A 56,596-nucleotide genomic window follows, 5' to 3' on the forward strand; every position below is an offset into this window, starting at 1 on the left:
AATCAGGCCCAGTCGGAAGCGACGGCCGCGGACGTGGCCAAGCGCCTTGACCTGATCGCCGAAGAAACCGAGCGCGGCTGGGTTGTGGCGGTTGCCGGCGACGGCGGCCTCAAGTTCGAACGGATGGTACGCGGCGTCAAGGAAGTCGCCTCGCTCGACATGGCGCTGATCGGCTCGCAGGATGCCCGGCATATCGACCAGATGACCCCGCGCCTCAAGGAAATATATGGCATCCCACCGGTTCTGCGGCGCAAGGACGGCGCGATCGAAATCAGCGGTCCGCGCGCTCTTCTCGACGCCATCTTCGCCAGCGGCCGCAAGGGCCTGACGATGCAGCGTTACAAGGGGCTGGGTGAAATGAATGCCGAGCAGCTTTGGGAAACGACGCTCGATCCGAACGTCCGCTCGCTGTTGCAGGTAAGGGTACCCGATGCCACGGACGCGGACGGGCTGTTCTCGCGCCTGATGGGCGACGAAGTCGAGCCGCGGCGTGATTTCATCCAGGAAAACGCGCTGAGCGTCGCCAATCTCGACGTCTAGACAAGGCGGCACCGTTCAGGTGCCTGGCTTACGTGTTGAAAACCACGCCTCCCGTCCGGAAGGCGTGGTTTTCATTTTTCGGCTCAATCGGCGATGAATGTGCCGTTGAAGGCGATTTCTGAAAGCGGGCGGCGCGGGCTCGGCGTTTCGCGGGCCTGCAGATAGTCAGGCAGCTGCGCCTTGTCGCCCAGGCGGCCGATGGCGGCCGCGGCTTCCACACGGTAGCCATCCGGAATGCCGAGGATTTCGGTGGCCTTGTCGAAATGAATTCCGGTCATGCCATGCGCCTGGAAACCAAGCAGATGGGCTTGATGGGCGATCGCGCCCCAGGCCGCACCGGTGTCGAAGCTGTGGCTATAGGACAGCTTTTCCTCGGTCGTTCCCGGTGCCGCGAAATGGGTCTTCGAAATGAAAACAACGAGCGCGGAAGCGGTTTTGGCCCAGCCCTGGTTGAATTCATTGAGGATAGGGAAGATTTTGTCCCACTGCTCGGTGCCGCGCAGGGCATAGGCGAAGCGCCACGGCTGCGAATTGTAGGCCGAAGGTGCCCAGCGGCCGGCTTCAAGGATTGTCAGGAGCTCGGTTTCGGAGATGATCTCGCCGGTGAAGGCGCGCGGGGACCAACGATTGAGAAAGCTCGGCTCGATCGGATAGTCGGCCTGGCGGTAGTTGCTGGAGGTTGTCATGGTACATTCCTGTCTTGGGAGGTCGGAATCTCGATAAAACGGACGTAGTCCGTATATAGAGATCAGGCACGCTCCCGATAGACGCTGGTTTGGAGATGGACCGTTTCCAATATGACGACAAAGGCCCAAGCCGGCTCCGGGAAGGACCCGATTCAACGTGACGGAAGGCGACGCAAAAACGGCGCTCGGGGTCATTGTCGAACGGCTTAAAAAAGTTGTATAAGTTCTGTAGATTTTTTCCGAAGCAAAGGATTGCTGCTGATGACCGTGACCTTGAAAGACCCTTCGCTCTTCCGTCAGGCCGCCCTTGTCGGCGGCAACTGGGTCGATGCCGACCCGAAGAATGCGATCGAGGTGAACAATCCGGCCACCGGCGAGATCATCGGCCTGGTGCCGAAGCTGGGCGCTGCGGAAACGAGATCGGCGATCGAGGCGGCACGGATTGCCCAGAAGGGCTGGGCCGCCCGCACCGCCAAGGAACGCTGCGTTATCCTGCGCAAGTGGTACGACCTGATGATCGAGAACAAGGACGATCTCGGCCGTATCCTGACACTGGAACAGGGCAAGCCATTGGCCGAAGCCACCGGCGAAATCGTCTATGGCGCCAGCTTCATCGAATGGTTTGCCGAGGAAGGCCGCCGCATCTATGGCGACATGATCCCCGGTCACCAGCCCGACAAGCGCATCATGGTGATGAAGCAGCCGATCGGCGTCGTCGCCGCGATCACGCCGTGGAATTTCCCGAATGCGATGATCACCCGCAAGGCCGGCCCGGCCTTTGCCGCCGGCTGCGCGATGGTGCTCAAACCCGCGTCGCAGACCCCGTTCTCGGCCATCGCGATTGCGGTCCTGGCCGAGCGCGCCGGCCTGCCGAAGGGCCTGTTCAGCGTCATCACCGGCTCGGCCGTGGCGATCGGCGGCGAAATGACGTCCAATCCGACAGTGCGCAAGCTCACGTTCACCGGCTCGACGGAAATCGGTATGGAGCTTTACAAGCAGAGCGCCCCGACCATCAAGAAACTCGGTCTCGAACTGGGCGGCAACGCGCCGTTCATCGTTTTCGACGACGCCGATCTCGACGCGGCCGTCGAAGGCGCCCTGATCGCCAAGTACCGCAACAACGGCCAGACCTGCGTCTGCGCCAACCGCATCTATGTGCAGGACGGCGTCTATGATGCTTTCGCGCAAAAGCTGGCAACCGCCGTCGGCAGGCTGAAGACCGGCAACGGTTTCGATGAAGGTGTGATCCTCGGCCCGTTGATCGACAAGGCGGCACTTGCCAAGGTCGAGGAGCATATCGCCGATGCCGTCGGCAAGGGCGCACGCATCCTGCAAGGCGGCAAGAAACATGCGCTGGGCGGCACCTTCTTCGAGGCGACGATCCTCGCCGACGTCACCAAGGACATGGCCGTCGCACGGGAAGAGACCTTCGGACCCCTGGCGCCGCTGTTCCGCTTCACCAATGAGGCGGATGTCGTCGAGCAGGCAAACGACACCGAATTTGGCCTTGCCTCGTATTTCTACGCCAAGGATCTCTCCCGCGTCTTCCGGGTCGCCGAAGCGCTGGAATACGGCATGGTCGGCGTCAATACCGGCCTGATCTCGACGGCGGAAGCACCGTTCGGCGGTGTCAAGCTGTCGGGTCTTGGCCGCGAGGGATCGAAATACGGCATCGAGGAATTCACCGAAATCAAATATGTCTGCCTCGGCGGCATTGCCTGATTTGCAAATCGGGGCCTGATCTGCCAGTCAGGTTTTGAAGGAAACCGGCCGGATTCGCTCTGGCCGGTTTTTTTGTTTGCCGCTACAAATCGGCGATCTGTCAGGAGTGAATTCCATGCCCGCCCCAAAAAACACGTTCAAGGCCGCGATCCGCGAGGACCAATTCCAACTCGGGCTTTGGGTTGCGCTCGCAAGTCCTTATGCGGCCGAGATCGTTTCGGGCAGCGGTTACGACTGGCTGCTGATCGACGGCGAGCATGGTCCGAACGATATTCCGCTCCTGTCGGCGCAGATACAGGCGGTGGCCCGCTCGGGCAGCCATCCGATGGTTCGCTTGCCGGTCGGCGAGACCTGGATGATCAAGCAGATTCTCGACACCGGCGCCCAGACGCTGCTGATCCCCATGGTCGAAAGCGTTGAGCAGGCGCAGGCGCTGGTGCGCGCCGTCCGCTATCCGCCGCATGGCGTGCGTGGGGTCGGCGCAGCCCTTGGCCGGGCATCGCAATTCAGCCGCATCGGCGATTACCTCGAAACGGCCAATGACGAGATCTGCCTCATCGTCCAGATCGAAAGCCGTGCGGGACTGGCGGCACTTGATGATATCGCAGCGCTCGAAGGCATTGACGGACTTTTCATCGGACCGTCCGATCTTGCGGCCGACATGGGCTATCTCGGCCAACCCGGTCATCCGGAGGTTACGGCGGCCATCGCCGACGCCTTTGCGCGCATCAAAAAGGCCGGCAGGGCGCGCGGCATCATGACCCTTAATCTCGATCAGGCGGGCATCTATCGTGATATGGGCGCGACATTCATGGCGATCGGCACGGATGTGACACTGCTTGTCGGCGCCAGCACGAAATTGCGCGAGGACTTCCTGACCGGCGGAAAGAGTGAAGCCAAGCCGGTTGCCGGCTACTGATCAGCGGCTTTCGGTGATCGCAGCCAGCTTCGGCATGGGAACATCAGGGCTCCACGCCCGGAAATCGGCGATGCGCCGGACGATCTTTTCAGCGTGATGGTTGGCGATGTCACGAATCCGATGTTCCAGAAACGGATTGCGGAATCGATCCATTGTCAGCGCGACGTAGTCCGTTGCTTGCCTGCCAAGATTTCTGGCAGCAAAGCCGGGGATCACTTCAGTTTGATAGATGTCCATCAGTCCGGTGTGAATTTGGGTGTCGCGCAGGATTTCCTTGACGGTTTCGTCCTGCGGCCGGCCGGTCTTCAGCCAGATATCAGAGAGCACGGTATGTCCGAGATTGAGGATATGCAGTTTCAGTTTCTCGTAAGGTGTAAGGTCGTCGACCAGCAGAATGGACGGGTGGCTGCAAGGGGTTTTCAATCCCGGCTGGTTCTCGATTGCCCAGAGCGCATAGGGCTCGGCGACCGCGCCGGCTGGCTCCAGCGGTTCGGAAACGATGCGATCGACCAGCGTGTTGCCCCAGATGACCTGGTTTGAAAGCCATTCTGCGAAGCCCGCGTCGGCAATGCGCCCGGATTGAAGACCGAGCATTACCTTCTTCAGCGTGTCGCCGTTGCGGGCCGTCAGTTCGCAGGGGAGAATCGTCAACGGTTTGCCGCCGGCAAGAAAGCGTGCGTGCAGCAGGATCAGCAGCTTTCCGGGAAATGATGCCGGAACGTCCGTCTGGAGATCGTCGTCGCCGATGGCATAACCGGTATCGCCGGTATTGGAGATTAGCACCTCCGCTTCCTCGGCGACGATCCGTTTCACCGCGTCCCAGCCGTCCACGGTCGACAGGGCGCGCGCAACGCTGGTCACCCTGTCGGTGCGTTCGATCTCGACGCCGTCGATAAGCCCGCGAACGATCACCGGAAAACCTTCAGGCGCTGCCAGCGCTTTCAGGCGCCCGGACCGTTCCGCCGAGCCGGTGGTCTGGACGACCGTGATCCTGCCTATGGCGTCTCCCTTCTTCAGCGCTTCGCTGATGAAAAGGTCTGCATGGGCCTGCAGGAAGCGGCTGGTTCCAAATTGAACGATCGGTGTGGTCATGGTTTTTCGAATCCGGCTATTGAATGGATTGCAGCAGCGTTTCGCGCGCCGACTTGAGGTGCCGCCGGCAGGCGGCCTCGACCAGTACCGGATCACGGGAGCGAAGGGCGGCGATATAGTCGAGATGTTCTTCCAGCGCCCGCGCATTGCGCTCGCGCGCATTCGTCTTGTTCCATTGATAGTGATAATGGAAGACGATGGTGATGATGTCGTAGAAGTCGACAATGAACCGATTGCTGGACGAGGTATGCACCAACAGGTGGAAGCGCTCGTCGAGTTCGGAGAATTCCTTGTAGCGATTGTCGATATCGGCCAGAATCTCGTGATGCATCGCCTCGATCCGGTCGAGATCAGTCCAGGCTGTGTGGTCGGGCGCAAGTGCCGCAAAGCTTGCAGCTGAGCGCAACTCGAACATTTCACGCACCTCCGTCAGCTCCAGTGCGAATTCGCGGGTAAAGCCTTTCAGGACCCAGTGGCTGTTGGGCCGCTTCTCGATCAGGCCGAAGCGGCTGAAACGGATCAGGAATTCGCGCACGCTGGTCGTGCCGGTGCCGATATCGCGGGCGAGCTCCAGCTCGTTGATCTGCATGCCGGGCTCGGCGCCGCCCGCCAGAATCCGGCGCATGAAACTGCGCTCGATGATATCAGACAAAGAGTCCGTTTCTTCTGCCGGGTAATAGTCCTCAGCCTTCGGCTGCCGCAGAACTACCTTTGCCCGCTTGTCCCAGGCAATCAGCTGCAGCTCTTCCATCCGTGTCAGGATGGCGCGGATGGTGGTGCGGCTGACGCCGAGCGTCGTTCCAAGCTCCGGCTCCGAGGGCAAGGCGGACGTTTCCGCCAGCAGCTTGAGGCAGCGGTTGAAGGCGTCCTTGAAGACGGTGTTCTGTTTCGCCATGATTTTGCCGACCGGAGGATTAGGGTTTCTCTGGGCCCGATGAATGGGCGCGATTTCAGCATTTGCCTCTATCCGGTCTGCGCGATCCTGTCTTTACCTGTGATCTCAAGTGTCATGGTTGTTTCGTCCCTGATTTTCTTTTGATGCCACCGTTGCCATTTTCAGCGCTGACTGCCGGTGCATAATACCCATTGACGGCAAACTGTCTATTGTGGATAAAAGACAAAATTGAACGAGTGCGCTCGTTCAGAGAAAATCGTCAAGGGAGATACCAAGGGTGACCGCACCTTCCTTCATCGTTCTGTCGCCGGAAGACAACGTGGCCGTCGCGTCGCTCGCCATCGAGCCGGGCGGGGAATTGCCGGGCGGCGTGCGCGCAGCAGCCAAGATCGATCCGGGCCACAAGGTGGCCATTCATCCTATCCATATCGGTGAGCCGGTCGTCAAATACGGCCAGGCGATTGGTCGCGCAACGGTCGAGATTGCTCCCGGCGACCACGTTCATTCGCATAATCTTGCCTTCGATCAGGATCGGCTCTCGATCGGCGCGCCGGTGCCGCCGGAAGCAGCGAGCGCTGCCGACAAGGCGCGCACCTTCATGGGCTATCGCCGCGCCGACGGCCGCGCCGCGACCCGCAATTTCATCGGCATCATCGCCAGCGTCAACTGTTCCACCACGGTCTGTCGCGCCATTGCCGAGGAAGCCAACAAGACCATCCTGCCGCGCTACGACGGCATCGACGGTTTTGTGCCGATCGTCCACGATCAGGGCTGCGGCATGAGTTCGACCGGCGACGGCATGAAGAACCTGCATCGTACCCTTGCCGGCTATACTCGCCACGTCAACTTCGGCGGCGTGCTGATGGTCGGCCTCGGCTGCGAGGTCAATCAGTTGACGCTCTATGGGCAGGCGGGTGCCGGAGCCGGAAAACGCCATTTCAACATCCAGGATGCTGGCGGCTCGCGCCGCGCCGTTGCCCGGGCCTTGGGTGTTCTCGAGGAGATCGCCGCGGAAATCGGCACGGCAAAGCGTGTCCCGATCCCGGTCGGCGAAATCATCGTCGGTCTGCAATGCGGCGGCTCGGACGGGCTCTCGGGCATCACAGCCAATCCGGCGCTGGGTGCCGCGGTCGACATTCTGGCCGGCGCCGGCGGCACGGCCATCCTGTCGGAAACCTCGGAAATCTACGGCGCCGAGCATCTGCTGCGCAGCCGCGCGGTGAACGATGGCGTGGCGCAGAAGCTCGACGGGCTGATTTCCTGGTGGGAAAACTATGTCGCCATGCATGGCGCGTCGCTCGACAACAATCCTTCGCCGGGCAACAAGCGCGGCGGCCTGACCACGATTCTCGAGAAATCGCTTGGTGCCGTCGCCAAGGGCGGCCGTTCGCCGCTGACGGCGGTCTATCATTATGCCGAACGAGTGACGGAACACGGGCTCGTTTTCATGGACACGCCCGGCTACGATCCGGTGTCGGCGACGGGACAGGTGGCCGGTGGCGCCAATGTGATTACGTTCACAACGGGCCGCGGCAGCTGCTTCGGATCGCGTCCGTGCCCGTCGATCAAGCTCACGAGCAACACGGCGCTTTACCGGGCGATGGAAGAAGACATGGATATCGACTGCGGCACGATTGCCAGCGGCGAAGCGACGATCGCCGGCATGGGCCGCGAGATCTTCGACCTGATCATCGACACGGCATCCGGCAAGAAAACCAAGAGCGAACTGTTCGGCTACGGCGACAATGAATTCGTTCCGTGGCACCTCGGCGCGACACTCTGACGGGCGATCGTTGGAGCGGAGGAGATATGTAATGCAGACGAGAAAAATCGGCACGACGGATCTGTCTGTCACCGAATATAGTTTCGGCACCGCGCCGCTGGGCGGGATGTATCGCGCCTGCCCGCGCGAGACGGCGATGGAAACGCTGGATGCCGCATGGGATGCTGGCTTGCGGTTCATCGATACGGCGCCGTGGTATGGCTTCGGTTTGGCGGAGAGGCGTGTCGGGGATTTTCTGCGGGACAAGCCCCAGGGCAGCTGGGTGCTGTCGACCAAGGTCGGCCGGCTGCAGCGGCCGGTGGCCGACGACAAGGTTCCGAGCTACGGCTTCGTCGATCCGCTGCCGTTCGATACGGATTACGACTATTCCTATGACGGCATCATGCGGTCGGTCGATTTCAGCTATGCCCGCCTTGGCCTCAATCGTATCGACATCCTCTTCGTTCATGACATCGGCGTCTACACGCACGGCGCCGAGCGCAACGCTGTCTATCTTCGCCAGCTTTTCGACGGTGGCCTGAAGGCGTTGGAAGAGTTGAAATCGAGCGGCACCATTTCCGCCTACGGTCTCGGCGTCAACGAAGTGCCTGTCTGTCTGGATGTGATGAGGGAGGCGGATATCGACTGCATCCTCTTGGCTGGGCGTTATACGCTGCTTGATCGCACGGCCACCGCCGAATTGCTGCCGCTCTGCGAAAAAAAGAAGACCTCGCTGGTGGTTGGCGGCGTTTTCAATTCGGGTATTCTGGCGACAGGTCCGGTGGAGGGCGCGCATTTTGATTATATGCCGGCAGATCGGGATGTTCTTGGCAAGGTAAGGGCGATGGAGACCATCGCCCTGGCGAATGGGCTGCCGCTGGCGGCACCGGCGATCCAGTTTCCGTTGCAGAGCCCGGCGGTCGCGTCGGTTCTTCTCGGAACGGCCAAGGCGTCGAGCCTGACGCGGAATATGGAATTGACGGAACGACGTTTGCTGCCGGATGATTTTACTGCCTACGAAGCGCATACGCTGGTGGCACCGGAACTGGGACTGGAAGCTGTCCGCGTTTAGCCGACTTTCAACAGACAAAGGAAAACGGAATGCTGAAGGGAATACATCCATTGCTCGGTCCGGAATTGCTGCATGCGATCCGCACGATGGGCCATGGAGACGAGATCGTCATCGCCGATGCCAATTTTCCGGCCAGCACCATGGGGCCTAAGGTCGTGCGCGCCGATGGTGTCGACGCATTGAGCATTACCGAGGCGATCCTCGCGCATATGCCGCTTGATACGTTTGTCGATGAATCCGCCTGGCGGATGGAGGTGGTTGGCGACCCGACGGCGGTGCCGGACGTCTGCGTCAAGTTCCAGAGCCTCGTCAAAAAGCTGGCCGGTGATTTCAAGGTCGTGCCGATCGAGCGCTTTACCTTCTATGAACGCTCACGCAAGGCCGCCTATATCGTCGCGACGACGGAATTCCGGCTCTATGGAAATATCATCCTGAAGAAGGGAGTCGTGCATCCGCAGGAACTGTTCACGATTGGCAGCGTGACGAAAAATCACGCAAAATAGACTGAACGTTCCATAATGATTAAATACGGAACAGAAATATCATTTTTCTGTTGCGTTTGAAATATCTCTGAACTAGCATCTCAGGATGGAGGGTGCTTTCATATGCTGCCAGCTGGTCAAGCCTATGGAGGAGGCAGGAAGCTCAATTATTTCCGAGGCTTGGCAATAGATGGCGTTTATCGAAAAGTCATTTTTGTGCCGCTTGCAATTTCGAAACTGCTGAGATAGCTTGCCAAGGCAAAATGTTTTTTATGGATAAAAGATCGAGCTGTTTGCGTCTTGCAGTCCGGTCCGAGGAGCACTCAACAAGACGTTGTTGGAGGAGAACAACACCATGACCCTTATGAAGAATATCCTGTCGCGCCGCGCGTTCACCAGCCTCGCTGGTGCGGCCGTTTTTGCGACCATGATGCCGATGACATCCTTTGCCGCCGACGTCACAATTCCGATCATTGTCAAGGACACGACCTCGTTCTACTGGCAGATCGTTCTGGCCGGTGCCCGTGCCGCAGGCAAGGATCTCGGCGTCAACGTGCCGGAACTCGGCGCCCAGTCGGAATCCGATATCAACGGCCAGATTACCATTCTGGAAAATGCCGTCGCCGGCGCACCGGCAGCCGTCGTCATTTCGCCGACGGAATTCAAGGCGCTCGGCAAGCCGATCGATGAAGCTGCCAAGGCCGTGCCGATCATCGGCATCGACTCAGGCGCCGACTCGAAGGCCTTCACCTCCTTCCTGACCACGGACAACGTCCAGGGCGGCCGTATCGCCGCTGACGGTCTTGCTGCGGCCATCAAGGAAGCAACCGGCAAGGAAGAAGGCGAAATCGCCATCATCACCAGCCTGCCGGGCGTCGGCTCGCTCGATCAGCGCCATGAAGGCTTCGTCGAGGTCATTGCCGCGAAATATCCGGGCCTCAAGGTCGTGGCCGACAAATATGCCGACGGCCAGGCAACCACCGGCCTCAACATGATGACCGACCTGATCACCGCCAATCCGAACCTCGTTGGCGTGTTCGCGTCCAACCTGATCATGGCGCAGGGCGTTGGCCAGGCGATCGCCGAAAACAAGCTCGGCGACAAGATCAAGGTCATCGGCTTCGACAGCGATGAAAAGACGGTCGGCTTCCTCAAGGAAGGCGTTCTTGCCGGCCTCGTCGTGCAGGATCCTTATCGCATGGGCTATGACGGCATCAAAACCGCTCTTGCCGCATCCAAGAAGGAAAAGGTCGAGGCCAATGTCGACACCGGCGCCAACCTGGTGACCAAGGCCAACATGGCCGACCCGAAGATCGACGCCCTTCTGAACCCGAAGGTCAATTGATCCAGACAAGGCGGCAGGGCAACCCTTTTCGGGGGCAAGGTTCTGCCGCCTGCTTGCATAATGCGATCCCAGCCCGTTTCAGACCGGCAACACCGGTTTGAAATGGGTTCCAGGGCCCGGGAGGAAAGCCGCCATGACAGGACTGCACGACGTCAGCCACCGGCACGAGGTGGGTGCGGCGACGATTGCCAAACATCCCGTTCCGAAGGGCCAGCCGATCCTGGAATTGCGCGGCCTGCAGAAAAAATACGGTGCTGTCGAGGCTTTGAAGCCGGCGAACATCACCTTTCTTTCCGGTGAGATCCACGCGATTGTCGGCGAAAACGGCGCCGGCAAATCGACGCTGATCAAGCTTCTGACCGGCGTCATCCGGCGAACCTCCGGCGAGGTCTTCTGGTGCGGCGATGCCGTGCAGCTTGCCACTCCGAACGAGGCGATTTCGCGCGGCATCAATGCTGTGCACCAGGAAGTCGTGCTCTGCCGGCACTTGAGCGTCGCGGCCAACATGTTCCTCGGCGACGAGATGAACAAGAACGGCCTGATGCGCAAGCGCGCCATGACCGATGCGGCGCAGGCCGTCCTCAACGATCTCGGCTTCAATCTGCCGGCTGCCGCCCTTCTCAGCGACCTGACGATCGGCCAGCAGCAGTTGGTGGCGACGGCGCGCGCGGCGATGCGCGGCACCCAGTTCCTGATTTTCGACGAGCCGACCGCCTATCTAACGCGCCAGGAATCGGCGCAGCTGTTCCGGCTCATTCGCCGGCTACAGGGCGAAGGCGTGACGATCGTCTATATCAGCCACCGCATGGAAGAGGTTTTCGAGCTTGCCGACCGTGTGTCTGTCCTGCGCGACGGCACCCATGTCGGAACGCGCAATATCGGCGAGACCAACGATGCCGAGCTGATCTCGATGATGATCAACCGGACGATCGAGCAAATCTACCACAAGGAAACGCTGCCGATCGGCGCCACGATCGTCGAGACGCGCGGTCTTTCCGGACCGGGTTTCGAAAATGTGTCCTTGTCCGTACGGGCTGGCGAAATTGTCGGGCTCTATGGATTGATCGGTGCGGGACGCAGTGAATTTGCACTGGGGCTCTATGGTCGCCAGCCGGTTTCGTCCGGCGAAATATTCTGGCAGGGCAACAAGGTCCAGATCCGCAACGAGCGGGTGGCGATGGACCTCGGTATTGCGCTGGCCCCGGAAAGCCGCCGCGATCAGGGCCTCTGCCTCAATCTGCCGATCGGCATGAATATCAACCTGCCGGTGTTCGACCGGCTGTCGAATGGCTTGACGATCAATCGCCGTCGCGAGATCGACAATGCGGACCGGCAGATCAGCGACCTGAAGATCAAGACGCCGACGCGGCGCGTGCTGGCGTCCGCCATGTCCGGCGGCAACCAGCAGAAGATCGTCATCGGCAAGTGGCTGAGCCACGGCGCCAAGCTGTTCATCTTCGACGAGCCGACGGTCGGTGTCGATGTCGGCACCAAGGCGGAAATCTACCGGCTGTTTGCCCGGCTACTGGAGCAGGGAGCGGGCATCATCCTGATCTCGTCCTATCTGCCGGAGGTCTATGAGCTTTCCGACCGGCTGCATGTCTTCCGCCAGGGCAAGCTCGTCGCCAGCCATACCTATCGCAGCGCCTCGCACGAGGAAGTCCTGACCCAGGCCATTGGCGTATGAACATCGTGAAAAGACCGGATAAGAAAATGCGTGGAGGAAAGTCATGAGCGTTGAGACCACAACGGAAGCCGCACCGGTACCGAAGAAGGGCATGAATATCCTGTTCGGCCTGACCCTGCTCGGGCTGCTGCTGTTCCTCTGGCTGCTTCTCGGGGTTTCGACCACCAGCTTCTGGACCTCCAACAATATCAGCAACCTGCTGCGTCAGGGCGCGATGACGGCGATCCTCGCGGTGGGGCAGACCTTCGTCATCATCACGGCCGGTATCGATCTTTCGGTTGGCGCCGTGGTCGGTTTCTCCAGCGTCACGGTCGCCTGGCTGCTACAGCACGGCGTACCGCTGTGGCCAGCCATGGGCATCACGCTTCTGGTTGGCGTGCTGATCGGCGCCTTTCATGCCTTCGGCATCGTGCGCATGGGGCTTCCTGCCTTCATCATCACACTGGCGACGCTGACCTCGCTGCGCGGCATCGGCCTGTTGGTCACCAATGGTTCGACGATCTCGATCAGCGACGAGTCTTTCACCAACTTCTCGCGCGCCGATTTCCTCGGCATTCCCAGCCTGTTCTGGATGGTTATCGTCGTGGCGATACCGGCTTATATCTTCCTGCATCTGAGCCGCTGGGGTCGCTACCTCTTTGCCGTCGGCTCCAACAGCGAAGCGGCGCGTCTGTCCGGCGTCAATGTCAACCGCACGATCTACCTCGCCTATATTCTGTCCTCCACATGCGCCGCTTTCGTCGGACTGCTGCTCGCCTCGCGCATCGGCATCGGCAACGCAACCCAGGCAGAAGGATGGGAGCTGCAGGCGATCGCCTCCTCCGTCATCGGCGGCACCAGTCTGTTCGGCGCGGTGGGGTCGGTCCACGGACCGCTGCTCGGCGCTTTCATTCTGGCGACCATCAACAACGGCGCCAATCTGCTCAACGTCAACGCCTTCGTGCAGCGGATCATCACCGGCGTGCTGATCATCGTCATCGTCTATTTCGACCAGCTGCGCCGCCGCGGTTCGCGCTGATCGTTCCGGCATCCGGCGGGTTTGATCCCAGCCGGATGCCGCCAGAACCGTGAACGACAAAATTTTGCGGACGAGATTGCAAGGAGCTGCCTGCCATGAAAGCGGCGATCTGCCCGGAGCCTGGGCGCCTGGACATCATCGACAGACCTGCGCCTGGCGCGCCGCCGAAGGGCTGGGCGCGGCTGGCCGTCAGTCATGTCGGCATCTGCGGCACCGATTATCATATTTTCGAAGGCAAGCACCCCTATCTCGAATATCCCCGCATCATGGGACACGAGATTTCGGCAACCGTGATCGAATCCGGCGAAGGGGTTTCGCTGGCGCGGGGGACACCCGTCATCGTCAATCCCTATCTTTCCTGTGGAATCTGCATCGCCTGCCGGAAGGGCAAGCCCAACTGCTGCACGGCGATCAGGGTGCTGGGCGTGCATACCGACGGTGCCTTCTGCGAGGAAATCCTGGTGCCGGGGGAAAACCTCTACCCGGCGGGTGATCTTTCGCTGGAAGCGGCGGCGACCGTCGAATTCCTGGCTATCGGCGCACATGCGGTGCGCCGTTCTCTCGCTCCGGCGGGATCAAGGGCACTGGTCATCGGTGCTGGCCCGATCGGTCTTGGAACAGCGCTTTTCTCCCGCATCGCCGGCCATCAGGTCACGCTTCTCGATGCCAGCGCCGAGCGGTTGGATATGGCCGCCGATCGACTTGGATTTGCCGAAGGCATATTGGCCGGGGATGGTGCTTTAGAAGCGGTTCAGTCGGCGACGGATGGCGATGGTTTCGACGTCGTCTTCGATGCCACCGGCTATGGCGGCTCGATGGAGAAATCCTTCGCCTTCGTCGCGCATGGCGGTTGCCTCGTCTTCGTCAGCGTCGTCAAGGACGATATCCGCTTCTCCGATCCGGAATTCCACAAACGCGAAATGATGCTGGTCGGTAGCCGCAATGCGACGCGGCAGGATTTCGAGCACGTGGCCGCATCCATCCGGGCGGGTCAGGTGCCGGTGGAATCGCTGATCACCCACCGCACCACGCTGGATGATGTGGTGAACGACCTGCCGCGCTGGGCGCATGAAAAGGCAGGGCTGATCAAGGCGGTGGTCAAGATATCGCCATGATGCGGATCGACGCCCATCAGCACTATTGGAGCCTCGGGCTCGGCCATAACGACTGGCCGCCACCGGACCTCGCGCCGATCTATCGGGATTTTACACCGGATGACCTGAAGCCGCATCTTGTCGCGGCCGGCGTTGCCAAAACCGTCCTTGTTCAGGCTGCGCCAAACCTGGCGGAAACGGAATTCCTGCTGGCTTTGGCCGCGCGCGAGGAGACTGTCGCCGCCGTTGTTGGCTGGGTAGACGTCTGGTCGCCGACGGCGCGTGCCGACCTCGAACGCTTCAAGCGACATTCGAAATTCAGGGGCATCCGTCCGATGCTCCAAGGCATTGACGATACGTTTTGCATCCTTCAACGCGAAGCAATTCGCACGCTCGAAATGCTGCCGGGTCTTGGCCTGCGTTTGGATGTCCTCATTCAGCCGCGCCATGTGCCGGTGATAGCAGCACTCGCCGATCGGCTGCCGGAGTTACACATCGTCATCGATCATGGGGCAAAACCTCTCATTGCCAAGGGTATCCTTGAGCCCTGGCGCTCCGATATGGCAGCCCTTGCCCGCCGGCGGAATGTCTGCGTCAAGCTCTCGGGCCTGGTGACTGAGGCAGGAGCAGGCTGGTCGGTGGATGAGCTGAAGCCCTATGCGCAGCACTTGCTGGACGTTTTCGGCCCGCAACGTGTGATGTTTGGCAGCGATTGGCCGGTGGTCAATCTCGATGCCAGCTATGGCGACTGGTGGATGGCCGCAAACGCCCTGCTTGCCGGTTTCGATGAAACCGACCGTAATGCTGTGCTTTGCGCGACGGCTGCCGGCTTCTACGGGATCGAGATTTGAAGGCAGTTTCGCGCAAGCACCTTTACCTAGTATCAAATCCCTCCGTGGCAGGGTGTTGATCAGCACTTGTCGTGCCGGCAACGCGGCATATTTATTGCGTCGCACAAGAAAAGTGCTAGTGTCGGCCTCACTTGCGGACACGAAGAACAAGAATGCAAGGTTGCGTCCGGTTGGGAGCGGCGTTGTCGTTTACGGTAACAAGGAGAACGCTTCCGATGTTTTACCAGTTGTATGAACTGAACCACGCGATGATGGCACCCTGGCGCGCTGCGGCCGATGCCATGCGGCTGGCCTACGCCAATCCGTTGAACCCGATTTCCCATACCTATATGGGCCGAGCGGCCGCCGCCGGTCTTGAAGTGTTCGAACGCACGACGCGCCGATACGGAAAACCGGAATTCGGCCTGCCCGAGACGCTGATCGACGATAGTCCGGTCGCGGTACAGGAGCGGATCGTCTGGCGCGAGCCCTTCTGCAATCTCATCCATTTCGAGCGTGCGCTGCCGAAGAACCGGTCTGCCGATCCAAAGGTGCTGATCGTTGCGCCGATGTCGGGGCATTATGCAACGCTGCTGCGCGGCACGGTCGAGGCGCTACTGCCGCAATCGGATGTCTACATCACCGACTGGATTGACGCCCGCACGGTGCCGCTGACGGAAGGCACCTTCGACCTCGACGATTATATCGACTACGTCATCAACATGTTGCATTTCCTCGGCCCGGATACGCATGTCGTCGCCGTCTGTCAGCCTGCCGTTCCGGTGCTGGCCGCCGTTGCCCTCATGGAATCCAACGACGATCCGCTATCGCCGTCTTCGATGACGCTGATGGGTGGCCCGATCGACACGCGCATCAATCCGACGGCGGTCAACAAGCTCGCCAAGGAAAAGCCGCTCAGCTGGTTCCGTGACAACGTGGTGATGCCGGTTCCTTTTCCGCAGGTCGGATTCCTGCGTCCGGTCTATCCAGGCTTCCTGCAGCTGTCCGGCTTCATGTCGATGAATCTCGACCGCCATGTCACAGCGACCAAGGATTTCTTCGAACATCTTGTCAAGAACGACGGCGACGCCGCTGAAAAGCACCGCGATTTCTACGACGAATACATGGCGGTGATGGACCTGACGGCCGAGTTCTACCTGCAGACCGTCGACGTCGTCTTCATGCAGCACGCGCTTCCAAAGGGCGAAATGATGCATCGCGGCCAGAAAGTGGATACGACTGCGATCCGCAAGGTGGCACTGCTGACGGTCGAGGGCGAGAACGACGATATCTCGGGCGTCGGCCAGACGATGGCCGCTCAGACCATCTGCACCAACATTCCGGAGAACATGCGCCTGCATTACATGCAGCCGGATGTCGGCCATTACGGCGTCTTCAACGGATCGCGGTTCCGTCGCGAAATCGCTCCACGCATCACCGCGTTCCACCGCGAGCACGCCCGCAGCGCCAGGCCGGTGCGGCGGGTGATCAAGGGCGGTAAATCCGCCTGATTGAGAAGAGATATCGATTTCATCGATCGATATCAGGGGCTTGCTGGAATCTGCGGATAATTGTCTTGCAGAGGGGCAAGCCTCTTCCCATCTCGTAATAAGCGGGCCCGAAGGAGAGGCCCACTTTGAGCGAGGACTTCTGAACATGAACCAATCTGCATTGATCCGTCCGGACTGGACGCCCGCGACCATTGCCATGATGGTACTCGGTTTCGTGGTTTTCTGGCCGCTTGGTCTTGCCATGCTTGCCTATATCCTGTTCGGCGAACGGCTGAAGAGCTTCAAGAAGGATGCCAACGCCACCGTTGACGGCTTTTGCTCGTCCTTCAAGCGGAAGAGCCAGCGTTACGGCCGTCCAGGCTTCGGCACCGGCAACGTTGCCTTCGACGACTGGCGCGACGCTGAACTGTCCCGTCTCGAGGAGGAACGCCGCAAACTCGATGAAATGCGCGAGCAGTTCGATGAGTATGTCCGCGAACTGCGACGTGCCAAGGACCAGGAAGATTTCGACCGTTTCATGCGCGAGCGCAATTCCGGCGGCCCCAGTTCGGTCCCGGGCTTCCCGGCCAACTGATCCAGCGATCAGCGCTATAGACAAAACCGGCATCCCAAAGGTGCCGGTTTTTCTTTTTGATGCGGTCCCGTTTGTTCGGGATCATGCGCCCTTCAAACGAATCGGCTATCAAGACACTCATGTTCTCCCTGCTTCGAAAGTCGCGTCAGCCTAAAACCCCGCCACCGCCGGTGATGCGGACGGTCGATGTTGCCGGCAAGGTCATGCCTCTGACCATTCGCCAGAACGCCCGCGCCACGCGCATGACGCTGCGCATCGAGCCCGGCGGTCGTGCCCTGAAGATGACGATTCCCGCCGGATTGCCCGAACGCGAGATCAACGCCTTCCTCGATCGGCATCAGGGTTGGCTGATGACCAAGCTTGCGCGGTTTTCCGGCGAAAGCGTATTGGAAGAGGGCGGTACCATTTTGCTGCGCGGGGTCGCGCATCGGATCGAACGCACCGGCAAGCTTCGCGGTCTGACCGAAGCCGTCGTCATCGATGACGAGCCGGTGCTTCGCGTCAGCGGGGCTGAGGAGCATCTGCGCCGGCGCATCGCGGATTTCCTGAAGAAGGAAGCCCGCAGGGACCTGGAACGTCTGGTGTCGATCTACGCGCGCATGGTCGGTCGCAAGGTGAAGTCGCTGAGTTTCAAGGATACCCGCAGCCGCTGGGGTTCCTGCGCCGCCGATGGCGCCTTGAGTTTCTCCTGGCGCATTGTCATGGCGCCGCCGAAGGTGATCGACTATCTCGCCGCCCACGAAGTCGCGCATCTGCGCGAAATGAACCACGGGCCTGATTTCTGGGATCTCTGCGAGCAGCTTTGTCCTGCGATGGACGATGCCAAGCGCTGGCTGAAGCGCAACGGCACCATGCTGCACGCAATCGACTTCGACTGAGCGTCTCCGGCTCAGCGCCGGTATTGGTTGCCCAGAGCTTCCCTGATCTTCACGTCGGTCTTGTACTGGCTCAGCGCATAGACCGACCAGATTGCCGCTGGAATCCAGCCGATCAGGGTGATCTGTAGGATAAGGCAGACAATCCCCGCAATCGGCCGGCCGATGGTGAAAAATTGAAGCCATGGCAGGATGATGGCAAGCAGAAGGCGCATGATGTTCTCCGTGTTTCTATTCCGGATATAGGGAACCACGCCGGCCACGCAACCGGCTAAAGCGTGTAGGGGACGCGGACGAACGGGGAATCCGTCGCAAAATCCTTCGTATCTCGCGTGATAAGCAGCATGTGATGCGCCTGTGCAGATGCCTCGATAATCGCGTCCGGGAGCTTGATGGGACGCTTGCGGCGCAACGCCACGGCAAGGTCGGCGATCGGTGCCGTCAGTCCGACCAGCGTGAAGCTGGCCAGGAAGGCACGGGTTGCCTGTTCCACGTGTTCGCCGGCGCCTGCCATGACTTCCATCCACGAAATGATGCTGATGCCCCTTTCGTCGTAAAGGGCGAGTTCGTCGCGCGCCTGGGGAATGCCGTTCAAGTAGTCGATCAGGATGTTGGTATCGAACAGTGCCTTCACCATTCGCTGCGGGCCTTTTCCTGATAGCTCAACCCATCCATCCCGCCGTCGCCCCAAAGCCCGAAGGCTTCGTTTGTTTCAGCTCGGTTGCGGCGCAGAACATACTCGTCGATCGCAGCCCGGATGACGGCGGCGCGCGAGAGCTTTTCGGCTTTTGCGATATCTTCAAGCGCTTGAACCTGAAGCTCTGTAATATCGATCAACGTTCTCATAATCCACCTGTTGTATATCGATATATGATATCACTCTGTCGAAATCTTGTCATTGGGATATGCGACAAAGCCCGCATTTGTCGGTTTCAGGCTCGACTCACGGATGATTTCATGGCAGGTCGCTGTGCATGAAAACGGAAGTCAAAATTTGCGGACTGAAGACCGCCGAGGCTGTCGACAAGGCCGTTGCGCTGGGCGCCAGCCACGCGGGTTTCATCTTTTTCCCCAGAAGCCCGCGCAATATCGAGCCGGATGACGCAGGCCGCCTCGCCGATCGTATTCGCGGCAAGGCGAAGATCGTCGCGGTGACGGTTGATGCCGACAATGACGATCTCGACGAAATCGTCTCGGCCTTGTCTCCCGATATGCTGCAGCTTCACGGCAATGAAAGCCCGGATCGCGTTCTGACCGTCAAGGCGGTTTATGGGCTGCCGGTGATCAAGGCCCTATCGATCCGGGACGCCGATGATCTGAGGCGGATCGAACCCTATATAGGCATTGCCGATCGGTTTTTGCTCGATGCCAAGCCGCCGAAGGGATCGGACCTTCCCGGCGGTAACGGCGTGTCTTTCGACTGGAGGCTGCTGGATATGCTTGACGAAAGCGTCGATTACATGCTTTCCGGTGGTTTGAATGCGGACAATATCGGCGAGGCCCTGGCGGTCACGGGCGCAAAGGCCGTCGATACCTCGTCAGGCGTGGAAAGTGCGCCGGGTGTGAAAGACCTGAATCGCATGGAAGAATTTTTCAAGGCCGTCGCCCGCGCGGAGACGGACATCATCGCCAGGGATGGTGCATTGGCAGGGAGAAGCAAGTGAACGAGACGCCAAAATTGAATTCGTTCAAGGCCGGTCCGGACGAAGATGGCCGCTTCGGCATTTTCGGCGGCCGTTTCGTCGCCGAAACCCTGATGCCGCTGATCCTCGATCTGCAGGACGAGTGGACGAGGGCCAGAACCGATGCCGCATTCCAGGCGGAACTCCAGCACCTCAACACCCATTATACCGGCCGGCCGAGCCCGCTCTATTTCGCCGAGCGCATGACGGCGGAACTGGGCGGCGCGAAGATCTATTTCAAGCGCGACGAGCTCAACCACACCGGTTCGCACAAGATCAACAATTGCCTCGGCCAGATTCTGCTTGCCAAGCGCATGGGCAAGACACGGATCATCGCTGAAACAGGCGCCGGCCAGCATGGCGTTGCCTCCGCCACCGTTGCCGCCCGCTTCGGCCTGCCTTGCGTCGTCTACATGGGCGCGACAGATGTCGAGCGGCAGGCGCCGAACGTGTTCCGCATGAAGCTGCTTGGCGCCGAGGTCAAGCCGGTGACGGCCGGTCACGGCACGCTGAAGGACGCGATGAACGAGGCCTTGCGCGACTGGGTCACCAATGTCGACGACACCTATTACATGATCGGAACCGCTGCAGGCCCGCATCCCTATCCGGAAATGGTGCGCGAGTTCCAGTCGGTGATCGGCAAGGAAGTGCGCGAGCAGATGATGGCGGCCGAAGGCCGTCTTCCGGACTTGCTGGTCGCCGCTGTCGGCGGCGGATCGAACGCAATCGGACTGTTCCATCCCTTCCTAGACGACCAGAGCGTCAAGATCGTCGGCGTCGAAGCGGGCGGCAAGGGCCTGGACGGCGAGGAACATTGTGCGTCGCTGACGGCCGGTTCTCCGGGCGTGCTGCATGGCAACCGCACCTATCTGCTGCAGGACGGTGACGGACAGATCAAGGAAGGCCATTCCATTTCCGCCGGTCTCGACTATCCGGGCATTGGTCCGGAACATTCATGGCTGAAGGATGCCGGCCGCGTCGAATATGTGCCGATCATGGACCATGAGGCGCTGGAGGCCTTCCAGTTCCTGACGCGTCTCGAGGGCATCATTCCAGCACTCGAGCCGAGCCATGCGCTGGCGGAAGTCATGAAGCGGGCCCCGAAGATGGACAAGGACCAGATCATCGTCATGAATCTCTGCGGCCGCGGCGACAAGGACATTTTCACCGTCGGCAAGCTGCTTGGAATGGGACTGTAAGACGATGACCGCACGCATGGACAAACGATTTGCCGATCTCGCCGCAGAAGGCCGCCCGGCGCTGGTCACCTATTTCATGGGCGGAGACCCGGATTTCGACACGTCGCTGGCGATCATGAAGGCGTTGCCGTCTGCCGGATCCGATATCATCGAGCTTGGCATGCCCTTTTCCGATCCGATGGCCGACGGCCCGGCGATCCAGTTGGCTGGACAGCGCGCCCTGAAAGGCGGCCAGACACTGGTAAAGACGCTGGAAATTGCCCGCCGCTTCCGCGAAGACGACCAGGATACGCCGATCGTCATGATGGGCTATTACAACCCGATCTACATCTACGGCGTCGAACGCTTTCTCGACGATGCGCTGGCTTGCGGCATCGATGGCCTGATCGTTGTCGATCTACCGCCGGAAATGGATGACGAACTGTGCATCCCGGCCCTGAAGAAGGATATCAACTTCATCCGGCTGGCGACCCCGACGACGGATGACAAGCGGTTGCCGAAGGTTCTCGAAAACACCTCCGGTTTCGTCTATTATGTCTCGATGAACGGCATCACCGGTTCGGCCCTGCCGGACCCCACCGTTGTCGGCGGTGCGGTCCAGCGGATCAAGGGCCATACCAAGCTTCCGGTCTGTGTCGGCTTCGGCGTCAAGACGGCTGAGCATGCACGCGCCATCGGCGCGTCGGCCGATGGCGTGGTCGTCGGCACGGCCATCGTCAACCAGGTGGCGTCCAGCCTGACCGCGGACGGAAAATCGACAGGAGCAACGGTACCGGGCGTGGAAACACTGGTTCGCAGCCTTTCCGCCGGCGTTCGCTCCGCAAGACTTGTCGCGGCCGAATAATTGCCCACATTGTGAGGCAGACCGGTTTTAAATATTCAGGAGTTTGGATTTGAACTGGATCACGAATTACGTTCGACCGAAGATCAACTCGATGCTCGGTCGCCGGGAAGTTCCGGAAAATCTCTGGATCAAATGCCCGGAAACCGGCGAGATGGTGTTTCACCGCGATCTCGAAGAGAACAAATGGGTCATTCCCGCCTCCGGCTTCCACATGAAGATGCCGGCCAAGGCGCGGCTGAAGGACCTGTTCGATGACGGCGTCTACGAGGCTCTGCCGCAGCCCAAGGTGGCGCAGGACCCGTTGAAGTTCCGCGATTCGAAGAAATACGTCGATCGCCTGCGCGACAGCCGGATCAAGACCGATCTGGAAGACACGATCGTTGCCGGCGTCGGCCGCTGCCGTGGCGTCAAGCTCGTCGGGGTCGTACATGAATTCAATTTCATGGGTGGCTCGCTCGGCATGGCCGCCGGTGAGGCGATCATCAAGGCATTCGAAAAGGCGATCGCGGAAAAATGCCCGCTGGTCATCTTCCCGGCCTCGGGCGGCGCCCGTATGCAGGAAGGCATCCTCTCGCTGATGCAATTGCCGCGCACCACGGTCGCGGTTCAAATGCTGAAGGAAGCCGGTCTTCCCTATATCGTCGTGCTGACCAACCCGACCACCGGCGGCGTGACGGCATCCTATGCGATGCTAGGCGATCTGCATCTGGCAGAGCCGGGCGCCGAGATCTGCTTTGCCGGCAAGCGCGTTATCGAGCAGACTATCCGCGAAAAACTGCCGGAAGGCTTCCAGACGTCGGAATATCTGATGGAGCATGGCATGATCGACATGGTCGTCAAGCGCCACGATATTCCCGATACGCTTGCCCGCGTCCTGAAGATCCTGATGAAGAAGCCGGTGGATGCCGCCAAGCTCAATGGCAGTACAGCACTTGCCGCGATACCGATGGCAGCCAGCGCCTAAATACATGGTGCGCCCGGGATTGTCCGGGCGCCTGGAAGGCATGAGACGATTTGGAATTGGCGCGTTCTGAGCGCGCTTGATGAGCGCTCGGCGCTCCAACGGCGGTTGGAGGAGCGGGTGATGACGACGACGCAGGTCAGCGAGGCGGGGCAGGAAATCGACAAGCTGCTGGCCCTGCACCCCAAGGGCTTCGATCTGTCGCTCGACCGGATCACCCGGCTGCTCGACGTACTCGGCAATCCGCAGGACAGGCTTCCGCCGGTCATTCATGTGGCCGGTACCAATGGCAAGGGTTCGGTGACGGCCTTTTCCCGGGCGATCCTCGAAGCGTCCGGTCTGAGCGTCCATGTCCACACATCGCCGCATCTCGTCAATTGGCACGAGCGTTACCGCATCGGCAAAAAGGGTGAGCGCGGTGCGCTGGTCAACGATGCCGTTCTGGCGGATGCCGTCCGTCGTGTCGGCGAAGCCAATGGCGGCCAGAAGATCACCGTGTTCGAAATCCTGACGGCGGTCACTTTCGTACTGTTTGCCGAGCATCCGGCCGATGTTGCGATCATTGAAGTCGGTCTCGGCGGCCGTTTCGACGCGACCAATGTGATCAAGACCCCCGCCGTTTCCGTCATCATGCCGATCTCGCTCGATCACCAGGCCTATCTGGGCGACCGCGTCGAACTGATCGCCGCCGAAAAAGCCGGGATCATGAAACGTGGCTGCCCGGTGGTGATTGGCCATCAGGAGGAGGATACGGCGCGCGACGTGCTCGTCTCCATCGCCGAACGGCTGAAATGCCCGCTGTCGGTCTATGGTCAGGACTTCATGGCGCACGAGGAATTCGGCAGGCTCGTCTACCAGGACGAATTCGGCCTGGCCGACCTGCCGTTGCCGCGTCTGCCGGGGCGCCATCAATACGCCAATGCCGCCGCCGCCATCCGGGCCGTGAAGGCGGCCGGGTTCGATATTTCCGATGCTTCCATCGACAAGGGACTGGTGACGGTCGACTGGCCGGGCCGTCTGCAGCGCTTGACCGAGGGCAAGCTTGCATCTCTCGCGCCGAAGGGTTCCGAAATCTGGGTCGATGGTGGGCACAATCCGGGCGCCGGCCAGGTCATCGCCGAAACCATGGCCAATCTCGAAGAGCGGGAGCCGCGTCCCCTGTTCCTGATCACCGGCATGATCAACACCAAGGATCCAGTCGGTTATTTCAAGGCGTTCAAGGGGCTCGCCGAGCAGATATTCACCGTGCCGATCCGCGGTTCGGATGCCGGAATAGATGCGGTTGCGCTCGCCGACGACGCGGTTACGGCTGGATTCGAAGCTGGTGCGGTCTCGTCGGTTGCCGAAGCGCTAGGTGCGATCACCGCCATGTTTGACGACGATCCGGTCGCGCCACGCATCCTGATCGGCGGCTCGCTCTATCTGGTCGGCGACGTGCTGGCCGACAACGGAACCCCGCCCAGATAAGCTGGGCGGACTGCAATTCCTCGACAAGGCAAACGAATGAACGACAACAATCCCGAATTGCCGGAAGGCTATTCGCCCGTTCCGCCGGGCAAGGTTGCCAACGTTGTGACATTCCTGGAGATGCGCAAGCGGCCGCCGGATATGAACAGGCTGCCGGAATCGCCACTCGACCTGGTGCGACTGGGTCCGCAGAATCTCGATATCTACCGGCGCCTGTTTCGCGAGGTCGGCGAAGACTGGTTGTGGGTGTCGATGCTGGAGATCGGCGATGACGCGGTTCGCGATATTCTTGATCATCCGTCGATGGAGACATACGCGTTGCGCGATGGCACCCGCAATATCGGCTTGGTGGAGCTCGACTTCCGGGTTTCCGGCGAATGCGAACTTGTCTATTTCGGCGTGGTCAAGGATGCGATCGGCAAGGGCGCGGGACGCTTCCTGATGAACCAGGCGATTGCCAGGGCGTGGACGCAGCCGATCGATCGTTTCTGGCTGCACACCTGCACATTCGATCATCCGGCCGCTGTCGGGTTCTATCAGCGCTCCGGCTTCAAGCCCTACGCACTGATGGTCGAAGTCCACGACGATCCGCGTCTGTCGGGCCTGTTGCCCAGAACCGCAGCACCCCATATCCCGTTGCTGGAAATTGCTGCCAACACCGAATGACCGATCCGAGACGAAAAAAGCCCGGTTTCCCGGGCTTTTCAATTCGATTCCAGATGTCAATTAGGCGGCTGCGTTGGAAATCCAGGATGTCAGTGCTGTCTTCGGCGCGGCACCCACCTTGATGTCGGCCACTTCGCCGGCCTTGAACATGGCGAGCGTCGGGATGGAACGTACGCCATACTGGGCGGCGATTTCCGGGTTCTCGTCGATATTGACCTTGGCAACCTTGACCTTGCCGGCCATTTCAACGGAAATTTCTTCCAGGCTCGGAGCGATCATCTTGCAGGGGCCGCACCATTCGGCCCAGAAATCGACGATGACAGGCTCGACGGAGTTCAGGACTTCGTCCTGAAAATTGGAAGTATCGACTTTTACGGTAGCCATAGGCTGCTCCTTGGTTTCGAAATCGGCGTTCTTCGAACGGTTGTCCATCATGTGATGGTTGAGCGTCAGCTTTTCAATGCCATTCCTATCTCACTTTGTCGCGAGGTCCACAAGGCTCCTGTCGAGCATCTCCTGCGGCAAGGTGAGTACCGAGGGACCTTCGGTATAAATCAGCACGCATTGGAACGCGTGATCGGGATAAAGCGGCTCCAGCAGGGCGCGGTAGATTGCAAGCTGCGCCCGGTAGACGAAGGGGATCGCTTCCGGCGATACCGGGATTTCGCGGTTTGTCTTGAAGTCGGCGATGACAACGGTGTTTCCGGACACGGCCAGCCGGTCGATGCGGCCCGACACGGCAAAATCCCTCGCGCCGAGTTTCAGGGTACCCATCACGGCCACTTCCGCCCGGCTGGTCTCTGAAAACAGCGCAACCAGCTCGGGGTGCTCGATCACGTTGAGAACCGATTGGGTCAGGGCCTGCCGCTCAGGCGCAGACCAGCGCGGGACGGAGCGCAGCAGGTAACGCTCGGCCGCGGCCTGGCGCTCGTCCGGTGCGATCGACGGCAGCACCTGCAGGAACCGGTGCAGCAGCGCGCCGCGCAGCAGTGATGTGTTGGCGCCGGGTTTTTGCGAAAACAGCGCCGATCCGACGATCGTGTCGGTATCCTCTTCATCGATGACGGCCCCGGCCCCCGAAGGGCTGAGCGGGCGCGGCAGATGCCGTTGCGGCGGCAGCGGCTGCAAGAGCGCTGCCGGCAGGCCTATGTACCGTGCTTCCACCGCCTGGTTGTCCGTATCCTGTGTCTGCAGATCGCGGCCGATGGCGGACACCCGCCAGCGATGGCCCGTCCACTCCTGATCGCCGGCGGAAAACGTCGTCGGCGTGCTGCGGCCGTGGTCATCGGCGGAGAGGCTGGCGGTCACCATTGCGTGCCAACTGTCGGGATTGGCGCGCTTGCCCTGGTAGCCGCAGACGATCAGCCGGTCGGCCGCGCGTGTCATGCCGACATAGAGAAGCCGGCGGTACTCTTCCTCGGCCGCGATTTTCAGCCGGTCCGTATCCGCATCGACCAGCGTGTTGGAGGCAGCACCCGGCGGCCGCCAGACCGGAAGCGGGGGTGCGTCCTGGCCGTCGTCCCGCTTGATCATGCGCAGGCCGGAGACATGCTGCGAATTGAAGGCCTTGCCGCCGCCGTCGACCAGGAAGACGACCGGTGCCTCCAGCCCCTTGGCGGCGTGCACCGTCATGATGCGGACTTCGTTGCGCTCCTTGTCCTGCTCGCGCTTGACGGTGGGAGCTTCCATCTCCAGTCCGGAGATAAAGGCCTGCAGCCCCGGCAACCCGTTCTTCTCATGGTCGAGCGCAAAGGTCAGGAATTCGTCGAGGATGTCGCTGACCTCCGTGCCAAGCCTTCCGAGAAAGGCGGCACGGCCACCGTCATGGCCAAGGATCAGGGCATAAAAATCATGGACGGGCAGGGTGCGCGACAATGCCCTGTATCGCTGCAGCTTCCGCATGGCCGCGTGATAGCGGCTGGTTTCGTCGGCGCCGAAATCCAGCAGGTTTTGCCAGACGCTGACCGAAAGGGGCCGGCCGATGGCGAGTGCTGCGATATCCTCTTCGTTGAGATCGAACAGCGGACTTTTGAGAACAGCGGCCAGCGACAGGTCATCCTGCGGCAAAAGCACGAAGCGGCCGAGCGCCATCAGGTCCTGAACGGCGATATGGTTGGTCAGCACCAGCCGGTCGGCACCGGCAACGGGGATATTCCGGCGGGTCTTAAGCGCCCGGGTCAGCGCATTGACGAAGGCGTCGCGCTTGCGCACGAGAACGATGATATCGCCGGGCTGCATCGGCCGCCTGACGCCCTTTTCAATCACCGTTTCCTTGCCGATCCAGTCGGCAAGCACGCTGGCGATGCGCTGCGCCAGGATATTGGCCGGCGCATCCTCGGGCGTCGCGTCGAAGGCGGCGGTCCAGTCGTCCTCCTGAATGCTGTCGGCTGGCGCGATCGCATCCCAGACCTCGACCAGCCCCGGATGGCCGATGCGGTTGGAGGCATGCACGACGGCGTCGTTGCGGGCGCTGAGCCCGCGGGCATGGGCCGGATTTTCAAACACGGTATCGACGGCCGACAGCACGTCTTCCGTCGAGCGGAAGGACAGCTGCAGCCGGATCGGGCTGAAGGCCTTGCCGCCGTCGCGGACCCGCCGTTCGGTCTCGACGCTCTCGTCGGAAAACCGTTCGGGACGGGCGCCCTGGAACGAATAGATCGACTGTTTCTCGTCCCCGACGGCAAACATCGTCCGGTTGCTGCCACGTGCCGTTTCGCCGGAGAAGAAATCCTCCGCCAGCGACTGGATGATCGTCCACTGCACCGGGCTGGTATCCTGCGCCTCGTCAACGAGGATGTGATCGATGCCTTGATCGAGCTTGTAGTGAATCCAGCGGCTGACATCGCCGCGCGACAAAAGCGTTGCCGTTCGGTTGATCAGGTCGTCGAAATCCAGCTGGCTGCGGCTCTTCTTGATGTCCTCGTAGTCGGCGTTCAGCCGGTCGGCAAGCACCAGCGCCGCCTTGGTTGCCTCGAACATGGCGATGAGGTTGAGGCGGTTGGTGGCACCGACGATGTGGTCGCGGGCGGCGGTGACAAGGTCTTCCAGATCCGGCGCCTTGTCGCGCATCGCTTTCGACAGGAAGGCCGAATCCGCTCTCGGTTTTCCGGCCTGGGTGAAGAACAGTCCGATAAGCGCGTGGTAGCGCTGCAGCGGATCGCCGAGTTTGGCGACCGCGCGCAGACCATCGGCAAACTCCGTGACCTTGGCTCCGCCGGTCGATTGCGCCATGCCGATATAGCGTTCGAGCGCTGCGCCGTTGAGACCCTTGAGAGGCCAGAATCCGGCTAACGCCGTCTGTGTCGTCTCATCCGCGCCGAGACCGAGAGCTGATCGAAGCGCCGGATCGATGCCGCCCTTTCGCCCCGCGCCGTCCAGAAAGACCTGTACGGGCGTGCGGTTGGCGACGATCGCCGACAGCAGCTTTTCCAGCCCGGTATCGTCGGCCAGATCGAGCACGGTGGCAAAGGCTTCCGTCAGTTCGTGGTCATCCTCGCTGGCGGTCGCGGTCAAGAGCGCCCGGCGGGCATCGGCCAGGAGCGTGGCGGAGGCGCGGTCGTCCAGAACGGAGAAATGGCCGGCGACATTGGCTTCGAGCGGAAACTGGTGCAGCAGCGCCTCGCAGAAGGCGTGGATCGTCTGGATCTTCAATCCGCCCGGCGTCTCCAACGCGCGGGCAAACAATCGCCGCGCCTCCTGACGCTTCAGGAGATCCGGCCTTTCGCCCTCGATCGCGGCGATCCGGTCATTCAGCGCGTCGTCGTCCAGCGTCACCCATTCGGCCAGCCGCTCGAAAACGCGGTTGGACATTTCGGATGCGGCGGCCTTGGTATAGGTGAGGCACAGGATCGCCGAAGGCCGGCAGCCGGACAACAGAAGCCGGATAACGCGCTGAGTCAGCACATGCGTCTTGCCGGAACCGGCATTGGCCGACACCCAGGCGGAACGCGCCGGATCGGAAGCGAGCGCCTGCTTGGCCGAGGTCCAGTCGAGCCAGGCCTGCGGCGAGGGATCGAGAGGGCCGAAATCGTCATCCTTCACTACTGTCATCCTCGCCTTCGGCTGTCGCCCATTCGGCGACGCGGGCCAGATGGTCGTACTCGCCGCCGTAATCGCGTTCCTTCTGCACGATCAGCCGGGAGGCAAAGCCGTATTTACCGCTCATCAGCGCGGCGAGAAGCCCGGTCAGTTCCTTCAGCGAGTCTTCGGCGAGCTGATCCGCCGATTTGGTCTCGACGTTGGCCCGCGCCTTGGCATGCTCGTTGTTGACCTCCTGAACGGCAAACCGTTCGCCGGGTTTCAGGCGGACATAGAGCAGCGATTGTGGATGTTTCGACCCGGCACCCTTGAAGGCGCCGGCCTTGAGGGCGGCCGCTTCCAGTGCGAGCTGCGGATCGAGCAGGGCGCGTGCCTCGTTGATGGAGGGCGTCGATCCCGTCTTGTAGTCGACGATCACGGCGCTGCCGTCACCGAGAATATCGATACGGTCGGCGATGCCCGTCAGCTTGATATCCGAAACGCCGAGCTCCATCGATGCATAGAGTTCGGTAAAGCTCTTGCGGATATCCGGCTGCCTGCCGATTTCCCAGTCGATGAAGGCCTTGCCGACGGCGGCAAAGCGCGGCCGCCAGACGATATCGATATGGGCGGGCAGGGCCTGCTCGTCGAAAGCCTCGTTGAGAATCCGGCTCATTTCCGCTTGGGCTTCCGGCGATGCGGCATCCAGCCCGGCGCGGACGAAGCGCTCGACGATCTTGTGGTAGAGTGTACCGCGCTCGGCGGCCCCGGGATCGCGGTTGAACGGATCGATCGGCTGCAGGCGCAGGATACGCCGGGCGTAAACAGCATAGGGATCGCGCCGCAGCCGGCTCACCTCGCTGAAGGAATAGCTGCGCGGCTGCTGGTCCGCCGGTGGCTTCGGTTCGGGCCTTTTGGCCAATGGCTGGGTGACGCCCTGATCGAGCATGCCGGCCCATTGCTGATAATCCCGGCTGTTTTCACGCAGTTTTCCGGCAAATGCCTTGCCGCCGACGGCCAGAAGCCGCTGTAGCCAGCGGGAGGCCACAGTCGGTGTCGCGCCCTTGCGCATTGCCCGCGTCAGGATCAGCTTGCGGGTACCGCAGGCCATCTGGAAATCGTGGGCCAGCTGGCCGATCCGCCGCTCCGGCGGCTCCAGGCCGATGGATGTCTTCATCGTTCGCGACAGAAACGGATCATTCGCCGTCTGCCCCGGCCAGGTGCCTTCGTTCATGCCGCCGAGCACCACCAGATCGACACTCTGCAGGCGGGATTCGAGCGCGCCGAAAATGAACACGCGGGGATGGCGCATCGAGCGCGGCTTGATCGATTCGCTCGCCGAAAGCGCCTCGACGATGTCGCTCCATTGTGGCCCATCGGCCGTCAGCTGGCCATCCGTATCGATAATGGAGCGTAGGAGTGTCGCTAGTGTTTCGCCGGCTTCACCGGACCAGAGGCCGGCAAGACTGCCGCGCTCGTCGATCGCCACTGCTTCCAGAGCCGTGCCGGTTTTTTCCGCCCATTCGGCAAGCGTCAGGGCCGCGGTCAGGCCACGGCCGCTTCTGTGGTGGCGTACCAAGGTGCCGGCCAGCGGTTCCGCTGCGGCTGCAATACGTCGGGCCAGGTCGAGAGCTCTCTCGATTGCGTCGTCATCGATATGGCCGCGCCATTCCGGCAGATGTTTTTTCCCGGCTTCGCGCCGGAGTGTCTGGTCGAGCAGAACCTCGAGCTCCGAAATATCGGCGCTGCCGGTGCCGCCACGCAGCGCCATCAGTTCCAGCGTCCCGGCTGCCTCGTTCATCGCCTCGGTGGATAGTCCGAAACGCGCCAGAGGATGCTTGAGAAGGGCTGTTACGGATACCGGATCGCCCGGCCGCAAAGCCGCCTCGAGCAGCAATCGCGTCAGGCTGCCAGGTCCGGTGGAAGACAGCGGCGTGCCGGCCGAATCGTCGGCCTCGATGCCGAAGCGCATCAGTTCGGCGGCCACGCGGCGCGCAAGGTCGCGATCGGGGGTGATGAGGGCAGCCTGGCTTTCCTCGCTCCCGTGGAGCGCAAGGCGCAGGGCGATGGCGATCGCTGTCGCTTCCTCGCGTTCATTGGCGGTTTCGATCAGGGCAGCATCAGCAAAGGCTTCCGCGAGCCTGCCTGGATCGATCTCGCCGCGAAGCGCTGTCCAGCTGCTGGTCGCCTGAACCGGCAGCAGGGCGTGCGAGATCAGCTCTGCCCGATAGTTGAGATCTGGCTCCGGGGCGCCGAGAACCGATACCGCGTGGCGGGCGATCCCCATGCGTTTCAGCAGGCGGAAAAAGCCGTATTGCGGATGGCTGCGGCTTGCCGGATCGGGCCTGCCGGCCAGGGTCTCGGTTTCGGGCGCAATCATCATCCATTCCACGTCACTCATTGTCTGGTCGAGACCGGGAAGGACGATGGTGCCGTTCGGGAGCTTCTGCACGGCGGCGACGAGCTTCGCGGTGGCTGGAATGGACCCCGTGGACCCCGCGATGATGATCGGCCCGGTGACCTTGCCGTCGGCGATGCGCTGGGCTTCCGCTTCGAGGATGGCGTTGCGATGGCGGGCCGGGGAGGACTGCTTGAGCTCTTCCAGTCGTTCCGGCCAATAGACGCTGGCGATCTTCAGGAATTCGATCGTCAGCTGCCACCACAGGGCATGGTCGTTGGCATCGAGATTGTCGAGCGCTGCCCAATCTAGCTCTTCCGTTTCCATCGCATCGATGATCTCGGAGAGATTACGCGCCAGCCAGATCGCGTCGGCGGGGCTGGCGGGTGCAATCAGCGGGCTTTCGGCATGCACGTCGAGCACGGCTTTCGGTAGCTGGTTGCGCCAGGCGAGAATCAGCCGGCCAAGCTCGATCAGCCGGGCTGTGTTGGGCAAAGGCGGCGCAAGGTCGAGGATTGCCGGGATCTCGGCGTCGAAGAAACCGCTATCGTCATCGGTTTCCCCCAGCGCCCGGATCATCGGCAGGATCGCCGAGCGGCCGCCCAGGCAATCGACCAGTTCCGAGCGCAGCACGCGGGCCGAACGCCGGGTCGGCACGAAAATCGTCACGCCGGCAAGCGACAGCGGATCGGCCGTATCGTAGCAAAACCCGGGAACCAGATCGCCGGAACATAGCGTTTCGACCAGGGTCTTCAGGAACGGAAGCCCGGGCGGAATGGTGAAGACGTTGGAGACGGTGTCCGTCACGCCATCAGGCTCCTGCTTCGAAGCGGCGGATGGTATTCTCGGCTTCGCCTATTGCTTCCGGCGTTCCAACTGTCAGCCAGTGCCCCTCGAGAACAATGCCGAAAAGCCTGTTGTTCGCAATCGCCCGGTCGAAATAGATGTTGAGGTTGAAGGCATCCTCCGGCGCGTCGGCGAAAAGCCGGCTGTGCATGGCGATTGCGCCCGCATAGACGACAGGGTTTTCCATGCCATCCTTATAGCGCGAAAGCCGTCCTTGCGCATCGAGCGAGAAATCCAGCTTGCCGCTGTGGCCGGTGGTATTCTCGTTGCGCACGCAAAGCAGCGCCATGTCCATGGTTTGCGGGTCGAAGAAGGAGGCCAACCGCTCCAGATTGGACGGCGAACCCGGTTTTTCACCCACCCAGAAAAGATCGGCATTCATCACCAGAACCGGCCCCTCGGGGAGCAGTTTCAATCCCTTGGCGAGCCCCCCGCCGGAATTCATCAGTGCTGCCCGCTCATCGGAAATGACGATCCTTGGCCGGCTTCGCTTTGCCAGATGTGCTTCCATACTGTCGGCGAAATGATGGACGTTGACTGCTACCGTCTCCACGCCGGCGCCGTCCAGGAGATCCAGCACATAATCGATCATCGGCTTGTCCGCGATCGGCACAAGCGGCTTCGGCATGGTGTCGGTGATGGGCCGCAGGCGGGTGCCGAGCCCTGCGGCGAGCACCATGGCGTTCTTGATGGGCCTTGGGTTGATAGGCATCGGCAGCACTTGATCCAGTGAATCGTCAACCGGTGATTCGGTTTAGAGGATTCCAGCCTTTATGCACCAATCGCGCAAGGGCGCGAGCGCTTCGTGCTGAAGCGCCACTTCAAGATAGGAGAATGTCCGCGGCATGTGCTTCATGTAGAACGGCTTGCCGTCACGTTGCATCAGCCGGACCCAGATGCCGACGAGCTTGCAATTGCGCTGGGCGGACATCAGGTGCCAGTCCCGCCGGAACGTCGCTTCGTCGAAATCGCCGAGCGCGCGACGCTCCGAGCAGTAAAGCGCCACCATGTCGCGGCAAAAATCCGGCTCGATCGTGACGCGGGCATCCTGTGTGATCGATGCCACGTCATAGGCCGTTGGGCCGATCATCGCATCCTGGAAATCGATGATGCCGACGCGATCGAATCCGGCCTGTCCGCTGCGCCAGATGATGTTCGGCGAATGGAAATCGCGCAGCAGCAGCTTCGTTTCCGATGTGGCGAGCAGATCGATCAGATGATCCCAGACAGCAAAATAACCGGCACGCTCCGCGTCGGATGCTTTCTCGCCGCGTTTCCACGGCAGGTACCAGTCGATCAGCAGGCTGGTTTCGATCTTCATCGCGGTGCGATCGAAATCGGGGATGTGGTGTGTGACCGTTCCGGAAAGCGCGATGTCGCGCGTTACAGGCTGCGCATGCAGATGGGCAAGGACGCGAACACTCTGAAGATACCGTTCGGCAATCGGCTGTCCGTCAGTATCCAGAACGCCATCACTGCCGAGGTCTTCGATCAGGAGGATGCCGGCGTCGAGATCGCTTTCATAGACTTTCGGCGCGCAGAATCCCTTGTCCCGTATATCGCGGTCAATGGCGACGAAGGGAATGACGTCCTCGGCCAGATGGGCAAGCTGCTGGTAGTATTTTCCATCCTGAAGGATAGGTCCGGGCTTGTGGCGGGCCGAATCCATCAGGATGTGCGGTTGTTCTCCGGGCATCAGGATGCGCTCATAGGCGCGCGCCGAAGCATCGCCGCTGAGATGACGGCGCCTGGCCTGACCATACCCGCGCGCCCGCAGGAAATTTCGGATTGCAAGACTGCGCTCGATCCGCGCCAGAGCAGCCGCATCGCCCGAAATTGTCAGCTGGCGTCCGTCGTCAAGATGCGAAAAACTGGCCGTCAGCCGCGTCTTCGGCAGTGCCGCCAGGGCATTTTCCGGCCATTCCACCAGGCAGATGCCGTCCGACAGAGCCTCGTCGAAACCGAGTTCATCGAGTTCGGACACATCCGCCAGCCGGTAGAGATCGAAATGCGAGACGGGAATGCGCAGATCGTAGCTTTGCACCAGCGTGAAGGTGGGGCTCGGGACCTCCAGTGCCTCGTCGTCCGCCATGGCGCGCAGGAAGGCGCGGGCCAGTGTCGACTTTCCGGCACCGAGGTCGCCGGAAAGGGCGAGACAGTCGCCGGCCTTCAATGCCAGCGCCAGATCCTCGCCGAGCTCGATAGTGGCTGCCTCGTCCTTGAGGATGAGCTCGATTGCCTGCATTATTCGGCCGCTGCGATTCTCGGCAGGTCGCCGGAGGGGATGCGGCAGGTGACTTCCGTGCCTTCGCCTTCGCGGCTGCGGATCGACACGGTGCCGTGGTGAAGGCTGACGAAGCTTTCGACGATGGAGAGACCAAGGCCGGCGCCGCCGTGTTGGCCATGGCTTTCGAAACGGTTGAACACCGTATCGAGAATATCCTGCGGAATGCCGGCACCGTTGTCGGTAACGCTGAAGACGAAGTCGCTGGCGTCGCGGCGGCATTTCAGGCTGATCGTGCTGCCGTCCGGCGCAAAATTGGCGGCGTTGGTGAGCAGCTTGATGAGGATCTGCTTCAGTCGCTGGTGGTCGGCGACGAACAGCCCGAGCATGTCCGGCGTATCGATCTGCAGCGTCACGGCGCTTTCCTGCAGCCTGTCGGCCATTTGCAGGGCAACCTCGTCGAGAAAATCCGTCAGGTTGATTTCCGACAGGTCGAGCTCGACGATGCCGGCATCGACGGTGGCGAGATCGAGGATGTCGTTGACGATCGTCAGGAGCAGCGAGGACGAGGTCGAGATATGATCGACATATTCCGCCTGCCGTTCCGTCAGGGCGCCGAAGGCCGGCGTCTTCAGCAGATCGGCAAAGCCGATGATGTTGGTCAGCGGCGAGCGCAGCTCATAGGAGACGTGCTGGACGAAATCGTTCTTCAGATGGTCCGCCATTCTGAGTGCATCGTTCTTTTCCGTCAGCGCGCGTTCGACCCGTGCGCTGTCGGTGATGTTGACGAAGGTCAGCATGGTCTGGGCATTGGGCAGCGGAATGACCGCGAAATCGAGGATCAGTCCGGTCCGCAGTTCGAGAATGCCCTGGCAGGACGGGCGTTCGTCATCGAAGCTGGTGATGAGATGCGAGAACCGCTTCCAGCCGTCCGGCTGGTCGTAGGACGGCGCGCAGGCCTGCTCGATGGCGCGGATATGGGTACCGGGTTTGGCTTCCAGCTCGCTGACGCCCCAGAGCGCACGGAATGCCGGGTTGGACAGCTTGATACGGCCATCAGGCCCGAACACGGCCACGCCTTCCGACAGGTGGTCGATGGTCTCGCCCTGGACCTGGACCAGCGTGTTGTAGCGTGTTTCCAGATCGACCTTTTCCGTCAGGTTCTCGAATACCCAGGTGGCGCCGCCTTGCGGCCGGGCGGTCGCAAAGACACGCAGGGTCTGGCCATTCGGCAGGTGCCAGAGGTCGGATTGCGTCTCGATCGCCTGATAGACTGCAAGCGCCGAATCTTTCCACTGTTTCCAGTTCAACTGCTCCGGCAGCTTGCCGACGGCGCGCAGACGGTCGAGGATTTCGCCATTGCCCGGCTTACGCTCGAGAAAACCCATATCGAGATCCCACAGGCGCTGGAAAGCCTGGTTGTAGAACTGCAGCCGCTGGCTGCCGTCGAAGATGGCGACCGGCGTTGCCAGGTGATCGAGCGTTTCGGCATGGCTTTTCAGGGTGCGGTTCAGTTCCTCGCGGACCGCCTCGACGTCGGAGACGTTGATGGCCATGCCCGCAGATCCGCTCGCGCTCTTGGCGTCCACCACGTCGAAAAACGTCCGGTTGCCCCTGACGACGGTGGAGACCTTTTCGCGATAGGGCGAATCATATGTGCTGAGGGCGCGGATCTTTTCGCGGGCGACGGTCGCCAGAAGCTCCCGGCTCTCCTTCACCGCAGCGGCCGGGTTGGCTGCCTCCACGGCTTCGGTATAGGCCTCGTTCACCCAGAGGATGGTTCCGTCCGGCCCGCGTTGCCAGACGGGCAGATCGATCGCATCGAGCAGTGCGTGAAGGGTGGAAAGAGAGCCGTGCAGGCGGTCGCGCTCCATCTTCACCTCGGCGAGTTCGGCGCGCAGATTGTTGAGCGCGACGAAACGGACGAATGCGCGGCCGCCGGACACGCGGCCCTGGGCTTCGATGATTTCGTTGCGGCTGGTTTCGACGACGAGATCGAAGCTCTGGGCATGTGAGCGCAGCAGTTCGATGGCTTTTTCCAGCTCGGATGCCGATTGCGATTTGATCCAGCGTCCGAACGCGAGGAAGTCGCGGTCGTCCTGTGGCGCACCCGTCTCGGGCGGCAGCTGGCCCAGGAATTCCGGCTTGTTCGACTGGCCTTCCCAGACGACGATCCGGCGGTTCTTGTCGGCGATCAGCGCCTGAAACCGGGAAATCCGGTGATTGGCATCGGCCAGCGCTGTGTTCAGTTCCCTGTTGTCGGTCTCGATGTTGCCGCGTTGGCGGATCAGCCAGATGGCCGAGATCATCGCTGCCGAAATGACGCCGATCAAGACAGAGAAAGTCACGACTTCGGAGGATCGGAAGACGCTGCCCGTGGCAACGCTCTCGGCCGCCGCGAAAGCGGGTCCGGCGAAAGCCGCGAGCGCCGAACTTGCCATGAAGCGGCGCAGCAGAGACGGAATCCGGCCGCCGGCGCGTTTCGAGTGACCTGTTTCCATGGCGTGCTTCCCCGTTTGCACCACATACGATCGACATGCCGGGAACCCGAATCACGGACGATCATATGTGTATTCAACACCTTGAAGCGTGCCCCGACCTTATCAGTCGAGTACGGCGCAAGGTCTTTGGTCCGGTTGCAAATCGCCACGCAGCGCTAAATCGAAATCCCGCCAAAAGCAGGCCTCGTTCAATTCCGATTGCAGTCCGGCATGTCTTCGTCTGTTTGCCGCCTCAACGACAAGACATCCCAAATTCGCGACGCGTCTGTTCCGCATCTTCGTCACGAATCAATGTCCCAAAAACATACGCCTTCGGGGATTCGTCGGGAAGGGTGAGGCAAAAAAAGAGGCCGCGATCTCTTGTCAAGATCGCGGCCCCTATATGTTGTGGATTATCCGGGTAAGGATTAGTACCGGTAGTGTTCAGACTTGAACGGGCCCTGCGGCGTCACACCGATATAGCCGGCCTGTTCTTCCGAAAGTTCCGTCAGCTTGGCACCGAGCTTGGCGAGATGAAGGCGCGCGACCTTTTCGTCGAGGTGCTTCGGCAGGATGTGGACACCCTTGTCGTACTGCTCGCCTTTGGTGAACAGCTCGATCTGGGCCAGAACCTGGTTGGAGAACGAGGCGGACATGACGAAGGACGGGTGGCCGGTGGCGTTGCCGAGGTTGAGCAGGCGGCCTTCCGACAGAAGGATCATGCGATTGCCCTTCGGAAACTCGATGAGATCGACCTGCGGCTTGATGTTGGTCCATTTCAGGTTGCGCAGCGCTGCGACCTGAATCTCGTTGTCGAAGTGGCCGATATTGCCGACGATGGCCATGTCCTTCATCGCGCGCATGTGGTCCATGCGGATGACGTCCTTGTTGCCGGTCGTCGTGATGAAGATATCGGCGGAGGAAACCACGTCTTCGAGCTGGACGACTTCAAAACCGTCCATGGCGGCCTGCAGGGCGCAGATCGGATCGACTTCTGTGACCTTGACGCGGGCGCCGGCGCCGGACAGCGAAGCGGCAGAACCCTTGCCGACGTCGCCGTAGCCGCAGACGACGGCAACCTTGCCGGCCATCATCACGTCGGTGCCGCGGCGGATGCCGTCGACCAGCGATTCCTTGCAGCCGTACTTGTTGTCGAACTTCGATTTGGTAACTGAATCGTTAACGTTGATCGCCGGGAACGGCAAAAGGCCCTTGGCATGCAGCTGGTAGAGACGGTTGACGCCGGTTGTGGTTTCTTCCGTCACGCCCTTGATGGCGTCGCGCTGTCTGGTGAACCAGCCCGGCGAAGCGGCGAGGCGCTTCTTGATCTGGGCGACGAGGATTTCTTCTTCCTCGGATTCAGGCTTCGACAGGACGTCCTCGCCGGCTTCGGCGCGGGCGCCGAGCAGGATGTACATCGTGGCGTCGCCGCCGTCATCGAGGATCATGTTGGAGACGCCGCCATCGGCCCACTGGAAGATCTGGTCGGTGTAGGTCCAGTATTCCTCAAGCGTCTCGCCCTTGACGGCGAAGACCGGAACACCGGTGGCAGCGATGGCTGCCGCGGCGTGGTCCTGCGTCGAGAAGATGTTGCAGGATGCCCAGCGCACGTCGGCACCGAGAGCAACCAGCGTCTCGATCAGCACGGCCGTCTGGATGGTCATGTGCAGCGAGCCGGTGATGCGCGCGCCCTTCAGCGGCTTCGTGGTGCCGAATTCCTCGCGGCAGGCGATCAGGCCCGGCATTTCCGTCTCGGCGATGGTGATTTCCTTGCGGCCGAAATCGGCAAGGCCGATATCCGCAACCAGATAGTCGTTTTTCGTGCTCATGAAAGTCTCCGGGCTGGTGCCGTGCACCGAGACCTGACGTTTTCGCCAGGCCGGGCAGGGCGCACTGAAATTCGCGCTTCCTGCGGATAGCAGGAAGTTTGTCCCTCAATTATCAGGAAACGCGAAAGGGAGCAACAGGACATAAAGAAGTCTTTATGTCTTTATGTCCCATCTTGAAGGCAGGTTCAGATTTCTTCGCCGAACTTGTCGGCCACCAGTGCATCGAGTGCATCGAGTGCATCGAGCGCCTGTCGGCCGCTGGCGGTGACGGAGATCGAACAGCCGGTGCTGGCGGCCAGCATCATCAGACCCATGATCGAGGTGCCGCCGACGGTCATCCCGTCCTTGGAGACGTGGATCTCGGCATCGTAGCCTTCGACCGTCTGGACGAACTTCGCGGATGCGCGGGCATGCAGCCCCCGCTTGTTGATAATCAGCAATTCGCGGGACAGCGTCATTGCCGACGACTCGCTATTTGCCACTGAGGACACGGCTTGCGACATTGATGTATTTCCTGCCTGCTTCGGATGCTTCGACGAGTGCCTTGTCCATATCGCTTTCGCCGCGGACGCCGGCCAGTTTGATCAGCATGGGAAGATTCACACCGGCAATGACTTCGACCGTGCCGCTCTGCATCACCGAGATCGCCAGATTGGAGGGCGTGCCGCCGAACATGTCCGTCAGGATGATGACGCCATTGCCTTCGTCGGCCGAAAGGACCGCTTCGAGAATGTCCTGCCGGCGCTGATCCATGTCATCTTCCGGACCGATGCAGACAGTCTCGATTGACTTTTGCGGACCAACGACATGCTCAAGCGCATGACGAAACTCTTCAGCCAGCTTGCCGTGTGTGACAAGCACAAGTCCGATCATGGTGTCTTCGCTCCAACTGCATCTGCAAATCTTAGGATGGTCAGATATCGCAACGCAGCAATTTCGTCCACCTTTGGGGCGTGCATCTTGGCAAGGAAAAGGCGAAGTGCAAGTTAAAAATCCGGAAATGCTGCCTTAAAAGGCATCATTGTCCTTGAAAATTGGCATTCTGAGGTAAAATAAGCCGCAAAATTTCAAAGGAATTCAAGCCCTCTGCCAAGGGAAGACGTAGCAATGGCAAAAAATCACCCGATGGAAGCAGAAAAGTCTCGTTTTCCGGCGGCATGCGGGGTTCAAATGGTGGTTTGACCGGCAGAATAGCGAAGTCCAGCACGGCAGCAGGGATTGTTTTGAGCTGAACGATGCCCGCCCCGCGGATCTCTGCAAGTCCTGCGATCGAGGCCGGCCGGCGGGCGATGATCTTGCCATTTTGCACAGAGATCAGCACCTGGTCGTCCGCCACCAGAGCGGCAAACAGCCCGATGTTCCTTGCCGCCGCCAGGCAGGCGAGCGCCAGCGTGGTCTTGCCCGCACCCGATGGACCGATGAGCAGGAAGCCGCGGGTTCCAAGCACCACGGCGGTTGCATGAACATTGGCCGCCTGGCGCGTCACGAATGGTTCTCGATCGGAAGCGAGAGGATGAAGCGGGCGCCGGTGATCTTGCCGGCCGCGTTCAACATATTCTCCGCCTTCAGCGAGCCGCCGTGCGCCTCGGCGATCTGGCGGGAGATGGACAGGCCGAGACCCGAATTCTGGCCGAAATCCTCCGCCTCCGGCCGGTCGGTGTAGAAGCGCTCGAAGATGCGGTCGATATCTTCGGCCTGGATGCCGGGGCCGTTGTCCTCGATATAAATGATGCAGCGGCTGCGCGTCCGGGTCAGGCGCAGGATGATACGCCCGCCTTCGTCCGGAACGAACGAACGGGCATTCTCGATCAGGTTGGTGATGATCTGGCCGATGCGCAGTTCGTAGCCGCCGACATCGAAGCGCGCCTTCGGATTGTCCTTTCGCTCGACGACGAAGCTCAGTTGGACCACTTTCTTGCCGCTGCGGATCTGGCGGGAGATATCGACGAGGTCGCCGAGCAGTTTTTCCAGGTCGACGGCCTTGGCGTCGCTGCGAGCAAGCTCGGCGTCGAGGCGGGAAGCATCGGAGATATCGCTGATCAACCGGTCGAGGCGGCGCACGTCGTGCTGGATGACGTCCATCAGCCGCTTCTTGGAATCGTCGGTACGGGCAAGCGGCAGCGTTTCGACGGCGCTGCGCAGCGAGGTCAACGGGTTCTTCAACTCATGGCTGACATCGGCGGCAAAGTTCTCGATGGCGGCGATGCGGTCATAAAGCGCCGTGGTCATTTCACGCAGCGCGACGGACAGGTTGCCGATCTCGTCCTGGCGCGACGAGAAATCCGGAATTTCCTCGCGCTCCTTGGCGCCACCGCGCCGCACACGGATAGCCGCTGCCGACAGGCGCCGCAGCGGATTGGCGATCGTGCTGGACAGCAGCAGCGACAGAATGACGTTGACCAGCGCCGCGACACCGAAGACGCGAATAATCGCCAGCCGCTCGGCATGGACGATCTTGTCGATGTCACCGGCCTGCGTCGATAGCAGCAGCACGCCGAGTACGGCGCGAAACCGCTGGACGGGGACAGCTACCGAGACGATCAGCTCGCCGTTCTCGGTGACGCGCACCACGGCGCCGCGAACGCCGGTCAGTGCGTTCATGACTTCCGGGTAGATCGAGCCGTTGCCACCGGGCGGTTCCTTGTAAAGGGGTAGGTTGCCCGGCTGCAGGATGCGGTTGAACCATGAATTCAGCCGATCGGACCATGTCACTGTTTCAGGTTCGATCGGGGGCAGGTCGAAGCGCAGAACCTGGCCACCGGTATAAAGATGCCGGGAGTCGAGCAACAGGTCGGCATCGGCATCGAACAGGCGGGCTCGGGTGCGGGTCGGCGAGATCAGCCGCCTCAAGACCGGTGCCACGCGTTCCTGATTGATCGGGAATTCAAGATCCTCGTCGCTCGGCAGCGGCGTGATGCTCTGCCCGGCCTGCAGTTCCAGCAGCTTTTCCGGATCGATGGTGATCGAGTTGGTATCGACGGAGGCGGAAGCCGCGATCGCGCCGGCAATGATCTCGCCTTGCGTCAGAAGGCTCTCCACGCGCGCATCGATCAGCCCCTCGCGGAACTGGTTGAGATACATGATACCGCCAACCAGGACGACGAGTGCGACAAGATTGAAGAACAGGATGCGGCGCGTCAGGCTGGAAAAGACGGCGTTGCCGAAAATGCGGCGAATCAACGTGAAGGGATGCGCCCACGTCCGGCCGGAAGCGGCCTTCGTGTCGCTGTCATCCATATCGATGTTTCGCAAGACTTCGACCAAGCCTTCAACCCCGCTTTCGCGGCCCCTGCATGTCAATGGCAGACTTGACTGCCGTTCAATGGCAGATCCGGCTGCCGTCCGCCCGAAGGCAAAAAAGGAGAAGACTGCGCTTTCGCGACCCGCTTCGGCGCGGAGCCGTATCATACAGCTCCATCGCTGGCCACGCCAGTCCGGCGCGCCCAGTGGCTTCCGCGTGCCGGGTCGCTATGCAATCCGGCTTCAGGCCGATTCGCGGAAACGGTAGCCGACGCCGTAGAGTGTCTCGATCATGTCGAAGTCGTTGTCGACCATCTTGAACTTCTTGCGCAACCGTTTGATGTGGCTGTCGATGGTGCGGTCGTCGACATAGACCTGCTCGTCATAGGCGGCGTCCATCAGTGAATCGCGGCTCTTCACCACGCCGGGGCGCTGCGCCAGCGAATGCAGGATGAGGAATTCCGTCACCGTCAGGGTTACAGGTTCGTTCTTCCACATGCAGGTGTGGCGCTCCTGGTCCATCGACAGCTGGCCGCGCTCAAGCGATCGCGCCTGGATGTCGGCGGCTGTCTTCGGCGAGCCGGCTGTGTTTGCGGCGGCAGCGGCTTCGCGGTTGGCCGAGCGTCGCAGGATCGCCTTGACGCGCTCAACCAGCAGTCGCTGCGAGAAGGGCTTGGTAATGAAATCGTCGGCGCCCATCTTCAGGCCAAACAGTTCGTCGATCTCCTCATCCTTGGAGGTGAGGAAAATCACCGGGATATCGGACTTCTGGCGCAGGCGGCGCAAAAGCTCCATGCCGTCCATGCGCGGCATCTTGATGTCGAAGATCGCCAGTTGCGGCGGCCGTGCAATCAGGCCGTCGAGGGCCGAGGCACCGTCGGTATAGGTCTCGACCTTGTAACCCTCTGCCTCCAGCGCAATCGACACCGAGGTGAGGATATTCCGGTCGTCATCGACAAGTGCAATCGTCTGCATCGTATAGGGCTCCACCATTCGCTGCGCCTCCGAGGCCAACCCGATTGTCCGGGCTCGTGCTGCGGTATGACGCGTTTCTTGAGTATAAAGGTGGAACAAATTGTGGCGAAGTAAAAAGCAAAAGCAATGAGGATCGCGCAAAGAGGAGTGTGTGAGCGGAAAAACGTCAGCCGAAAAGGCTCGATTCAACCGATTAAAAAAGCGATATTTTCTTTTAAATCGATTAATATACTGAAATCATTATCTTTTTTAAGTCAGCAATCTTGTCTTTTTGCCTTCATCCTTTTATGGTCGCTAAAATTCAACGTCTCTCGGCAAACCACGGAGGAAGCTGGACCATGACGGAACTCGGCATTCGCAACCCATCCCTTGGGCTGGAATCAATCGGTTTCACCAACCTGGACATGGTTCGGTACAACTTTGGCACCGCTGAACTCTATGAGGAAATCCTGCGCCGGAGCGAGGCGCAGCTAACTGCCCACGGGGCTGTGCGGGCACTGACAGGCCAGCACACCGGCCGTTCTCCCAAGGATAAATTTGTCGTTCGCGATGAAAATACGGCGGGCGAAATCTGGTGGGACAACAACAATGCAATGTCGCCGGAGCATTTCGCGGTGCTGCATCAGGACATGCTCGATCATGCAGAGGGCAAGTCGCTGTATGTGCAGGATCTGATCGGTGGCGCGGATACGGAAAATGCCCTGCCGACGCGCGTCATCACCGAATTCGCCTGGCATTCGCTGTTCATCCGCAATCTCCTGATCCGTCCGGAAAAGGCGGCACTCGCCTCCTTCGTGCCGAAGCTGACGATCATCGACCTGCCGGACTTCAAGGGTAATCCTGCCCGGCATGGTTGCCGTACGGAAACCGTGATTGCCTGCAACTTCACCCAGGGCATCATCCTGATCGGCGGCACGTCCTATGCCGGCGAGATGAAGAAGGCCGTCTTCACGATGCTCAACTACCTGCTGCCCGCCAGGCGCGTGATGCCGATGCATTGCTCCGCAAATGTCGGTCCGGATGGCGACGCGGCCGTGTTCTTCGGTCTTTCGGGCACCGGCAAGACAACGCTGTCGGCGGATCCGAAGCGCACGCTGATCGGCGACGACGAACATGGCTGGGGCGAGGACGGCATTTTCAATTTCGAAGGCGGCTGCTATGCCAAGACCATCCGCCTGTCGGCGGAAGCCGAGCCGGAAATCTTTGCGACCACTCGCCGCTTCGGCACTGTGCTCGAAAACGTCGTACTCGATGAAAACCGGCTGCCGGATTTCAACGACGGCTCGCTGACGGAAAACACCCGTTGCGCCTATCCGCTGGACTTCATTCCGAATGCCAGCAAGAGCGGAACGGCAGGACATCCCGGCACGATCATCATGCTGACGGCCGATGCCTTCGGCGTCATGCCGCCGATCGCCCGTCTGACACCCGATCAGGCCATGTACCACTTCCTGTCCGGCTACACGGCCAAGGTTGCGGGCACCGAAAAGGGGGTAACCGAGCCGGAAGCGACCTTCTCGACCTGCTTCGGCGCACCCTTCATGCCGCGCCATCCGTCGGAATACGGCAATCTCCTCAAGGCGCTGATCGCCGAGCATGGCGTCAATTGCTGGCTGGTGAATACCGGCTGGACCGGCGGCGCTTACGGTACCGGAAGCCGCATGCCTATCAAAGCAACGCGGGCGCTTCTGGCTGCGGCCCTTGATGGTTCTCTTGCTTCAGCCGACTTCCGGACGGACAGCAACTTCGGCTTCGCGGTGCCGGTCGCAGTGCCCGGCGTTGACAGCAGCATCCTCGATCCGCGCTCGACCTGGAGCGACGGCGCTGCCTATGACGCGCAGGCCCGCAAGCTGGTCGATATGTTCGTCGGCAACTTCGCCAAGTTCGAAAGCCATGTCGACGGCAGCGTGCGCGACGCGGCTCCCGGCGTAAGGCTTGCTGCGGAATAAGCAGCCTCCAGCATAGATTGCAGGCTATGATTCACGTGAAACCCGGCTCGAAAGTGCCGGGTTTTTACGTTTGCGATCGGTTCCCGCGTTTTCAAGCAAGCCGTCCTGTGAGATAGAGCGGTGGAAGGAAAACACGTCATGGCCAGCGATCCGCTTTACATCAACGACCGCATCGTCATCGCCGGCTGGGAGCTGACGGAGCAATTCGTGCTGGCCGGCGGCCCGGGTGGGCAGAACGTCAACAAGGTCTCGACGGCTGTTCAGCTGTTTTACGGCATCCAGGCTTCGCCGGCGCTGCCAGAGCGGGTGCGTGACAACGCCATCAAGCTCGCCGGCCGCAAGGTCTCCAAGGATGGCGTGCTGATGATCGAAGCCAGCCGCTTCCGCAGCCAGGAACGCAACCGCGAGGATGCCCGCGAACGGCTGAAGGAACTGATCCTGAAGGCGGCCGAACCGCCGCCGCCGCCGCGCCGGAAGACCAAGCCGACGAAGGGCTCGATCGAGCGGCGATTGAAGGAAAAGACCGGACGGGGCGAAGTGAAGAAGATGCGTGGGCGCCCGCAAAACGATTGAGGCCTGCAATTTTCACGCAGGCCTTGTTTTTTCTCGGTCACTGCACTCTGTTAGGGTCGGAGAAACTGGCAAAAGGAGTGATGCGCCATGGGTCTGTTCAGCTTTATCAAGAATGCCGGCAAGAAACTTGGCATTGGTGGCGATGACGACGCGCCGGATGTCGAAGCGGTCAAGAAGGAACTGGCATCCCACGATCTCGGCACCGACAAGGTGGATGTCGTGGTCGAGGGCGACAAGGTCGTGCTTACCGGCGTCGTCAAAGATCAGTCGGCCTTCGAAAAGGCCGTGGTCGCCGTCGGCAACACGCTGGGCATTTCGAAGGTGGAAGCCTCGGAACTGAAAGTCGCCGAAACCGCGACGGCAACCCCGGCCCCGGCAAAGGCGCCCGTCTTCTATACGGTGAAGAAAGGCGACAATCTCTGGAAGATCGCTGAATCGCAGTATGGCAAGGGCAAGGGTGCGAAGAACACTGTCATCTTCGAGGCCAACAAGCCGATGCTGACGCATCCGGACAAGATTTATCCCGGCCAGGTTCTGCGCATTCCGGATCAGGGCTGATCATGAAACGGCTCAGCGCAGGTCTGTTGGTTTTCCTTGCCGTCATGATGGCGTCTTTCAACGGGCCTGCGCTGGCCCAGGCGTTTCGCGAACCCGCCAAGGGTTCGGCGGAACGTGCGGCGATCCTCGATACCCTGCGCCCCGCCGTCGAGGCGGAAATGCGTGGCCCCGTCGAGTTCGTGGTGACGATCATCCGTGCCTCGCCCAACTGGGCCTTCGTCCAGGTCGAGCCGCAACGCCCTGGCGGCGGGCTGATCGACCCGGAAGAAACGGGCTTTGCCGGTGAATCCGACATGATGGACGGACTGACGGTCTATGGCCTGATGAGCTTCCAGTCCGGCCGCTGGAACCTGATCGATCACATGGTCGGGCCCACCGATGTCGGTTACGCCGTCTGGCAGCAGCGCTACGGCGTCCCTCCGGCAATCCTCGGACTGGAATAACGTTTCGATGCGGGTCCTGCCTCAAGGTATCCGGCATATTCCGGGCCTTCTCGATCGTGAGAAGCAGGAGGCGCTGGTCGAGATCATTCGTGCAGTCGTGGCAGAGGCGCCACTGTTCGTGCCGGCCATGCCGCGCACCGGCAAGCCGATGTCCGTGCGCATGACCAATTGCGGCCCGCTCGGCTGGGTGACGGACAAGGAGCGCGGCTACCGCTACCAGCCTGAACATCCGGTAACCGGCAGGCCGTGGCCTGCGATGCCGGGCGCGCTGCTCGATATCTGGCATGCCGTTTCAGGTGCGTCCAAGGAACCGGAGGCCTGTCTCGTCAATTTCTATGCCGACGATGCCCGTATGGGCCTGCATCAGGATCGCGACGAACAGGACCTGGAAACGCCCGTCGTCTCGATCTCGCTTGGAGACAGCTGCCTGTTTCGTGTCGGCGGGAGCGAGCGGAGCGACCGGACCCTGTCCTTCAAGCTATCGAGCGGCGATGTCGTCGTTTTAGGCGGCGAAGGACGTCTTGCCTTTCACGGCGTCGACAAGATCTATCCGAATACCTCGACGCTTCTGAAGAATGGTGGCCGCATCAACCTGACGCTCCGCCGCGTCACGGTGTAATTTTCAGAGTTTGCGCAGCGCCACCGTCTCGGTGAGGTGGTTGGGCCCCTTCTGCAGGATCAGGTCGGCACGCGGCCGCGTCGGCAGGATATTCTGGCGCAGGTTCTTCAGGTTGATATTGTGCCAGAGCCCTTCGGCGATCGTCAGCGCCTCCTCTTCGCTCACCTCCGCATAGCGCTTGAAGAACGAATCCGGGTTGCGGAACGCGGTCTGGCGCAGGCGCATGAAGCGATTGACATACCAGGTGTGGATCAGGCTCTCCTCGGCATCGATATAGATCGAGAAGTCGAAGAAATCCGACACCATCGGCACGATCTTGCCATCGGCCGGTAGATTGCGTGACTGCAGCACGTTGATTCCTTCGAAGATCAGGATATCCGGCCGATCGACGGTCTGGAACTGGTCGGGCAGCACGTCGTAGGTCAGATGCGAATAGGACGGTGCCTTGACGTTCGGCTGGCCGGCCTTGATCGCCGACAGAAAGCGCAAAAGCGCGCCGATGTCGTAGCTCTCGGGAAAGCCCTTCCGGTCCATCATGTTTTCCCGCTGCAACGTCGCGTTGGGATAGAGGAAACCGTCGGTGGTGACGAGATCGACCTTCGGGCTCGACGGCCAGCGCGACAGAAGTTCTGCGAGAATACGGGCGGTCGTCGATTTTCCTACGGCAACAGAGCCTGCGATGCCGATGACGAAGGGGGTCTTCGCATCGTTGGACATGCTGAGGAACCTCTGGCGCTGCGCAAACAGCATCTGCGAGGATTCGACATGCGTGGACAGGAGGCGCGACAGCGACAGGTAGATGCGACGCACTTCGCTGAGATCGATCGGGTCGTTTAGCGAGCGCAGCCGGTGCACCTCGTCCGCCGTCAGCGTCAGCGGCGTGTCGGCCCGGAAATGCGACCATTCTTCCGCCGAAAAGAAACGGTAGGGCGAATAGTCCTTGTTGTCGAAATGATCCGGAATATCGGCCGGCGCGATGTCTTTTGCGGCGATTGTCATGAACTGTCTACCGGCTTGCCTTTTCCTGGAGCCCCGACTGGCTGGTGCGCCGCTCGAGCTCGTCCATCACATCCTGCAACGGAATATCAGCAATTTTCAATACGACCATCAGATGATAGATCAGATCGGCACTTTCCGCGACGAGATTGGCGCGATCGTTGCTGATGGCGGCGATCACGGTCTCCACAGCTTCCTCGCCGAGCTTCTTGGCAGCTTTCGCCTGGCCATGCGCGACGAGCTTGGCCGTCCAGGATTCGTCCGGCGAGGCCTGTGCCCGCGTGGCGACGATGGTTTCGAGATCGGAAAGGGTGAAATCGCTCATCTGCTTCAAGTCCTCACGCTCAATCGAGCCGCATGGCAATGCCATGCTCTGCCATATAGCGCTTGGCTTCGCCGATACTATAGGTGCCGAAATGGAAGATCGAGGCGGCCAGCACCGCCGTCGCATGGCCGTCGCGAATGCCCTCGACCATATGATCGAGAGTACCGACACCGCCCGACGCAATGACCGGCACCGAAACGCGGTCTGCGATGGTCCGGGTGAGACCGATGTCATAGCCGGCCTTCGATCCGTCGCGGTCCATCGAGGTCAAAAGCAGCTCGCCAGCGCCGAGCGTGACCATTTTCTCGGCAAAGGTGACGGCATCAATGCCGGTCGCCTGCCTGCCGCCATGGGTAAAGATTTCCCAGCGGTCTTCTTCCCCGGGCTGTGACACTTTCTTCGAATCGATCGACACGACGATGCACTGGTTGCCGAACTTGTCTGCTGCCTCGGCGACAAAGTCGGGATTGCTCACCGCAGCCGAATTGATCGACACCTTGTCGGCACCGGCAAGCAGCAGCTTGCGGATATCGGCCACGGTTCGCACGCCGCCGCCGACCGTCAGCGGCATGAAGCAATGATCGGCTGTACGAGCGACGACGTCGAAGATCGTGTCGCGATTGTCGGAGGAGGCGGTGATGTCGAGGAAGCAGAGCTCGTCGGCACCGGCGGCATCATAGGCCTTGGCCGATTCGACGGGGTCGCCGGCGTCGATCAGGTCGAGGAAACTGACACCTTTGACGACGCGGCCGTCCTTGACGTCGAGGCAGGGAATGACACGGGCTTTGAGGGTCATGCTGCATTTCCTTGTCTGCCGCGAATGAGCGCCAGCGCTTCGGCCGGATCGATCCGCCCATCATAGAGCGCCCGGCCGGAAATGGCGCCTTCGAGTTTCGCCGCATCCGGCTGAACCATGCGGCGGATATCGTCCATCGAGGCAAGTCCGCCCGAGGCGATGACCGGGATGGAGACAGCATCGGCCAGTTCTAGCGTTGAATCCCAGTTGATGCCGGCGAGGATGCCGTCGCGGTCGATGTCGGTATAAATGATGGCGGAAACGCCGGCACCTTCGAATTTTTGCGCCAGCTCGATGACGCCGAGTTCGGAGGCTTCCGCCCAGCCCTCAACCGCCACCTTGCCGCCCTTGGCGTCGATGCCGACGGCGACCTTGCCGGGGAATTTTTTGCAAGCCTCGATCACCAGCGCCGGATCGCGCACCGCGACGGTGCCGAGGATGACGCGGGCAAGCCCGCGCGACAGCCAGTTCTCGATATGATCGAGCGTGCGGATGCCGCCGCCGAGCTGCACCGGGTTCTTCGTGGCCTTCAGGATGGCATCGACGGCAGCGCCATTGACGGTCTCGCCGGCAAAGGCGCCGTTGAGATCGACCACATGCAGCCATTCGAAGCCCTGGTCCTCGAAGGCCTTGGCCTGGGCGCCGGGGTCGGGATTGTAGACGGTCGCCTGCTCCATGTCGCCGAGCTTGAGGCGCACGCACTGGCCGTCTTTGAGGTCGATGGCGGGAAATAGGATCATGTCAGGGCTTCCAGCGCAGGAAATTCGAAATGAGGGCGAGGCCGAGCGTCTGGCTTTTTTCCGGATGGAACTGCGCGCCGGCCTTGTTTGCCCGGGCAACAAACGCCGTCACCGCGCCGCCATAGGTGGTGGTGGCGATCAGGTCTTCCGGGTTTTCGACGGCGAGATGGTAGGAATGGACGAAATAGGCGTGCAGGCCATCCTCGCCGGTCTTGATGCCATCGAACAACGGATGCGGTTGTTTCAGTTGCAGCGTGTTCCAGCCGATCTGCGGGATTTTCAGCGCCGGATCGGAAGGCACCATCTCGATGACATCGCCCTTGATCCAGCCGAACCCTTGCGTGGTGGTCTTTTCCAGACCGCGCGACGACATCAGCTGCATGCCGACGCAGATGCCGAGGAAGGGCCGGGCCGATTTTTCGACTGCTTCGCTCAGCGCCTGTTGCATGCCATCGACGGCATCGAGACCGCGGCGGCAGTCGGCATAGGCGCCGACGCCGGGCAGCACGATCCGGTCGGCGCTGGCGACTCGATCGGCCTTGTCAGTGAGCTCGATTTCAGCATTGATGCCGGCTTCACGCGCGGCCCGCTCGAAGGCTTTCGTTGCCGAGCGCAGATTGCCGGATCCATAGTCGATGATCGCAACGCGCATCAGCGTTCTCCATAATTCTCAAACAGGCCGAAAGCCGCGCGGCCATCGGTGGACTTTGCCGAAATAGGCAATACGGGCGGTTGCGAGACGGTTTCGGGTGGTTGGGCGGCGTCAGTTTCCGACTGATGATCGTAGATCATTTCCGCCGTTGCCAGATCATCCGCAGTGATGATTGACCGCAATGTCCAGCCGCTGCCTTCCAGGCGACGGGAGACGAAGGCAGGACCTTCAAGCGCAACCAGCATGCGTAAAGCCAGCTCGATCAGAACCCCCGCCAGCATGGCGCTGGGTTCCCGCGTCAAATACGCCACGAGCCCCTGGACGATTGCGACCGCGATGCCGGCAATCCATTGCCGCTTCACCAGCAGCCAGATCGCCGGAAAGACAAAAGCGAGCCAGGAAAACTTGTCGGCGATGAACCGGGCATTGTCATCGTTCCGGCCGGTGCCGGGCGGAGTGAGAACCAGATAGGAGGCCATATCAGCCAACTTTCAATATGGGCCGGGTCAGACCAGCGTTCCCTTGGTCGAGGGGACGCGGCCTGCCTGGCGCGGATCGATCTCTGTTGCCGTGCGAAGCACGCGGGCAACGGCCTTGAAGCAGGTTTCGGAGATATGATGGTTGTTGGCGCCGTAGATGTTCTGCACATGCAGTGTGATGCCGCCATGCTGGGCGAGCGCCTGGAAGAATTCGCGCACCAGTTCGGTGTCGAACGTGCCGATCTTCGGCGCCGAGAAGGCGACGTTCCACACGAGAAACGGGCGGCCGGAGACGTCGACGGCGGCGCGGGTCATCGTCTCGTCCATGGCAAGGTCGAGCGAGGCGTAGCGCGCAATGCCGCGCCGGTCGCCGAGCGCCTGGGAGATGGCCTGACCGATGGCGATGCCGGTGTCTTCGACGGTGTGGTGGTCGTCGACATGCCGGTCGCCTTCGGCGACGATGTCCATGTCGATCAGCGAATGGCGGGAAAGCTGCTCCAGCATATGGTCGAAAAAGCCGACGCCGGTTGAAATCCGCGACGTGCCGGTGCCGTCGATATTGACGGACACGGTCACCGAGGTTTCGTTGGTCTTGCGCGAAACGCTGCCGCTGCGGCTTGACTGCTGGTCGGCCATCAGGTTCTCCAGAATGGTACAGAGCCGCTCCATATCAGGCGGGGGGCGAAATATCCAGAACTGCCGCCATGATTCTCGAAAGCGCGAAATAGCCCGGACTTTCCTCCGACAGGGGAGCGGGATGCGGAGTATTTGCAATCGGCAAAACCGCTCTTACATAGGCTTCAACAGGGCCGACGTCCGGCCCTTCGAAACGGCCCGGTATCCGGGCAGGATGGATTTTCATGACAACGATTATTACCGTCCGGAAGGGCGGGCAGGTGGTGATGGCGGGCGACGGCCAGGTAAGCCTCGGCCAGACCGTGATGAAGGGCAATGCCCGCAAGGTCCGCCGGCTTGGTAAGGGCGAGGTGATCGCCGGATTTGCCGGCGCGACAGCCGACGCCTTCACGCTGCTGGAGCGGCTCGAATCCAAGCTCGAGCAGTATCCGGACCAGCTGATGCGCGCCGCCGTCGAACTTGCCAAGGACTGGCGCACCAACAAATATCTGCGCAATCTCGAAGCGATGATGCTGGTCGCCGACAAGTCGATCACGCTGGCGATCACCGGCAATGGCGACGTGCTTGAGCCGGAACACGGCACGATCGCCATCGGCTCCGGCGGCAATTTTGCCTTTGCAGCCGCCCGTGCGCTGATGGATTCGGACAAGACGGCCGAAGAGATCGCCCGCCGGGCGATGGAGATCGCCGGCGACATTTGCGTCTACACCAATGGCAATATCGTGATCGAAAAGCTCGATGTCGCCTGACCAACCGCCCCGCTATCACTTTCGCGATGTGCGCCGGGAGGATTTCCCGCTGCTTGGCCGCTGGCTGGCAGAGCCGCATGTCGCAAAATGGTGGGGTGAGTCGACAGAAGAGCTGGCGGGCATCGAGGAGGCCATGACAAGCGTCGAAACACGCCCGTTGATGGTCGAGCTGGACGGCACGCCGATTGCCTATCTGCAATGTTATGATCCGCATCTGGAAGACGATCATCCCTATCAGGATCAGCCGCCGGGCACGCTGGGGATCGATATCTCGATCGGCAATCCGGACTTGACCGGCAGAGGACACGGCAGTGCGATCATCCGCCAGTTCTGTGCTGAACTTTTTGCGGCCGGTACCGCGCGCGTCGTCATCGATCCCGATCCGGCCAATACGCAAGCCATTCGCGCCTATGAGAAAGCGGGGTTCCGCTTCCTCGATACACGCCATTCCATTTATGGTCCGGCCCATTTCATGGTGCTGGACAAAGCTGAAGAAACGGATTTGCCATGACCACATTTTCCCCCCGCGAAATCGTCTCGGAGCTCGACCGGTTCATCATCGGCCAGCACGATGCCAAGCGCGCCGTTGCCATCGCCTTGCGCAATCGCTGGCGCCGCCAGCAGCTCAATGATGAGCTGCGCGACGAAGTCATGCCGAAGAACATCCTGATGATCGGCCCGACCGGCGTCGGCAAGACGGAGATTTCCCGCCGCCTGGCCAAGCTCGCCGGAGCGCCCTTCATCAAGGTCGAAGCGACGAAATTCACCGAAGTCGGCTATGTCGGCCGCGATGTCGAGCAGATCATCCGCGATCTCGTCGAGGTCGGCATCGGTCTGGTGCGAGAAAAGAAGCGCGCCGACGTCAAGGCGAAGGCCCATCTGAATGCCGAAGAGCGCGTACTCGATGCGCTGGTCGGCTCCACGTCATCGCCGGCCACCCGCGACAGTTTCCGCAAGAAGCTGCGCGCCAACGAGCTGGACGACAAGGAAATAGACATCGAGATCGCCGATGCGGGAACGCCCGGTGGCGGTTTCGAAATCCCCGGCATGCCAGGCGCCAACATTGGCGTCCTCAACCTGTCGGAAATGTTCGGCAAGGCCATGGGGCCGCGCACCAAGAAGGTGCGTTCGACCGTCAAGGATTCCTATGGCATCCTGATCAACGACGAATCCGACAAGCTGCTCGACAACGAGGAGATCCAGCGCGAGGCCGTGCGCTCGGCCGAGAATGACGGTATCGTCTTCCTCGACGAGATCGACAAGATCGCCGCCCGCGACGGCGGCATGGGTGCAGGTGTTTCCCGTGAAGGCGTGCAGCGCGACCTGCTTCCACTGGTCGAAGGTACGACGGTCGCAACCAAATATGGTCCGGTGAAGACCGACCATATCCTGTTCATCGCCTCGGGTGCCTTCCACGTCTCGAAGCCGTCCGATCTGCTGCCGGAGCTTCAGGGCCGCCTGCCGATCCGCGTCGAGCTGAAGGCGCTGACCAAGGAGGATTTCCGCCGCATCCTGACGGAAACCGAAGTCAGCCTGATCCGCCAGTACAAGGCGTTGCTCGAAACGGAAGGCGTCAGCCTTGATTTCACCGAGGACGCGCTCGATGCGCTTGCCGATGTCGCCGTCATGCTCAATTCGAGCGTCGAGAATATCGGCGCGCGGCGCTTGCAGACGGTGATGGAGCGGGTTCTCGACGAAATCTCCTATGCGGCCCCGGATAAATCCGGCGAATCGCTGAAGATCGATGCGGAATACGTGAAAAAGCATGTCGGCGATCTCGCCGCCAATACGGATCTGTCGCGTTATATTCTGTAAAAACGGGTGCCGGCGTTAAGAGGTCGGAGAGGGCATCTGTCACGCGACAGGTGCCCTTGGTTGTTTCTCAAGCCTGCACGCGATAAGCCTTTGTCCGTGCCGGGCATGATTCCGACACGATTTTGCCGCATGCGTCCCGGCGCGTTTAGCCCACAGGTTCACAGGAAAACAGATCGTGCGTCCCATCGTCTCCATGCTTCTCCTGGCGGTAACGCTGCTCGTCTCCGGTCCTGCCCTTGCGGACGGCGTTCGCGTCGTGCCTGAAGGAAACCGCTTTCAGGACCAGCCGAATGTCCCCGGAGCGTCCGTGCGCCGGACCAAGGCCGGCAAGACGTCCTTCGACGCGAAATATGAGAAGGTGCGCAATCTTCTGGCCACCGACGGCAAGCTGATGAGCAAGATCAAGTCGACGGCGCGGGCCTATGGTATCGACCCGATCCATATGATCGGTGCCATCGTCGGCGAGCATACCTACAATGTCGACGCCTATGACCGGCTGCAATCCTACTACGTCAAGGCTGCCGCCTATGCCGGCGACAGCTTCCGTTTCGCCTATGAGGGGGAGAGTGTCGCCGACTTCGTTGCGCGTCCGGAGTTCTCAAAATGTGCGGGTAAGAAAAGCTCCTACGCACTCTGGAGCTGCCGCGAAAGCGTGTGGGACAGCCAGTTCCGTGGCAACACGGTGGGTGGTACGTCCTATCCGAACAACCGTTTCAGTGCTGTCTTCTTCCAGCCGTTTTATGCGGGCCAGACCTTCGGCCTCGGCCAAATCAATCCGCTGACAGCTTTGATGCTGACCGACATGGTCTCGCGCGTCTCTGGCTATGACCGACTGGATGAAAACGACGCGTCGGGCGTCTATACGGCGATCATGGATCCGGACCAGTCGCTCGCCTATATGGCGGCCTCGATCCGCCATTCGATCGATGCCTACAAGTCGATCGCCGGCATGGATATTTCCGACAATCCAGGTATTACCGCGACGCTTTACAATGTCGGCAATCCGGACCAGCGCGCAGCGGCGCTTGCTGCGAAGAACAAGGATGGCAACGTCCAATGGCCCGAGGAAAATTATTACGGCTGGCTGGTCAACGACAAGCTGGCGGAATTGAAGGCGCTGCTCTAGCTTTCCTGAAATAGCCACACCTTCATGCGAAGGTGGGTGGTTGGAGCCGCCAGTCGGCGGCGGCGCTGGGAAAGCTATCTTCATGGACATGAGACCAGAACCCTTCGAGCCGCCCGCGCCCATCCCGCGCACGGTGCCGCCGTCGCGTTTCCAGGTCATCCGCACGGTGATGCGCAATCCGCTCGAGCTCTGGGGCGAGCCTTCCTATACGCTGCCCTGGATCGACACCAAGTTCATCAATCAGCGCACGTTGATCGTCAACGACCCGAACCTCATCCGCTACATCCTTGTCGAGAATGCCGCGAACTACGAGATGTCCAGGGTGCGGCGCCTCATTCTCAGGCCGATCCTGCGCGACGGGTTGTTGACGGCGGAGGGCGAGGTCTGGAAGCGGTCGCGCAAGGCCATGGCGCCGGTGTTCACACCGCGCCATGCGCGGGGCTTTGCCAAGCAGATGCTCGCCAAGACCGAGGAATATGCGCTTCGGTACGACGAGGCCGCCGCTGCCGGTTCGGTGGTCAACATCGCCAACGATATGACCGAGCTGACCTACGAAATCCTGTCGGAAACGTTGTTTTCCGGACAGATCGCCGCGGAGACCGAGGGGTTTACCAATAGCGTCGAACGGCTGCTGCACCGGATGGGCCGCGTCGATCCGATGGACCTGATGCTGGCGCCGTCCTGGGTGCCGCGGCTCACCCGCATCGGCGGAACCAGGCTGATGGCGGAGTTCCAGGCGATCGTCGCAAAGACCATGGACGAGCGGCGGGCGCTGATACGCTCGGACCCGGAAGCAGCACCGCAGGACTTCCTGACGCTGCTCTTGCAGCTTGAGCGGCCGGAAGGCCTGTCGACCGACGAAATCGCCGACAATATCCTGACCTTCATTGGCGCCGGCCACGAGACGACGGCACGGGCGCTGGCCTGGACGCTCTATTGCGTCGCCAATTCTCCGCACATCCGCGAGAACATGGAGGCGGAGATCGACAGGGTGCTGTCCAGCGGCGCCGAACCTGTGGACTGGCTTGACCTGATGCCGCATGTGCGCGCCTCCTTCGAGGAGGCCATGCGACTCTATCCGCCGGCGCCCTCGATCAACCGGGCGGCGATCAAGGCCGATTCATGGATGTCGCCGGAGGGCGAGCGTGTGGACATTCCCAAGGGCATCTCGGTTCTGGTCATGCCCTGGACGCTGCATCGCCATGCAC

Annotated in this window: 55 protein-coding genes (2 of these 55 running past the window's edge); 30 read left to right on the top strand and 25 right to left on the bottom strand. The window is 61.0% G+C overall.

What is annotated here, in order from left to right; all coding sequences use genetic code 11:
* On the top strand, positions 1 to 540 hold the 3' end of the coding sequence (gyrB, locus tag J2Z75_RS11195; RefSeq protein ID WP_209851975.1) for a DNA topoisomerase (ATP-hydrolyzing) subunit B. The gene continues 1,896 nt to the left of window position 1, outside the view; only the last 540 of its 2,436 coding nucleotides appear in the window; its start codon lies off the left edge, out of view; it ends in the stop codon at positions 538 to 540.
* Between the two features lie 83 nt (positions 541 to 623).
* Here the strand turns inward: gyrB and J2Z75_RS11200 are convergent, their stop codons facing one another.
* Entirely contained in the window at positions 624 to 1,226 is a 603-nt protein-coding gene (locus J2Z75_RS11200) for a nitroreductase family protein (protein ID WP_209851978.1), read from the bottom strand.
* Positions 1,227 to 1,493: 267 nt separating this feature from the next.
* Here J2Z75_RS11200 and gabD point away from each other — a divergent pair, with 267 nt between their 5' ends.
* Both gabD and J2Z75_RS11210 read left to right on the top strand, forming a co-directional pair.
* Positions 1,494 to 2,948: an NADP-dependent succinate-semialdehyde dehydrogenase gene (gene gabD, locus J2Z75_RS11205; protein WP_209852249.1), complete on the top strand. Its 1,455-nt coding sequence runs from the start codon at positions 1,494 to 1,496 to the stop codon at positions 2,946 to 2,948.
* A 115-nt stretch (positions 2,949 to 3,063) separates the two neighbouring features.
* Positions 3,064 to 3,867: an aldolase/citrate lyase family protein gene (locus J2Z75_RS11210; protein ID WP_209851981.1), complete on the top strand. Its 804-nt coding sequence runs from the start codon at positions 3,064 to 3,066 to the stop codon at positions 3,865 to 3,867.
* Here J2Z75_RS11210 and J2Z75_RS11215 read toward each other — a convergent pair whose 3' ends face one another.
* Positions 3,868 to 4,959, bottom strand: coding sequence for a mannitol dehydrogenase family protein (locus J2Z75_RS11215; RefSeq protein WP_209851984.1), 1,092 nt, complete (start codon positions 4,957 to 4,959; stop codon positions 3,868 to 3,870). It lies immediately after the preceding gene.
* Between the two features lie 16 nt (positions 4,960 to 4,975).
* Positions 4,976 to 5,854, bottom strand: a complete 879-nt coding sequence (locus tag J2Z75_RS11220; protein ID WP_209851988.1) for a GntR family transcriptional regulator — start codon at positions 5,852 to 5,854, stop codon at positions 4,976 to 4,978.
* 277 nt (positions 5,855 to 6,131) lie between these two features.
* Here J2Z75_RS11220 and J2Z75_RS11225 point away from each other — a divergent pair, with 277 nt between their 5' ends.
* The 11 genes from J2Z75_RS11225 (at position 6,132) to J2Z75_RS11275 (ending at position 18,107) form a co-directional block, all read left to right on the top strand.
* Positions 6,132 to 7,637, top strand: coding sequence for a UxaA family hydrolase (locus J2Z75_RS11225; protein ID WP_209851991.1), 1,506 nt, complete (start codon positions 6,132 to 6,134; stop codon positions 7,635 to 7,637).
* Positions 7,638 to 7,668: 31 nt separating this feature from the next.
* Positions 7,669 to 8,688 (top strand): aldo/keto reductase, encoded by a 1,020-nt coding sequence (locus tag J2Z75_RS11230; protein ID WP_209851994.1) that lies wholly within the window; start codon positions 7,669 to 7,671, stop codon positions 8,686 to 8,688.
* 29 nt (positions 8,689 to 8,717) lie between these two features.
* Complete coding sequence (locus J2Z75_RS11235; protein ID WP_209851996.1) at positions 8,718 to 9,191, top strand: RbsD/FucU family protein; 474 nt, start codon at positions 8,718 to 8,720, stop codon at positions 9,189 to 9,191.
* Between the two features lie 334 nt (positions 9,192 to 9,525).
* Positions 9,526 to 10,515: an ABC transporter substrate-binding protein gene (locus J2Z75_RS11240; RefSeq protein WP_209851998.1), complete on the top strand. Its 990-nt coding sequence runs from the start codon at positions 9,526 to 9,528 to the stop codon at positions 10,513 to 10,515.
* Positions 10,516 to 10,648: 133 nt separating this feature from the next.
* Positions 10,649 to 12,202 carry a sugar ABC transporter ATP-binding protein gene (locus J2Z75_RS11245; protein ID WP_209852000.1) on the top strand — a complete coding sequence of 518 codons (1,554 nt, stop codon included), beginning with the start codon at positions 10,649 to 10,651 and terminating at the stop codon, positions 12,200 to 12,202.
* A gap of 43 nt (positions 12,203 to 12,245) precedes the next feature.
* Entirely contained in the window at positions 12,246 to 13,220 is a 975-nt protein-coding gene (locus tag J2Z75_RS11250) for an ABC transporter permease (protein WP_209852002.1), read from the top strand.
* Between the two features lie 95 nt (positions 13,221 to 13,315).
* Positions 13,316 to 14,335, top strand: coding sequence for a zinc-binding alcohol dehydrogenase family protein (locus tag J2Z75_RS11255; RefSeq protein WP_209852004.1), 1,020 nt, complete (start codon positions 13,316 to 13,318; stop codon positions 14,333 to 14,335).
* A complete protein-coding gene (locus J2Z75_RS11260; RefSeq protein WP_209852005.1) occupies positions 14,332 to 15,165 on the top strand; it encodes an amidohydrolase family protein in 834 nt (277 codons plus the stop codon). The genes J2Z75_RS11255 and J2Z75_RS11260 overlap by 4 nt, the downstream gene beginning before the upstream one ends.
* A gap of 215 nt (positions 15,166 to 15,380) precedes the next feature.
* The gene (phaZ, locus tag J2Z75_RS11265; protein WP_209852008.1) at positions 15,381 to 16,655 is read left to right on the top strand and encodes a polyhydroxyalkanoate depolymerase; all 1,275 of its coding nucleotides are present in this window, start codon (positions 15,381 to 15,383) and stop codon (positions 16,653 to 16,655) included.
* A gap of 145 nt (positions 16,656 to 16,800) precedes the next feature.
* The gene (locus J2Z75_RS11270) at positions 16,801 to 17,229 is read left to right on the top strand and encodes a DUF2852 domain-containing protein (RefSeq protein ID WP_209852011.1); all 429 of its coding nucleotides are present in this window, start codon (positions 16,801 to 16,803) and stop codon (positions 17,227 to 17,229) included.
* A gap of 119 nt (positions 17,230 to 17,348) precedes the next feature.
* Complete coding sequence (locus J2Z75_RS11275) at positions 17,349 to 18,107, top strand: M48 family metallopeptidase (RefSeq protein WP_209852014.1); 759 nt, start codon at positions 17,349 to 17,351, stop codon at positions 18,105 to 18,107.
* An 11-nt stretch (positions 18,108 to 18,118) separates the two neighbouring features.
* On the opposite strand, the gene J2Z75_RS11280 is transcribed toward J2Z75_RS11275, so the two are convergent.
* The 3 genes from J2Z75_RS11280 to J2Z75_RS11290 are packed head-to-tail and all read right to left on the bottom strand — an operon-like array spanning position 18,119 to position 18,941.
* On the bottom strand, positions 18,119 to 18,319 hold the full coding sequence (locus J2Z75_RS11280; RefSeq protein ID WP_209852016.1) for a YqaE/Pmp3 family membrane protein: 201 nt from the start codon (positions 18,317 to 18,319) through the stop codon (positions 18,119 to 18,121).
* A 56-nt stretch (positions 18,320 to 18,375) separates the two neighbouring features.
* Positions 18,376 to 18,741: a type II toxin-antitoxin system VapC family toxin gene (locus J2Z75_RS11285; protein ID WP_209852018.1), complete on the bottom strand. Its 366-nt coding sequence runs from the start codon at positions 18,739 to 18,741 to the stop codon at positions 18,376 to 18,378.
* Positions 18,735 to 18,941: a ribbon-helix-helix protein, CopG family gene (locus tag J2Z75_RS11290; RefSeq protein ID WP_407692756.1), complete on the bottom strand. Its 207-nt coding sequence runs from the start codon at positions 18,939 to 18,941 to the stop codon at positions 18,735 to 18,737. Before J2Z75_RS11290 ends, J2Z75_RS11285 begins: the two co-directional genes overlap by 7 nt.
* Before the next feature lie 137 nt (positions 18,942 to 19,078).
* Between J2Z75_RS11290 and J2Z75_RS11295 the strand changes: the two genes are divergently transcribed.
* From J2Z75_RS11295 to J2Z75_RS11320, 6 genes are all read left to right on the top strand, one after another.
* Positions 19,079 to 19,768, top strand: a complete 690-nt coding sequence (locus J2Z75_RS11295) for a phosphoribosylanthranilate isomerase (RefSeq protein ID WP_209852022.1) — start codon at positions 19,079 to 19,081, stop codon at positions 19,766 to 19,768.
* Positions 19,765 to 20,985: a tryptophan synthase subunit beta gene (gene trpB / locus J2Z75_RS11300; protein ID WP_209852026.1), complete on the top strand. Its 1,221-nt coding sequence runs from the start codon at positions 19,765 to 19,767 to the stop codon at positions 20,983 to 20,985. The genes J2Z75_RS11295 and trpB overlap by 4 nt, the downstream gene beginning before the upstream one ends.
* A 4-nt stretch (positions 20,986 to 20,989) precedes the next feature.
* Positions 20,990 to 21,829, top strand: a complete 840-nt coding sequence (gene trpA / locus J2Z75_RS11305; RefSeq protein WP_209852029.1) for a tryptophan synthase subunit alpha — start codon at positions 20,990 to 20,992, stop codon at positions 21,827 to 21,829.
* 49 nt (positions 21,830 to 21,878) lie between these two features.
* A complete protein-coding gene (gene accD / locus J2Z75_RS11310; protein ID WP_209852032.1) occupies positions 21,879 to 22,793 on the top strand; it encodes an acetyl-CoA carboxylase, carboxyltransferase subunit beta in 915 nt (304 codons plus the stop codon).
* Positions 22,794 to 22,913: 120 nt separating this feature from the next.
* A complete protein-coding gene (locus J2Z75_RS11315; RefSeq protein WP_209852035.1) occupies positions 22,914 to 24,257 on the top strand; it encodes a bifunctional folylpolyglutamate synthase/dihydrofolate synthase in 1,344 nt (447 codons plus the stop codon).
* A 36-nt stretch (positions 24,258 to 24,293) separates the two neighbouring features.
* Positions 24,294 to 24,923, top strand: a complete 630-nt coding sequence (locus tag J2Z75_RS11320) for a GNAT family N-acetyltransferase (RefSeq protein WP_209852037.1) — start codon at positions 24,294 to 24,296, stop codon at positions 24,921 to 24,923.
* A gap of 60 nt (positions 24,924 to 24,983) precedes the next feature.
* Here the strand turns inward: J2Z75_RS11320 and trxA are convergent, their stop codons facing one another.
* The 12 genes from trxA to J2Z75_RS11380 form a co-directional block, all read right to left on the bottom strand.
* Positions 24,984 to 25,307, bottom strand: a complete 324-nt coding sequence (trxA, locus tag J2Z75_RS11325) for a thioredoxin (RefSeq protein ID WP_060640366.1) — start codon at positions 25,305 to 25,307, stop codon at positions 24,984 to 24,986.
* Positions 25,308 to 25,397: 90 nt separating this feature from the next.
* Entirely contained in the window at positions 25,398 to 28,964 is a 3,567-nt protein-coding gene (gene addA / locus J2Z75_RS11330; RefSeq protein WP_209852252.1) for a double-strand break repair helicase AddA, read from the bottom strand.
* On the bottom strand, positions 28,954 to 32,145 hold the full coding sequence (gene addB, locus J2Z75_RS11335) for a double-strand break repair protein AddB (RefSeq protein WP_209852040.1): 3,192 nt from the start codon (positions 32,143 to 32,145) through the stop codon (positions 28,954 to 28,956). Before addB ends, addA begins: the two co-directional genes overlap by 11 nt.
* Before the next feature lie 4 nt (positions 32,146 to 32,149).
* On the bottom strand, positions 32,150 to 32,896 hold the full coding sequence (locus tag J2Z75_RS11340; protein WP_209852043.1) for a nucleotidyltransferase family protein: 747 nt from the start codon (positions 32,894 to 32,896) through the stop codon (positions 32,150 to 32,152).
* 42 nt (positions 32,897 to 32,938) lie between these two features.
* Positions 32,939 to 34,429, bottom strand: coding sequence for a tRNA (adenosine(37)-N6)-threonylcarbamoyltransferase complex ATPase subunit type 1 TsaE (tsaE, locus tag J2Z75_RS11345; protein ID WP_209852045.1), 1,491 nt, complete (start codon positions 34,427 to 34,429; stop codon positions 32,939 to 32,941).
* Positions 34,429 to 36,909: a PAS domain-containing sensor histidine kinase gene (locus J2Z75_RS11350; protein WP_209852048.1), complete on the bottom strand. Its 2,481-nt coding sequence runs from the start codon at positions 36,907 to 36,909 to the stop codon at positions 34,429 to 34,431. Before J2Z75_RS11350 ends, tsaE begins: the two co-directional genes overlap by 1 nt.
* A 407-nt stretch (positions 36,910 to 37,316) precedes the next feature.
* Positions 37,317 to 38,717 (bottom strand): adenosylhomocysteinase, encoded by a 1,401-nt coding sequence (ahcY, locus tag J2Z75_RS11355; protein WP_209852051.1) that lies wholly within the window; start codon positions 38,715 to 38,717, stop codon positions 37,317 to 37,319.
* Positions 38,718 to 38,902: 185 nt separating this feature from the next.
* Entirely contained in the window at positions 38,903 to 39,175 is a 273-nt protein-coding gene (locus tag J2Z75_RS11360; RefSeq protein WP_209852054.1) for an HPr family phosphocarrier protein, read from the bottom strand.
* Between the two features lie 13 nt (positions 39,176 to 39,188).
* A complete protein-coding gene (locus tag J2Z75_RS11365; protein ID WP_018327133.1) occupies positions 39,189 to 39,590 on the bottom strand; it encodes a PTS sugar transporter subunit IIA in 402 nt (133 codons plus the stop codon).
* Positions 39,591 to 39,735: 145 nt separating this feature from the next.
* Entirely contained in the window at positions 39,736 to 40,203 is a 468-nt protein-coding gene (locus J2Z75_RS11370; protein WP_209852057.1) for an HPr kinase/phosphorylase, read from the bottom strand.
* Positions 40,200 to 41,954, bottom strand: coding sequence for a sensor histidine kinase (locus J2Z75_RS11375; protein ID WP_234937281.1), 1,755 nt, complete (start codon positions 41,952 to 41,954; stop codon positions 40,200 to 40,202). Before J2Z75_RS11375 ends, J2Z75_RS11370 begins: the two co-directional genes overlap by 4 nt.
* A 246-nt stretch (positions 41,955 to 42,200) precedes the next feature.
* Entirely contained in the window at positions 42,201 to 42,932 is a 732-nt protein-coding gene (locus J2Z75_RS11380; RefSeq protein WP_209852255.1) for a response regulator transcription factor, read from the bottom strand.
* Positions 42,933 to 43,270: 338 nt separating this feature from the next.
* Here J2Z75_RS11380 and J2Z75_RS11385 point away from each other — a divergent pair, with 338 nt between their 5' ends.
* The 5 genes from J2Z75_RS11385 (at position 43,271) to J2Z75_RS11405 (ending at position 47,074) form a co-directional block, all read left to right on the top strand.
* A complete protein-coding gene (locus tag J2Z75_RS11385; RefSeq protein WP_209852061.1) occupies positions 43,271 to 44,881 on the top strand; it encodes a phosphoenolpyruvate carboxykinase in 1,611 nt (536 codons plus the stop codon).
* A gap of 138 nt (positions 44,882 to 45,019) precedes the next feature.
* Positions 45,020 to 45,454: an alternative ribosome rescue aminoacyl-tRNA hydrolase ArfB gene (gene arfB, locus J2Z75_RS11390; RefSeq protein ID WP_209852064.1), complete on the top strand. Its 435-nt coding sequence runs from the start codon at positions 45,020 to 45,022 to the stop codon at positions 45,452 to 45,454.
* 87 nt (positions 45,455 to 45,541) lie between these two features.
* Entirely contained in the window at positions 45,542 to 46,012 is a 471-nt protein-coding gene (gene lysM / locus J2Z75_RS11395) for a peptidoglycan-binding protein LysM (RefSeq protein WP_209852067.1), read from the top strand.
* A 2-nt stretch (positions 46,013 to 46,014) separates the two neighbouring features.
* Positions 46,015 to 46,455, top strand: coding sequence for a hypothetical protein (locus tag J2Z75_RS11400; protein WP_234937282.1), 441 nt, complete (start codon positions 46,015 to 46,017; stop codon positions 46,453 to 46,455).
* Positions 46,456 to 46,462: 7 nt separating this feature from the next.
* A complete protein-coding gene (locus tag J2Z75_RS11405; protein ID WP_209852069.1) occupies positions 46,463 to 47,074 on the top strand; it encodes an alpha-ketoglutarate-dependent dioxygenase AlkB family protein in 612 nt (203 codons plus the stop codon).
* Between the two features lie 3 nt (positions 47,075 to 47,077).
* Here the strand turns inward: J2Z75_RS11405 and coaA are convergent, their stop codons facing one another.
* The 7 genes from coaA to hisB are packed head-to-tail and all read right to left on the bottom strand — an operon-like array spanning position 47,078 to position 51,698.
* Positions 47,078 to 48,073: a type I pantothenate kinase gene (gene coaA, locus J2Z75_RS11410; protein WP_209852072.1), complete on the bottom strand. Its 996-nt coding sequence runs from the start codon at positions 48,071 to 48,073 to the stop codon at positions 47,078 to 47,080.
* Between the two features lie 7 nt (positions 48,074 to 48,080).
* Positions 48,081 to 48,395: a phosphoribosyl-ATP diphosphatase gene (locus tag J2Z75_RS11415; RefSeq protein ID WP_209852075.1), complete on the bottom strand. Its 315-nt coding sequence runs from the start codon at positions 48,393 to 48,395 to the stop codon at positions 48,081 to 48,083.
* A 19-nt stretch (positions 48,396 to 48,414) separates the two neighbouring features.
* On the bottom strand, positions 48,415 to 49,191 hold the full coding sequence (gene hisF / locus J2Z75_RS11420) for an imidazole glycerol phosphate synthase subunit HisF (protein ID WP_209852078.1): 777 nt from the start codon (positions 49,189 to 49,191) through the stop codon (positions 48,415 to 48,417).
* The gene (hisA, locus tag J2Z75_RS11425; protein ID WP_209852082.1) at positions 49,188 to 49,931 is read right to left on the bottom strand and encodes a 1-(5-phosphoribosyl)-5-[(5-phosphoribosylamino)methylideneamino]imidazole-4-carboxamide isomerase; all 744 of its coding nucleotides are present in this window, start codon (positions 49,929 to 49,931) and stop codon (positions 49,188 to 49,190) included. Before hisA ends, hisF begins: the two co-directional genes overlap by 4 nt.
* A gap of 1 nt (position 49,932) precedes the next feature.
* Positions 49,933 to 50,583, bottom strand: a complete 651-nt coding sequence (gene hisH, locus J2Z75_RS11430; protein ID WP_209852085.1) for an imidazole glycerol phosphate synthase subunit HisH — start codon at positions 50,581 to 50,583, stop codon at positions 49,933 to 49,935.
* Complete coding sequence (locus tag J2Z75_RS11435; protein ID WP_209852088.1) at positions 50,583 to 51,062, bottom strand: DUF2628 domain-containing protein; 480 nt, start codon at positions 51,060 to 51,062, stop codon at positions 50,583 to 50,585. Before J2Z75_RS11435 ends, hisH begins: the two co-directional genes overlap by 1 nt.
* A 27-nt stretch (positions 51,063 to 51,089) precedes the next feature.
* Positions 51,090 to 51,698 carry an imidazoleglycerol-phosphate dehydratase HisB gene (gene hisB, locus J2Z75_RS11440; RefSeq protein WP_209852091.1) on the bottom strand — a complete coding sequence of 203 codons (609 nt, stop codon included), beginning with the start codon at positions 51,696 to 51,698 and terminating at the stop codon, positions 51,090 to 51,092.
* A 224-nt stretch (positions 51,699 to 51,922) separates the two neighbouring features.
* Here hisB and hslV point away from each other — a divergent pair, with 224 nt between their 5' ends.
* From hslV to J2Z75_RS11465, 5 genes are all read left to right on the top strand, one after another.
* Positions 51,923 to 52,447: an ATP-dependent protease subunit HslV gene (hslV, locus tag J2Z75_RS11445; RefSeq protein ID WP_209852094.1), complete on the top strand. Its 525-nt coding sequence runs from the start codon at positions 51,923 to 51,925 to the stop codon at positions 52,445 to 52,447.
* Positions 52,437 to 52,958: a GNAT family N-acetyltransferase gene (locus tag J2Z75_RS11450; protein ID WP_209852097.1), complete on the top strand. Its 522-nt coding sequence runs from the start codon at positions 52,437 to 52,439 to the stop codon at positions 52,956 to 52,958. The genes hslV and J2Z75_RS11450 overlap by 11 nt, the downstream gene beginning before the upstream one ends.
* Positions 52,955 to 54,262: an ATP-dependent protease ATPase subunit HslU gene (gene hslU, locus J2Z75_RS11455; RefSeq protein WP_209852100.1), complete on the top strand. Its 1,308-nt coding sequence runs from the start codon at positions 52,955 to 52,957 to the stop codon at positions 54,260 to 54,262. Before J2Z75_RS11450 ends, hslU begins: the two co-directional genes overlap by 4 nt.
* 193 nt (positions 54,263 to 54,455) lie before the next feature.
* Positions 54,456 to 55,388: a DUF1402 family protein gene (locus J2Z75_RS11460; RefSeq protein ID WP_209852261.1), complete on the top strand. Its 933-nt coding sequence runs from the start codon at positions 54,456 to 54,458 to the stop codon at positions 55,386 to 55,388.
* An 82-nt stretch (positions 55,389 to 55,470) separates the two neighbouring features.
* A protein-coding gene (locus J2Z75_RS11465; RefSeq protein ID WP_209852104.1) for a cytochrome P450 crosses the window boundary here: on the top strand, positions 55,471 to 56,596 show its 5' portion. 269 nt of this gene lie beyond the right edge of the window; only the first 1,126 of its 1,395 coding nucleotides appear in the window; the start codon lies at positions 55,471 to 55,473; its stop codon lies off the right edge, out of view.

Origin of the sequence: Rhizobium herbae, from assembly GCF_017873135.1 — a bacterium.
Lineage (GTDB): Bacteria > Pseudomonadota > Alphaproteobacteria > Rhizobiales > Rhizobiaceae > Pararhizobium > Pararhizobium herbae.

Coding starts and splice junctions, on each gene's coding strand:
- J2Z75_RS11200 (WP_209851978.1), bottom strand. CDS start 1,226: ATGACAACCTCCAGCAACTACCGCCAGGCCGACTATCCGATCGAGCCG.
- J2Z75_RS11210 (WP_209851981.1), top strand. CDS start 3,064: ATGCCCGCCCCAAAAAACACGTTCAAGGCCGCGATCCGCGAGGACCAA.
- J2Z75_RS11215 (WP_209851984.1), bottom strand. CDS start 4,959: ATGACCACACCGATCGTTCAATTTGGAACCAGCCGCTTCCTGCAGGCC.
- J2Z75_RS11220 (WP_209851988.1), bottom strand. CDS start 5,854: ATGGCGAAACAGAACACCGTCTTCAAGGACGCCTTCAACCGCTGCCTC.
- J2Z75_RS11230 (WP_209851994.1), top strand. CDS start 7,669: ATGCAGACGAGAAAAATCGGCACGACGGATCTGTCTGTCACCGAATAT.
- J2Z75_RS11235 (WP_209851996.1), top strand. CDS start 8,718: ATGCTGAAGGGAATACATCCATTGCTCGGTCCGGAATTGCTGCATGCG.
- J2Z75_RS11240 (WP_209851998.1), top strand. CDS start 9,526: ATGACCCTTATGAAGAATATCCTGTCGCGCCGCGCGTTCACCAGCCTC.
- J2Z75_RS11245 (WP_209852000.1), top strand. CDS start 10,649: ATGACAGGACTGCACGACGTCAGCCACCGGCACGAGGTGGGTGCGGCG.
- J2Z75_RS11250 (WP_209852002.1), top strand. CDS start 12,246: ATGAGCGTTGAGACCACAACGGAAGCCGCACCGGTACCGAAGAAGGGC.
- J2Z75_RS11255 (WP_209852004.1), top strand. CDS start 13,316: ATGAAAGCGGCGATCTGCCCGGAGCCTGGGCGCCTGGACATCATCGAC.
- J2Z75_RS11260 (WP_209852005.1), top strand. CDS start 14,332: ATGATGCGGATCGACGCCCATCAGCACTATTGGAGCCTCGGGCTCGGC.
- phaZ (WP_209852008.1), top strand. CDS start 15,381: ATGTTTTACCAGTTGTATGAACTGAACCACGCGATGATGGCACCCTGG.
- J2Z75_RS11270 (WP_209852011.1), top strand. CDS start 16,801: ATGAACCAATCTGCATTGATCCGTCCGGACTGGACGCCCGCGACCATT.
- J2Z75_RS11275 (WP_209852014.1), top strand. CDS start 17,349: ATGTTCTCCCTGCTTCGAAAGTCGCGTCAGCCTAAAACCCCGCCACCG.
- J2Z75_RS11280 (WP_209852016.1), bottom strand. CDS start 18,319: ATGCGCCTTCTGCTTGCCATCATCCTGCCATGGCTTCAATTTTTCACC.
- J2Z75_RS11285 (WP_209852018.1), bottom strand. CDS start 18,741: ATGGTGAAGGCACTGTTCGATACCAACATCCTGATCGACTACTTGAAC.
- J2Z75_RS11295 (WP_209852022.1), top strand. CDS start 19,079: ATGAAAACGGAAGTCAAAATTTGCGGACTGAAGACCGCCGAGGCTGTC.
- trpA (WP_209852029.1), top strand. CDS start 20,990: ATGACCGCACGCATGGACAAACGATTTGCCGATCTCGCCGCAGAAGGC.
- J2Z75_RS11315 (WP_209852035.1), top strand. CDS start 22,914: ATGACGACGACGCAGGTCAGCGAGGCGGGGCAGGAAATCGACAAGCTG.
- J2Z75_RS11320 (WP_209852037.1), top strand. CDS start 24,294: ATGAACGACAACAATCCCGAATTGCCGGAAGGCTATTCGCCCGTTCCG.
- trxA (WP_060640366.1), bottom strand. CDS start 25,307: ATGGCTACCGTAAAAGTCGATACTTCCAATTTTCAGGACGAAGTCCTG.
- J2Z75_RS11340 (WP_209852043.1), bottom strand. CDS start 32,896: ATGCCTATCAACCCAAGGCCCATCAAGAACGCCATGGTGCTCGCCGCA.
- tsaE (WP_209852045.1), bottom strand. CDS start 34,429: ATGCAGGCAATCGAGCTCATCCTCAAGGACGAGGCAGCCACTATCGAG.
- J2Z75_RS11350 (WP_209852048.1), bottom strand. CDS start 36,909: ATGGAAACAGGTCACTCGAAACGCGCCGGCGGCCGGATTCCGTCTCTG.
- ahcY (WP_209852051.1), bottom strand. CDS start 38,717: ATGAGCACGAAAAACGACTATCTGGTTGCGGATATCGGCCTTGCCGAT.
- J2Z75_RS11360 (WP_209852054.1), bottom strand. CDS start 39,175: ATGACGCTGTCCCGCGAATTGCTGATTATCAACAAGCGGGGGCTGCAT.
- J2Z75_RS11365 (WP_018327133.1), bottom strand. CDS start 39,590: ATGATCGGACTTGTGCTTGTCACACACGGCAAGCTGGCTGAAGAGTTT.
- J2Z75_RS11375 (WP_234937281.1), bottom strand. CDS start 41,954: ATGGATGACAGCGACACGAAGGCCGCTTCCGGCCGGACGTGGGCGCAT.
- J2Z75_RS11380 (WP_209852255.1), bottom strand. CDS start 42,932: ATGCAGACGATTGCACTTGTCGATGACGACCGGAATATCCTCACCTCG.
- J2Z75_RS11385 (WP_209852061.1), top strand. CDS start 43,271: ATGACGGAACTCGGCATTCGCAACCCATCCCTTGGGCTGGAATCAATC.
- arfB (WP_209852064.1), top strand. CDS start 45,020: ATGGCCAGCGATCCGCTTTACATCAACGACCGCATCGTCATCGCCGGC.
- lysM (WP_209852067.1), top strand. CDS start 45,542: ATGGGTCTGTTCAGCTTTATCAAGAATGCCGGCAAGAAACTTGGCATT.
- J2Z75_RS11400 (WP_234937282.1), top strand. CDS start 46,015: ATGAAACGGCTCAGCGCAGGTCTGTTGGTTTTCCTTGCCGTCATGATG.
- J2Z75_RS11405 (WP_209852069.1), top strand. CDS start 46,463: ATGCGGGTCCTGCCTCAAGGTATCCGGCATATTCCGGGCCTTCTCGAT.
- coaA (WP_209852072.1), bottom strand. CDS start 48,073: ATGACAATCGCCGCAAAAGACATCGCGCCGGCCGATATTCCGGATCAT.
- J2Z75_RS11415 (WP_209852075.1), bottom strand. CDS start 48,395: ATGAGCGATTTCACCCTTTCCGATCTCGAAACCATCGTCGCCACGCGG.
- hisF (WP_209852078.1), bottom strand. CDS start 49,191: ATGACCCTCAAAGCCCGTGTCATTCCCTGCCTCGACGTCAAGGACGGC.
- hisA (WP_209852082.1), bottom strand. CDS start 49,931: ATGATCCTATTTCCCGCCATCGACCTCAAAGACGGCCAGTGCGTGCGC.
- hisH (WP_209852085.1), bottom strand. CDS start 50,583: ATGCGCGTTGCGATCATCGACTATGGATCCGGCAATCTGCGCTCGGCA.
- J2Z75_RS11435 (WP_209852088.1), bottom strand. CDS start 51,062: ATGGCCTCCTATCTGGTTCTCACTCCGCCCGGCACCGGCCGGAACGAT.
- hisB (WP_209852091.1), bottom strand. CDS start 51,698: ATGGCCGACCAGCAGTCAAGCCGCAGCGGCAGCGTTTCGCGCAAGACC.
- hslV (WP_209852094.1), top strand. CDS start 51,923: ATGACAACGATTATTACCGTCCGGAAGGGCGGGCAGGTGGTGATGGCG.
- J2Z75_RS11450 (WP_209852097.1), top strand. CDS start 52,437: ATGTCGCCTGACCAACCGCCCCGCTATCACTTTCGCGATGTGCGCCGG.
- hslU (WP_209852100.1), top strand. CDS start 52,955: ATGACCACATTTTCCCCCCGCGAAATCGTCTCGGAGCTCGACCGGTTC.
- J2Z75_RS11460 (WP_209852261.1), top strand. CDS start 54,456: ATGCTTCTCCTGGCGGTAACGCTGCTCGTCTCCGGTCCTGCCCTTGCG.